This is a genomic window from Acinetobacter sp. ANC 4470 (assembly GCF_002135335.1).
GTDB lineage: Bacteria > Pseudomonadota > Gammaproteobacteria > Pseudomonadales > Moraxellaceae > Acinetobacter.
This window is the reverse complement of record NZ_NEGC01000004.1, coordinates 57,672-115,342: the sequence shown is the minus strand read 5'-3', so window position 1 is coordinate 115,342 and position 57,671 is coordinate 57,672. Positions and strand designations below refer to the sequence as shown.

General features: G+C 35.7%; 49 protein-coding genes and 9 pseudogenes (2 of these 58 cut by a window edge). 33 read left to right on the top strand and 25 right to left on the bottom strand.

All coding sequences use genetic code 11. The features are described from left to right. Both B9T25_RS07480 and B9T25_RS07475 read left to right on the top strand, forming a co-directional pair. Positions 1-61: the final stretch of an I78 family peptidase inhibitor gene (locus B9T25_RS07480; RefSeq protein ID WP_086188013.1), read on the top strand. The gene continues 374 nt to the left of window position 1, outside the view; the window shows 61 of its 435 coding nt (coding positions 375-435); the start codon falls outside the window, past its left edge; the stop codon is at positions 59-61. Positions 62-326: 265 nt separating this feature from the next. Then, positions 327-506 carry a hypothetical protein gene (locus B9T25_RS07475; RefSeq protein ID WP_086187826.1) on the top strand — a complete coding sequence of 60 codons (180 nt, stop codon included), beginning with the start codon at positions 327-329 and terminating at the stop codon, positions 504-506. Positions 507-769: 263 nt separating this feature from the next. Here B9T25_RS07475 and B9T25_RS07470 read toward each other — a convergent pair whose 3' ends face one another. Continuing rightward, positions 770-1,318 (bottom strand): carbonic anhydrase, encoded by a 549-nt coding sequence (locus B9T25_RS07470; protein ID WP_213032991.1) that lies wholly within the window; start codon positions 1,316-1,318, stop codon positions 770-772. Positions 1,319-1,730: 412 nt separating this feature from the next. On the opposite strand from B9T25_RS07470, the pseudogene B9T25_RS07465 reads away from it, so the two are divergent. Both B9T25_RS07465 and B9T25_RS07460 read left to right on the top strand, forming a co-directional pair. Then, a pseudogene (locus B9T25_RS07465) lies at positions 1,731-2,024 on the top strand (hypothetical protein); the annotation flags it as partial. A 9-nt stretch (positions 2,025-2,033) separates the two neighbouring features. Further along, positions 2,034-2,612, top strand: coding sequence for a lysozyme (locus B9T25_RS07460; protein WP_086187824.1), 579 nt, complete (start codon positions 2,034-2,036; stop codon positions 2,610-2,612). A 132-nt stretch (positions 2,613-2,744) separates the two neighbouring features. Here the strand turns inward: B9T25_RS07460 and B9T25_RS07455 are convergent, their stop codons facing one another. Continuing rightward, positions 2,745-3,326: a hypothetical protein gene (locus B9T25_RS07455; RefSeq protein ID WP_086187823.1), complete on the bottom strand. Its 582-nt coding sequence runs from the start codon at positions 3,324-3,326 to the stop codon at positions 2,745-2,747. Positions 3,327-3,705: 379 nt separating this feature from the next. Here B9T25_RS07455 and B9T25_RS07450 point away from each other — a divergent pair, with 379 nt between their 5' ends. After that, positions 3,706-4,863, top strand: coding sequence for an MFS transporter (locus tag B9T25_RS07450; protein WP_086187822.1), 1,158 nt, complete (start codon positions 3,706-3,708; stop codon positions 4,861-4,863). A gap of 41 nt (positions 4,864-4,904) precedes the next feature. Here B9T25_RS07450 and B9T25_RS07445 read toward each other — a convergent pair. After that, positions 4,905-6,328: pseudogene (locus tag B9T25_RS07445) on the bottom strand (amidase). Between the two features lie 60 nt (positions 6,329-6,388). Next, positions 6,389-7,784 (bottom strand): annotated as a pseudogene (locus B9T25_RS07440) (diguanylate cyclase). A 222-nt stretch (positions 7,785-8,006) separates the two neighbouring features. Between B9T25_RS07440 and B9T25_RS07435 the strand changes: the two are divergent. Continuing rightward, positions 8,007-8,486 (top strand): hypothetical protein, encoded by a 480-nt coding sequence (locus B9T25_RS07435; RefSeq protein WP_086187821.1) that lies wholly within the window; start codon positions 8,007-8,009, stop codon positions 8,484-8,486. Between the two features lie 64 nt (positions 8,487-8,550). Here B9T25_RS07435 and accC read toward each other — a convergent pair whose 3' ends face one another. The 4 genes from accC to B9T25_RS07415 all read right to left on the bottom strand — a co-directional run bounded on the left by accC (position 8,551) and on the right by B9T25_RS07415 (position 13,035). Beyond that, the gene (accC, locus tag B9T25_RS07430) at positions 8,551-9,918 is read right to left on the bottom strand and encodes an acetyl-CoA carboxylase biotin carboxylase subunit (RefSeq protein ID WP_086187820.1); all 1,368 of its coding nucleotides are present in this window, start codon (positions 9,916-9,918) and stop codon (positions 8,551-8,553) included. A gap of 17 nt (positions 9,919-9,935) precedes the next feature. Further along, complete coding sequence (locus B9T25_RS07425) at positions 9,936-10,352, bottom strand: acetyl-CoA carboxylase biotin carboxyl carrier protein (protein WP_086187819.1); 417 nt, start codon at positions 10,350-10,352, stop codon at positions 9,936-9,938. A gap of 16 nt (positions 10,353-10,368) precedes the next feature. Next, on the bottom strand, positions 10,369-10,824 hold the full coding sequence (aroQ, locus tag B9T25_RS07420) for a type II 3-dehydroquinate dehydratase (protein ID WP_086187818.1): 456 nt from the start codon (positions 10,822-10,824) through the stop codon (positions 10,369-10,371). A gap of 1,611 nt (positions 10,825-12,435) precedes the next feature. After that, the gene (locus B9T25_RS07415) at positions 12,436-13,035 is read right to left on the bottom strand and encodes a LexA family protein (RefSeq protein WP_086188011.1); all 600 of its coding nucleotides are present in this window, start codon (positions 13,033-13,035) and stop codon (positions 12,436-12,438) included. 125 nt (positions 13,036-13,160) lie between these two features. Here B9T25_RS07415 and B9T25_RS07410 point away from each other — a divergent pair, with 125 nt between their 5' ends. The 7 genes and pseudogenes from B9T25_RS07410 to B9T25_RS07380 all read left to right on the top strand — a co-directional run bounded on the left by B9T25_RS07410 (position 13,161) and on the right by B9T25_RS07380 (position 17,868). Next, entirely contained in the window at positions 13,161-13,511 is a 351-nt protein-coding gene (locus B9T25_RS07410) for a hypothetical protein (RefSeq protein ID WP_086187817.1), read from the top strand. Between the two features lie 186 nt (positions 13,512-13,697). Further along, positions 13,698-13,958 (top strand): hypothetical protein, encoded by a 261-nt coding sequence (locus B9T25_RS07405; protein WP_086187816.1) that lies wholly within the window; start codon positions 13,698-13,700, stop codon positions 13,956-13,958. A 4-nt stretch (positions 13,959-13,962) separates the two neighbouring features. Then, a complete protein-coding gene (locus B9T25_RS07400) occupies positions 13,963-14,715 on the top strand; it encodes a zeta toxin (protein WP_086187815.1) in 753 nt (250 codons plus the stop codon). Between the two features lie 477 nt (positions 14,716-15,192). Further along, positions 15,193-15,608, top strand: a pseudogene (locus B9T25_RS07395) (YeeE/YedE family protein). A 1-nt stretch (position 15,609) separates the two neighbouring features. After that, on the top strand, positions 15,610-16,032 hold the full coding sequence (locus tag B9T25_RS07390; protein WP_086187814.1) for a DUF6691 family protein: 423 nt from the start codon (positions 15,610-15,612) through the stop codon (positions 16,030-16,032). After that, positions 16,029-16,895 (top strand): MBL fold metallo-hydrolase, encoded by an 867-nt coding sequence (locus B9T25_RS07385; protein ID WP_086187813.1) that lies wholly within the window; start codon positions 16,029-16,031, stop codon positions 16,893-16,895. The genes B9T25_RS07390 and B9T25_RS07385 overlap by 4 nt, the downstream gene beginning before the upstream one ends. 208 nt (positions 16,896-17,103) lie before the next feature. Then, complete coding sequence (locus B9T25_RS07380; protein ID WP_086187812.1) at positions 17,104-17,868, top strand: alpha/beta fold hydrolase; 765 nt, start codon at positions 17,104-17,106, stop codon at positions 17,866-17,868. Positions 17,869-17,910: 42 nt separating this feature from the next. Here the strand turns inward: B9T25_RS07380 and B9T25_RS07375 are convergent, their stop codons facing one another. The 6 genes from B9T25_RS07375 to tssH are packed head-to-tail and all read right to left on the bottom strand — an operon-like array spanning position 17,911 to position 25,536. Further along, a complete protein-coding gene (locus tag B9T25_RS07375) occupies positions 17,911-18,861 on the bottom strand; it encodes a M15 family metallopeptidase (protein ID WP_086187811.1) in 951 nt (316 codons plus the stop codon). Next, a complete protein-coding gene (locus B9T25_RS07370) occupies positions 18,858-19,505 on the bottom strand; it encodes a hypothetical protein (RefSeq protein WP_086187810.1) in 648 nt (215 codons plus the stop codon). Before B9T25_RS07370 ends, B9T25_RS07375 begins: the two co-directional genes overlap by 4 nt. A 12-nt stretch (positions 19,506-19,517) precedes the next feature. Beyond that, complete coding sequence (locus tag B9T25_RS07365) at positions 19,518-20,324, bottom strand: DotU family type IV/VI secretion system protein (protein ID WP_086187809.1); 807 nt, start codon at positions 20,322-20,324, stop codon at positions 19,518-19,520. An 11-nt stretch (positions 20,325-20,335) separates the two neighbouring features. Beyond that, positions 20,336-21,700, bottom strand: a complete 1,365-nt coding sequence (gene tssK / locus B9T25_RS07360; protein ID WP_086187808.1) for a type VI secretion system baseplate subunit TssK — start codon at positions 21,698-21,700, stop codon at positions 20,336-20,338. A gap of 5 nt (positions 21,701-21,705) precedes the next feature. Continuing rightward, positions 21,706-22,824, bottom strand: a complete 1,119-nt coding sequence (tssA, locus tag B9T25_RS07355; protein ID WP_086187807.1) for a type VI secretion system protein TssA — start codon at positions 22,822-22,824, stop codon at positions 21,706-21,708. 27 nt (positions 22,825-22,851) lie between these two features. Then, positions 22,852-25,536 (bottom strand): type VI secretion system ATPase TssH, encoded by a 2,685-nt coding sequence (gene tssH, locus B9T25_RS07350; protein WP_086187806.1) that lies wholly within the window; start codon positions 25,534-25,536, stop codon positions 22,852-22,854. 415 nt (positions 25,537-25,951) lie between these two features. On the opposite strand from tssH, the gene B9T25_RS07345 reads away from it, so the two are divergent. From B9T25_RS07345 to B9T25_RS07290, 12 genes are all read left to right on the top strand, one after another. Continuing rightward, on the top strand, positions 25,952-26,632 hold the full coding sequence (locus B9T25_RS07345) for a hypothetical protein (RefSeq protein ID WP_213032990.1): 681 nt from the start codon (positions 25,952-25,954) through the stop codon (positions 26,630-26,632). Positions 26,633-26,647: 15 nt separating this feature from the next. Then, positions 26,648-27,151 (top strand): type VI secretion system contractile sheath small subunit, encoded by a 504-nt coding sequence (tssB, locus tag B9T25_RS07340; protein WP_086187805.1) that lies wholly within the window; start codon positions 26,648-26,650, stop codon positions 27,149-27,151. Beyond that, positions 27,144-28,625, top strand: coding sequence for a type VI secretion system contractile sheath large subunit (gene tssC / locus B9T25_RS07335; RefSeq protein ID WP_086187804.1), 1,482 nt, complete (start codon positions 27,144-27,146; stop codon positions 28,623-28,625). The genes tssB and tssC overlap by 8 nt, the downstream gene beginning before the upstream one ends. A 52-nt stretch (positions 28,626-28,677) precedes the next feature. Next, positions 28,678-29,181 (top strand): Hcp family type VI secretion system effector, encoded by a 504-nt coding sequence (locus B9T25_RS07330; RefSeq protein WP_004649007.1) that lies wholly within the window; start codon positions 28,678-28,680, stop codon positions 29,179-29,181. A gap of 72 nt (positions 29,182-29,253) precedes the next feature. Next, entirely contained in the window at positions 29,254-29,730 is a 477-nt protein-coding gene (tssE, locus tag B9T25_RS07325; RefSeq protein WP_086187803.1) for a type VI secretion system baseplate subunit TssE, read from the top strand. An 11-nt stretch (positions 29,731-29,741) separates the two neighbouring features. Further along, a complete protein-coding gene (tssF, locus tag B9T25_RS07320; RefSeq protein WP_086187802.1) occupies positions 29,742-31,550 on the top strand; it encodes a type VI secretion system baseplate subunit TssF in 1,809 nt (602 codons plus the stop codon). Then, on the top strand, positions 31,514-32,512 hold the full coding sequence (tssG, locus tag B9T25_RS07315; RefSeq protein ID WP_086187801.1) for a type VI secretion system baseplate subunit TssG: 999 nt from the start codon (positions 31,514-31,516) through the stop codon (positions 32,510-32,512). Before tssF ends, tssG begins: the two co-directional genes overlap by 37 nt. Continuing rightward, positions 32,509-33,930: a hypothetical protein gene (locus B9T25_RS07310; protein ID WP_086187800.1), complete on the top strand. Its 1,422-nt coding sequence runs from the start codon at positions 32,509-32,511 to the stop codon at positions 33,928-33,930. The genes tssG and B9T25_RS07310 overlap by 4 nt, the downstream gene beginning before the upstream one ends. Before the next feature lie 62 nt (positions 33,931-33,992). Further along, positions 33,993-37,808, top strand: coding sequence for a type VI secretion system membrane subunit TssM (gene tssM / locus B9T25_RS07305; RefSeq protein ID WP_086187799.1), 3,816 nt, complete (start codon positions 33,993-33,995; stop codon positions 37,806-37,808). A gap of 48 nt (positions 37,809-37,856) precedes the next feature. Continuing rightward, entirely contained in the window at positions 37,857-38,816 is a 960-nt protein-coding gene (gene tagF, locus B9T25_RS07300) for a type VI secretion system-associated protein TagF (RefSeq protein WP_086187798.1), read from the top strand. Between the two features lie 2 nt (positions 38,817-38,818). Further along, positions 38,819-39,589, top strand: a complete 771-nt coding sequence (locus tag B9T25_RS07295; protein ID WP_086187797.1) for an OmpA family protein — start codon at positions 38,819-38,821, stop codon at positions 39,587-39,589. Positions 39,590-39,932: 343 nt separating this feature from the next. Further along, positions 39,933-40,169 (top strand): VF530 family DNA-binding protein, encoded by a 237-nt coding sequence (locus tag B9T25_RS07290; protein ID WP_074947644.1) that lies wholly within the window; start codon positions 39,933-39,935, stop codon positions 40,167-40,169. A gap of 440 nt (positions 40,170-40,609) precedes the next feature. Here B9T25_RS07290 and B9T25_RS07285 read toward each other — a convergent pair whose 3' ends face one another. The 3 genes from B9T25_RS07285 to B9T25_RS07280 form a co-directional block, all read right to left on the bottom strand. Continuing rightward, the gene (locus B9T25_RS07285) at positions 40,610-40,996 is read right to left on the bottom strand and encodes a transposase (protein ID WP_171262748.1); all 387 of its coding nucleotides are present in this window, start codon (positions 40,994-40,996) and stop codon (positions 40,610-40,612) included. Between the two features lie 94 nt (positions 40,997-41,090). After that, positions 41,091-41,192, bottom strand: a complete 102-nt coding sequence (locus tag B9T25_RS14855; protein WP_213032989.1) for a transposase — start codon at positions 41,190-41,192, stop codon at positions 41,091-41,093. 254 nt (positions 41,193-41,446) lie between these two features. Then, complete coding sequence (locus B9T25_RS07280; protein WP_228146865.1) at positions 41,447-43,636, bottom strand: hypothetical protein; 2,190 nt, start codon at positions 43,634-43,636, stop codon at positions 41,447-41,449. Positions 43,637-43,934: 298 nt separating this feature from the next. On the opposite strand from B9T25_RS07280, the pseudogene B9T25_RS14850 reads away from it, so the two are divergent. The 4 genes and pseudogenes from B9T25_RS14850 to B9T25_RS07265 all read left to right on the top strand — a co-directional run. Further along, a pseudogene (locus B9T25_RS14850) lies at positions 43,935-44,039 on the top strand (transposase); the annotation flags it as partial. 22 nt (positions 44,040-44,061) lie between these two features. After that, positions 44,062-44,277: pseudogene (locus B9T25_RS14675) on the top strand (IS3 family transposase); the annotation flags it as partial. Positions 44,278-44,332: 55 nt separating this feature from the next. After that, positions 44,333-44,503, top strand: a pseudogene (locus tag B9T25_RS14670) (IS5/IS1182 family transposase); the annotation flags it as partial. A gap of 188 nt (positions 44,504-44,691) precedes the next feature. Next, positions 44,692-46,002, top strand: coding sequence for an MFS transporter (locus B9T25_RS07265; RefSeq protein ID WP_086187796.1), 1,311 nt, complete (start codon positions 44,692-44,694; stop codon positions 46,000-46,002). 41 nt (positions 46,003-46,043) lie between these two features. Here B9T25_RS07265 and B9T25_RS07260 read toward each other — a convergent pair whose 3' ends face one another. Further along, on the bottom strand, positions 46,044-46,952 hold the full coding sequence (locus B9T25_RS07260; RefSeq protein WP_086187795.1) for a LysR family transcriptional regulator: 909 nt from the start codon (positions 46,950-46,952) through the stop codon (positions 46,044-46,046). A 175-nt stretch (positions 46,953-47,127) separates the two neighbouring features. On the opposite strand from B9T25_RS07260, the gene B9T25_RS07255 reads away from it, so the two are divergent. Continuing rightward, entirely contained in the window at positions 47,128-47,679 is a 552-nt protein-coding gene (locus B9T25_RS07255) for a 2,4'-dihydroxyacetophenone dioxygenase family protein (RefSeq protein ID WP_086187794.1), read from the top strand. 106 nt (positions 47,680-47,785) lie between these two features. On the opposite strand, the pseudogene B9T25_RS14430 reads toward B9T25_RS07255, so the two are convergent. Beyond that, positions 47,786-48,013, bottom strand: a pseudogene (locus B9T25_RS14430) (ISNCY family transposase); the annotation flags it as partial. Positions 48,014-48,203: 190 nt separating this feature from the next. Between B9T25_RS14430 and B9T25_RS07250 the strand changes: the two are divergent. Further along, on the top strand, positions 48,204-48,902 hold the full coding sequence (locus B9T25_RS07250; protein WP_086188009.1) for a DUF1826 domain-containing protein: 699 nt from the start codon (positions 48,204-48,206) through the stop codon (positions 48,900-48,902). 317 nt (positions 48,903-49,219) lie between these two features. Here the strand turns inward: B9T25_RS07250 and B9T25_RS07245 are convergent, their stop codons facing one another. The 5 genes and pseudogenes from B9T25_RS07245 to B9T25_RS07225 form a co-directional block, all read right to left on the bottom strand. Then, positions 49,220-49,711 (bottom strand): flavin reductase, encoded by a 492-nt coding sequence (locus B9T25_RS07245; RefSeq protein WP_086187793.1) that lies wholly within the window; start codon positions 49,709-49,711, stop codon positions 49,220-49,222. Between the two features lie 196 nt (positions 49,712-49,907). Then, positions 49,908-50,936 (bottom strand): methionine synthase, encoded by a 1,029-nt coding sequence (locus tag B9T25_RS07240; RefSeq protein WP_086187792.1) that lies wholly within the window; start codon positions 50,934-50,936, stop codon positions 49,908-49,910. 30 nt (positions 50,937-50,966) lie between these two features. Then, positions 50,967-51,968 (bottom strand): putative oxygenase MesX, encoded by a 1,002-nt coding sequence (locus tag B9T25_RS07235; RefSeq protein WP_086187791.1) that lies wholly within the window; start codon positions 51,966-51,968, stop codon positions 50,967-50,969. A gap of 128 nt (positions 51,969-52,096) precedes the next feature. Next, a pseudogene (locus B9T25_RS14665) lies at positions 52,097-52,333 on the bottom strand (methylenetetrahydrofolate reductase); the annotation flags it as partial. Between the two features lie 90 nt (positions 52,334-52,423). Next, entirely contained in the window at positions 52,424-54,301 is a 1,878-nt protein-coding gene (locus B9T25_RS07225) for a potassium transporter Kup (RefSeq protein ID WP_086187790.1), read from the bottom strand. A gap of 626 nt (positions 54,302-54,927) precedes the next feature. On the opposite strand from B9T25_RS07225, the gene B9T25_RS07220 reads away from it, so the two are divergent. Continuing rightward, a complete protein-coding gene (locus B9T25_RS07220) occupies positions 54,928-55,854 on the top strand; it encodes a chromate resistance protein ChrB domain-containing protein (protein WP_086187789.1) in 927 nt (308 codons plus the stop codon). Next, the gene (chrA, locus tag B9T25_RS07215; RefSeq protein ID WP_086187788.1) at positions 55,851-57,200 is read left to right on the top strand and encodes a chromate efflux transporter; all 1,350 of its coding nucleotides are present in this window, start codon (positions 55,851-55,853) and stop codon (positions 57,198-57,200) included. The genes B9T25_RS07220 and chrA overlap by 4 nt, the downstream gene beginning before the upstream one ends. A gap of 180 nt (positions 57,201-57,380) precedes the next feature. On the opposite strand, the gene B9T25_RS07210 is transcribed toward chrA, so the two are convergent. Next, positions 57,381-57,671, bottom strand: partial view of an OsmC domain/YcaO domain-containing protein gene (locus tag B9T25_RS07210; RefSeq protein WP_086187787.1) — the 3' portion only. The gene runs 1,914 nt beyond the window's last position; the window shows 291 of its 2,205 coding nt (coding positions 1,915-2,205); its start codon lies beyond the right edge, outside the window; the stop codon is at positions 57,381-57,383.

Here is a 57,671-nt window from a genome sequence, read left to right as displayed (position 1 = left end):
TCGTATTACCGTGACAATTGATCCAGTTTCTAAGAAAATTACACAAGCAAATTGTGGTTAATTTTTAATTATAGTAATTGATGTAAAAGTAAAAGAATAAGACTTTAAAGCTCAACCTTGGTTGGGCTTTAAAATATTTTTGGTGAACTAAAAATTGATGGGTTGAGTTCTGGTGAAATCTATTAGGGTTTGTTGATATTTTGTAATGGTCACTAGATGACGGTACAAGCTAGCAATAGAGTTCTCATAGTTCTGCTTTCTTGCAAATGTATTGCTGTATTACTAAATTAAGTAAACAGTTATAGATGATTTAAGTGTATTTTTCTATGCACAAGCTGTATGTGATCACCCACGCTCGAATTCTTGAAGCAGTGGTTTGGGATGATAAGCCTGTTTATGTTCATGATGACGGTAAAAAATTCCATTTGATCACTGCAACAGTGGCGACAATCAGCCGTTTAAATGGTGAAGTTAAGGCTCATCAAAAGATGGTTATGTGTATCTAGAATTTTAGTGCTTATTCAGTTGAGTGTCCTATAAACACTATCATATAAATATTATTCAATTATATACAGCCAAAACACTGATGTGTGATGATGAAAAGTATGATTCTGAAATGAATATTAATAAGAAGTTTTTAGAAAGGTGTAAAAGTTATTTTAAGAAATGAAAAGATGCCCTTGATATAGAAAATTTCGTATAACGACTATTATATTAAATGGGGGTGATATTTCCAAAAGTTCTTTTCATAAAATTATGTAAGACTAGTCTACATCCATAATATATGCCCACTCGAGATATTATAGATCGCTGAAACTACTTTAACATTTTGTTCAATTTTTTCTTGATGAATATTAAGTATATTATCAATGGATTTTGCTGTTTCCAATGTATGATTTTTTATAGAATCGATAATAGCTCCCTCAACTATATGTTCATCAATAAGCGAGACTATGCTTTGTAATGGGCCTTGCATACTCTTATGTTCATGTGCAGCCGTTACAGCACCACAATTAGTATGACCAAGAACTATAATTAATGGAGTTTTTAAAATTTGGATAGCATATTGTATACTTCCTAAAACTGAAGTATCACAAACATTCCCCGCATTTTGTATAATGAATAATCCACCGAGGCTTTGATCAAAAATGATATCTGGTGAGACCCTTGAATCTGAACAGCATAAAACCACAGCGTAAGGATTTTGTGTTTGAGAAAGAAGCTTAAGGTCATGGTGCAATATATTATTCATATTATTATGAATAAATCGTTCATTGCCCTTTTTTAAAATATTTAATGTGTTTTCCCAGATTTTCAATTAATTATTTCCTTGTTATGCATAGTGACCAGAATTCCCTAATCTAAGTTTCAAAAAATGGCCAGATGCAATTTCAATATTTAATGCGCCATTAGGGGGATCTATGAAATTCTTATCTTAAAGTATCAAAATAGTTTTAAAAGTAAATTTTCAGTTTCTAGGATATAGACTTTTTAATATTTTTAAAATTAATATAATAGACTTTATGCGAAATGTAATTCATTTTGAACCTAGTCAGGTTGAATCTGGTTGTGCGCTTCAGTGGATTCAAGAACAATTAGGTGAGTGATTCTACATGGAACAGATTAGACCATTCCCACCGACTGATTTAATTGACCGAGCAGAAGAGCCGGAAGTAATTCCGCTTGCACCCGCCGTGGATCTAAAAGATTGGGTTTAAAACTGGCTGACCATTACATTAAGTGGGGATATTGACACTGAAGGTCGGATTAAAATCACGATGGGTGTGATTATGAAATTCACTTTTAGCGTGGCGATTAGCCTATATGGTGGTTCAGCATTCATTGAATATTATGGTTGGCAGATATACTCACATATGACGCAAGGTTTTGTGATGTTGATCTTTGCAATTCTTGGAATGTTGTTAATTGGCATCTGGTACCAAGCCATTCAGTTGCTACGTGGTAAAACTATTGGTAAGTTCATTTTTGAAATTCGATCAGCGTTTAAAGCAATGTTTAAGTGAGTAATTGGAATGAAGCAGATATTTGATTTTTTAAGAAAGATCAGCGGAGGTTCGCTCACTCAAAAACAAGTTGATGCTACCAATCAAGTTATTGCAACCGCCACGGATTCAACTGTGGCCAATATGCTAGGTATTGCGATTGATCAAATGGCCGTTAGTTTATTTGGTGTGGATCTAATATGCGGTTTCGAAGGAAAGCGTCTTGTTGCTTATGATGATGGGGTTGGTGTCTGGACAATAGGTTTTGGCACCACGGTTTACCCAAATGGCATACGCGTTAAAAAAGGCGATACTTGTACTGAAGCACAAGCCAAAGCTTATATGTCACATGATTTGAAGAAATTTGAACATGCTGTGAATAGTGCAGTTACTGTGCCACTTAATCAAAATCAATTCGATGCTTTGGTATCACTGGCTTATAACATCGGGGCAACTGCATTTAGTCAATCAACCTTGGTTAAGAAGCTTAATGCTGGTGATATTCGCGGTGCAGCAGATCAATTTGATGTTTGGGTGAAGGCTGGTGGTAAGCGCATGCAAGGGTTAGTGAATCGACGGAAGTCTGAAAAATTATTGTTCTTAAAATGAAGTTTTTAGTTATTATGCTGTGCATCCTAACATCGGGCTGCACAGCGCATTCGATTAGTACAAATGTGAATGTGTGAAGGCCCTCAAGTGAGGGCTATTTCGTATAAGTACCATTATATTAACTTCCTAGAATTACTTCACCCTTCCTGCTTTTCGCATTTCTTGGTAAAGCTGATCAAGGTAATGTTGTTGTGGCAAATTATCTTTAAAATACCGTTGATAATTAACACTACAACTATCTATATCAGCGATATTATTGAGATTGAATGACCAATCATCAGTATTTTTAACACTGATGCCTAAGTCATCATTGCATTCTTGCCAAAGTTGAGAAAAGTGTGTCTGTTTATTGCTTGGGAGTTGCTTAAAACGTGCATAAACGGAGAAGCCTTTCATTTCCGAGTTAAAATATTTGTTAATATAACCAATTGGTACACCAGCCCAATTCATTGATTGATCTTTTGGGAAATAAATGCCGATTAGTTTTTTTTCATTTAGTAGTGAATCTTGCTGACCTGATTTAAAATACTGTTCTTCATATTCTAGTTTTGTGCCTATAGGTATAGTGATCTTTTTAACAATTATCGGCTGTGTACTGATGTAATAAGGATAATCAGGCTTACTATTGCCGCCAGTCGGATTCATATTGCCAACACATGCTCCCAAGTTTGAGAGTATGACGAGGCAAAATATTACTCTAAGCTTTCTATTCATTATTGATCCTAAGAGTTAACTTTATTTAAAGATCATTTAATTTATCTAAAATTAATATAGTACATTTTATACGAAATTCATGAATTTTTTTCCTAGCAGTGACTTATGAAAGAGAAGCTTGTACAGCAGAATATAGAACAATGGCAGAAAAAGAAGATGGACACGCAATTGATGTCGAGCGATTAAGCGAAGTGTGACCAGTGTAAAAAGCTCTCTAAGTCAGAGCTTTTTACTTTCGCAAAATTTAATCATAAATTTTCGAAAAATTAATGTTTTAGAGGTTTGTAAACTGCTGAACTGCAATTGAGAGCAAAGCCATGCAATGTGATGCAACTATATATTATTTTAAGTTAATGAAAATACAGGGATATTTAAGATAATGCAACCTGTTGCAATCCAACACAAACTGGCAGGATTCTACTTTTTCTACTATTCAATAGTAGGAACCTTCATGCCGTTTTGGAGCCTTTATCTAGAAGATCAAGGCTTTAATTATCAAGAAATAGGACTTTTATCCTCTATAGCAATTGTGACACGTTTTTTTGCGCCGTTTATTTGGGGTTGGATTGCAGATAAGTCTGGCAAAAGAATGTTGTTGGTACGTATTGCGACTTGGGTCGAAGCTTGTATTTGGTTCATGATTTTTATAATGCCCAATACATTCCAATCAGTTGCATTACTAATGCTTATTTTTAGCTTTTTTCAAAATGCAATTTTAGCGCAATTTGAAGGCGTGACTTTATTTTGGTTGGCTGAACAACGTACCCAGCTCTATGGAAAAGTCCGGAAATGGGGTTCTATAGGTTTTATTGTTGCTGTTTTTGGTATAGGGGCTTTGCTTGAAATTGTCTCAATTTCAATGTTGCCTATTATGTTGCTATGTATTGCATTTTTGGCATTCATTTGGTCTTTCACAATCACAGAGCCGACTACAGCACCTCATTCGCAGCAGCAGTTAGAGCCATTGCTGCCAATATTAAAACGGCCTGTCGTTGCTGCATTTTTTGCGATTGAATTTATTTTATTATTTTCTCACGCACCATTTTATAGTTTTTATAGTAACTATTTACATCAAGTTGGTTTTAGCACCACTGAAATAGGTTTTTTGTGGGCGGTTGGGGTGGTTGCTGAAATTATCATGTTCGCCTTTGCACATGTTTTTTTAACACGATTTTCTTGGCGTTATTTAGTGAGTCTCTGTTTGGTACTAACTGGAATTAGGTGGATGATTGTTGGTTTATTGCCGAACTTTTTTATTGCTCAGTTTTTAGCACAAACTATTCATGCTTTTAGTTTTGGCTTATTTCATATGATTGCCATGCGTATCATTTTCCAGAATTTCTCAATGGGGCAGCAAGGGCGTGGGCAAGCGATGTATAGCACAATGTGGGGTTTAGGTGTGGCTCTGGGGAGTATCTTAGCAGGTAGATATTGGCAACTTATCTCTGGGGAAGTGATCTTTATTATTGCTGGATTTGCAACTTTCATAGGCTTGTTGTTTGTTCGCTGGCTTCCAAAACATATCCAACAAGCTTAAAAGTTTAATGACTTAGCTTATTAATATAGTGTGACTATTTTTTAGAGTTGAATTTGACTATAGCGATTAAACCAAGGTTGTGCTTGTTCAAGTTGAGCTGCTAATTGAAATAACAAGTCTTCTCGGGCAAACGGTGCAATAAACTGTGAACCTAAAGGTAGGTTGTTTTCATTCCAGTAGAGTGGAACAGACATTGCTGGTAGACCAGTGATATTGGCTAATTGTGTAAAAGGAACCCATGTTAAATTTTCTTTCATAATTCGATCCACTAATGTTCCTTGAGCCAATAAATGTGCCTTACCTAATTTTAATAAACTTTTTAAAATTGGTTTTTGCCAGTGAGGTAATTTAATTTCACCATTTTTGTCGCATACACGCCCCAGTTGTTGAGATTGTGAATATATTCTAGAGCCGTCGTTTGTTTTCCGAATGCCGCAAGCGCCAATGAATCCAGTTCAAAATCACTATTCTTTACCTGATATTGTTGTTTGATTTGTTCAAGAACGTAAGAAAATTGACTGAACCATGTGGTAATAAAATCTTTGGCTAAGGCCATACCATCAATAGGCGGTGTATCTTCTACCACAGTATGTCCTAATGACTCTAATAATTTCGCTGTATGTTGAACTGCTGCAATTGCATCTTTGGCAATAGGCGTACCGATAGGCGAATGTGTACTAAAAGCGATTTTTAATTTCTTAGGTGCTTGTTGAATGACGTCTAAATAGCGACTTTGAGGATGTTCAATTTTAAATAAGGAACTATGTTCCGCGCCGTGGGTCGCATCAAGCATGGCAGCACTATCTCGCACTGTTTTGGTCAACACATGTTGGATTGCTGCACCATGCATCGCCTCGCTCATTTGTGGCCCCCAAGGTGTACGGCCACGGCTCGGTTTTAATCCAAATAAACCACAGTAAGATGCAGGAATACGAATAGAACCACCGCCATCTCCGGCGCCAGCAATGGGAACAATACCTCCAGCAACTGCGGAAGCCGAGCCACCTGAAGATCCACCGCTATTGTGTCTTAAATTCCAAGGGTTATGACACGCTCCCCAAGCATCTGGTTCAGTAATTCCTTTAATACCAAATTCTGGCGTGTTGGTTCGACCAAAGGTCACAATACCAGTATTTTCCCAGCGATTGACAATTTCGGAATTCTGTTCAGCAATATGATTAATCCGTTTTAAGCCCTTACAGCCGTATGAAGTAGGATAACCCGCATATTCTTGAAATAGGTCTTTTACTAAAAAAGGCACACCAGCAAAAGGACCTGTTAAGTGTTGTTTGGTTCTTTGCTTTGCATAGTCATGCATAGGAATAATAATGGCATTTAATCCAGGATTAGTGTCTGCGGCACGTCGTAGTGCTAAGTTGAGTAATTCTGAAGCTGAAACTTCTTTATTTGCCACTAATTCGGCTAATCCTAGCCCATCATATTTAAGATATTCAGAAAGTTGCATTATTAGACCAGTCCTTGTTTTATTCTAATATAAGTCTCTGTTGTTGTAAGCGATTTGATATTAAGAAGCAACACTGACTTGATTGCGTCCTGAAGATTTTGATTGGTAAAGGGCATGATCAGCATCGTTAATTAACTGTTGTAAATTGGCTTGGGTTGGCAATGTTTGATAGGCAATACCAATGCTGGTGGTAATAAACAACAAATCTTGTTGTTCAAGCTGCATAGGTGTTGATTTAGTAGCGATCCGAATATGTTCTGCCATTTCTTGAGTTTCTTCTATGGAACTATTTAGAATTAAAATCATAAATTCTTCACCACCAATTCTGGCAAAAAGATCACCAGTTCTGATATTTTCTTTAACGACATTAGAAAAATGCTGAAGCATCAAATCACCAACATAATGCCCATATCTATCATTCAGATTTTTGAAATGATCAAGATCAAGCATAATCAATGAGACAGATTTATTTTTTTGGTCGCTAAGGTATTTCTCACCTTTTTCAAAAAAGTAACGGCGATTAATGGTATTGGTTAAGCTGTCATGATTGGCTAAATGCAACATTTGTTGGTAAAGAAGCTGGCGATTACTGGTAATAATACACAATATAAGTGGCGCAAAACCAAGCATACATAGACCAATTCGTACTGAAATTGTCGTAGATAAATAGGCGCTAGAAGAATCAGATAGGTAAAAAGAACTCAGGCTATGATAGGTCACTAGACAAACAATACTATTAATAATCGCGACGATAAAAATAGGATAACTTAAGGCTGCCCAAATTAAAGCTGCGAGTGGATAAAGTAAAGCACCAGGACCTAAAAATAGCAATCAGCGGCAGAAAGTCAGTGAAATGAAATTCTTTAAGCTTAAGGATTTTGATATTTTTCTGAATTTGTTCTTGAGTTGGACAAAATAAAATCATAGGAAGTATAGTAATACAATTGACAATTTCTCCTGTCCACCACATACCAAAATTAACCCAAAGATGTTGATTAGACATGAATGTATGAGGTACATGGGGAAGGGTAGAAATAGCAAATAATGCACTTGCTAAACAACCACCGAATGCACAAATGGTAAATAAATATAAAAAGGTAAAACCTTTATTGTAATTGCGGTAATTTAGTTTGACGTAGTGAATTAAAAACAGAGAAACAGACACTGTAAGTAGATTAGATACAGTAAGAAAAAAGGTTGTTTTAAAATAATTGTCAGTAATTAAGTCTGCAAGCATATAGCCAGTAAAGGCACCTAGCCATCCGCCTAAATTTTTTAGATTATTAAAGCGTAGAAATAACCCTAATAACACAGCATTCGCAGGCCATAAATAGGCGAAAAAAGTGACTGGTCGAGTTAAAATACCAATTAAACAACATATAAAAATGACGGTACTGAGAATCAAAAAAGCATTTGCTTGTTGCTGCACAGAAGCTGATCTAGATGGTCTAATAATGGTTTGCAAATACCAATTCCTTGTCACATTAGGATATAGCCTAAGTGTTAATGGCTAAGCTATTTTTGTTAGGCTATATAATGAGTAATTTGATATTTTCAAGCAAGTATTTTGCCGTTGTTTCAGATTAAATATATTGTTGTAATAAGGTTGATAAATACTGGTTTTTCATAAAAATATGCTAAGTTATATTTAGAAATTTTATCATTGAACTTATGATGTATGAAAAAAGCATATCTTACGATTTTTCTCATATTGTGCTCATCTGTAGTGATGGCAAATGAGAACAAAGCAGTTGTTGCAACAGAAGAAATAGATCAAGTTACAGATTCGAATCCTATTCGTATAGTAACGCGTCCTGAAATTGTTGGTTTGTGGGGCATGCAAATATCTAACAATAAGAAATGTATTGAATATTATAACTTTAAAAGTAATAACAATGTGGTGATAAAGAGTGGAAAAGAGTGGTCATCAGGTATTTATGATTATCAATCATCCCAAGAAGAACGTAGTGCATTACCAGCGCTCATATTGCAAGTAAAATACGATAACAATGAAGTTGATTGTTCTGGTTATAACGAAGACCAGACAGGTGAGATTTCTCAATATTTTGTGCAGTGGAAAAATCCATCAACCATTAATTTTTGTAGTAGTGAAAAAGCAGAACAATGTTTTGCTACATTACGCCGTATTTTACCTTAGTCGTTATAAGGATATAAAAAACCGCTCTTTAAGAGCGGTTTTTTATATCAAAGAAGGTAATGTTTTAATATGCTTCTTTTGCGTGACCTTCTACTTTTTTAAGTAAATGTTTTTCTAGATAATGAATATCCATTGCTTGGGAACAGAAATTCGCATCTTCTAAAATCAGATCTTTATGCAAAGGAATATTGGTCTTAATTCCAGTTAAAATCATTTCTTCTAATGCTTGTTTCATACGCGCAATACACGTTTTACGATCTTTACCATGTGCAATGAGTTTAGCAATCATTGAATCATAGTAAGGTGGAATGCTATAACCTTGATAGATATGCGAATCTAAACGAATACCTGCACCGCCTGGAGCATAGTAGTGCTCAATTTTCCCAGGAGATGGTAAGAAGGTCGTTGGATCTTCTGCATTAATACGGCATTCCATGGCATGACCACGACATTCAACATCAGTTTGTTGAATATTGAGACCAAGACCACCTGCAACTAGAAGCTGTTGCTCGATAATATCGATACCAGTGACCATTTCAGTGACTGGATGCTCAACTTGAACACGAGTATTCATTTCAATGAAGAAGAACTCATCATCTTCAAATAAAAACTCAAACGTACCTGCACCACGGTATTGCATTAGCTTACATGCATTTACACAGGCTTCTAAAATATCTGCACGCGCTTGCTCCGGTAAGCCCGGTGCTGGTGCTTCTTCAAGCACTTTCTGATGGCGACGCTGTAAGGAACAGTCGCGGTCAAATAAGTGAATGGCGTGACCATTACCGTCCGCTAAAATTTGCACTTCAACATGGCGTGGTTTTTGTAAGAAGCGTTCCATGTAGACGGTGTCATCACCAAACCACATTTCTGCATCACGCTGTGCTGCCTGAACGGATTCAAGTAATGTATCTACACGTTCAACAATACGCATACCACGACCACCACCACCTGAAGCGGCTTTAACAATCAGTGGGAAGCCAATTTTTTTTGCTTCAGCTAATGCATTACTTGTTGTTACGGCATGCGCTGAACCCGGAACGGTCGGAACACCTGCTTTACGCATGGCTGTAATGGCAGAAACTTTGTTTCCCATTAAGCGAATATGTTCAGGACGTGGGCCAATGAAGATAAAGCCTGAGCTTTCGACAATTTCCGCAAATTCAGCATTTTCAGACAAGAACCCATAACCTGGATGGATTGCGTCTGCACCAGTGATTTCAGCAGCAGTAATAATTGCTGGAATGTTTAAATAGCTTTCACTACTTGCACCCGGACCAATACATACAGCTTCATCAACAAAACGAAGGTGCATGAGGTCTTTATCGGCATCGGAATAAATACCAACGGTTTTAATTCCTAAAGTTTTGCAAGCTCGGGTAATGCGTAAAGCGATTTCACCCCGGTTTGCAATTAATACCTTTTGCAACATGATAAATCCCCGTGGTTTTACGCGCGATAGCGGAAAAGTGCTTGACCGAATTGAATCACTTCACCATTTTTCACTAAAATTTCTTCAACAACACCGCTTTGAGTCGCTTCAATGGGATTCATGATTTTCATAGCTTCAATGATCCCTAAAGTTTCACCCGCAGAAATAGTTTGACCCACTTTAACAAATGGTGCCTCACCCGGACTTTGTGCAGCATAGAACACACCAACCATCGGTGAGGTTTCTACAGCGCCACGCGGAGTTTTAGCTACAGGAGCAGCTGCAACAGCAGTAGGCATTGTTTGAATACCTGCCGCAACCACAGGATTGCGACGAGTTAAAGCGATGGATTGATCACCTTCTTTCACTTCTATCGCTTGTAAGTCAGATTCAATCATCAGGTCGATGAGTTTCTTGATTTTACGAATATCCATGAGACAGTATTCCTAATTATGATTGCGTAGTAGGTTGAATTTTCTCGATGGCATAATCGAGTGCAGCGGAATAACCTTTTGCACCTAAACCGAAAATTACGCCAACAGCTTTATCGGATAGATATGAGTGATGTCTAAATGCTTCGCGAGCATGTACATTAGACAAATGAACTTCAATAAATGGTATTGCTACGCCAAGAAGGGCATCGCGTATCGCAACAGACGTATGTGTCAATGCTGCTGGATTAATAATGATAAATTGCACGCCGTGTTGCCCAGCTTGATGAATTCTGTCAACAATTGCACCTTCCCAATTACTTTGGAAAGTGTCTAATGAAATAGATACTTTTTGAGCTTGTGTAATGAGCTGCTGATTTATGTCCTCAAGGGTGAGGTATCCATAAACCTCAGGTTCACGCTTGCCTAGTAAATTAAGGTTCGGTCCGTGAATGACCAAAATGGTCGAACTCATTCAGCTTGCTCCATTTCTAAATTTCAATAATACTTTGCAAGATGTCTGCAAAGTTGCCTAATTATGGCACAAAATCCTACATCTTTTTTATAATTTCGTTAAATTGAAGTAGAGTATGTGTGTCATACCAGCGCTATATAATGAGAACTTTGCAAGGAAATGGCAATGTTAAAAAATTACATTTTTATGATTATTCTTTATTTTTATATTCTAAACCGAATTGACCAAAACAGTTCATGTAAATTATGTAACAGCTATTACTGAGTTATCAATTTTTAGAATCTCTTGTCCGTCGGTAGTGATTGATATTATTGCGTCATTTTCCATAGTTGATAGCTGTAGTGGAAAATACTGTATGTAATTTAAGATACAGCGATGTTTTATTTTCATTAGCTTTCATTTAGTCATCATGCTATTGATAATGTTTTTATGGCTAGCATAAGTCATGAATATCTTGTCTTTTAGGGTAAAGAGCAAAGAATATGACTGCTATGTTAGTGTGTTAATAGTTTTTCTAAATAAAACATATATTTATTTTAATGTTAGTTGGTTTTCTTCAGGTAGATACAAGCTACATTTTTAAGTCCCAATGTATAAGAAGTACTCTATTTGATAGAATGGATTCAGTATTTTCCCCCAGAGAAATATCGACATATGAAAAAAGTACTTGTTGGGTGATTACATGCTTAATAAGAGCTGTTTATATGAAAAATGGAGGCTTATTTTATAATCGTCTTTACATTTAAAGTAGAAGTAATATTTTTAGACGAACGGATTCTTTTGAAGAGGTACGATCATTTTGACGAACAGTGAGTTGACCTTTTAGTTCATGAATAGCATGTGTATGACGACTAAAAACGATTGCATGAGATGATGTTCATTGGCAAAAGTTATGTTGTAGCTATTAAAAAGTTTACTATTTAATAGTTGTTCGCCGATTTGATGATCAATTTATCTAAAAGCTATTTTAAATTCAGTTAGAAGAAGCCGTCATATCTATTTTTAAGCTTTGGGCTTGGTTGTTAAGGGTTATAAAGCTGCATTTATTGTTGTGAGATGTAGATGGTTATTACTATGTACAGAAATTAACATATATTGAGTTATTGAGTTATTGAGTTATTGAGTTATTGATTTATTGCTATGTTTTCCATTTTGAATTTGTAACTTTTTCAAAATTGGGATAATAAAGTCTAATAAAACATCAAATTTAACATTTGGATCATTAAAAGGGTAGTCGTGTAAGTGGAAGTGTAATTACAGTTAAGAGCGTAAAGGTGAAATTGAGTTATTTGCTTAAAATCAATAGACTAATATTTTGAACATTACAATGAATTAAGTCGATACAGTTTGCAGCTTGGCGTAGCTAAAATATCCGTTAGATTGGTAGATGTCGTAAATTAGTACGGCATATCCCTAACAACCAAAGGATGGATATGAAATGGCTAATCAACAAAACAACCAACAGAATGACAACCAAAAGCAGCAACAGCCTAATCAACAGCCAAAAGATCCTCAACAACAGAAAAACCCTCAGCAACAACGCTAAGTTTTAACAAAAAAGCCTCAAAATTTCTTGAGGCTTTTTTGTATTTTTAAATTTTGAATACTCAATTATCTTAATTTTTTTAAAATACAGGTTACAACACCCCAAATAATTAACTGTTCTTCATTGCGTAAATAAATATCAGGATAATCAGGGTTTTCTGCTTTTAACCAGATTTTGGTCTGGGCACGCTGTTGTTTTTCTTTCATCAGCCGTTTCACGGTAAATTCATTATCAATCAAGGCTAAAACAATATCGCCGTGTCCTGCACTTAAACTACGATCAATGAGTATTTGATCATCTAGGTCTATACCTGCATTTTGCATAGACAGTGAATTGACCCGCAATACAAATGTACTTAATGGGTTATGAACCAAATATTCATTTAAGTCGATAACGTCTTCTGTGTAATCTTGAGCTGTTGAGGAAAAATCATCAATAGAAGGATAAGGAATAGCTAACGATGTTCGGTTTTGAATCGCTTGAAGTTCAATTTTCTGACTTAGATCATCTGCAGGTTTTGGCTTTAACCATGCTTTTATTTCTAAAACTTTGGACTCTGGCACGCGCATAACTACGGTTTTTTCTTGATAGTGAGTTTTACGTCCTGCATTTTTGCGCTTTCCGCCATGTTGATGTTCTATTGTGCTTGAATCTTCTACTTTCATTTTTACATCTTGAATTTGTAACTTTTTCAAGACTAGCAAAAAACCATGTAAATAAAAAGATTGCCAACACATTTCTAATCTAGGATAAAATGCAGCTTTCAGCTCTATGTATCAAGGTATAAGCAATGATCCAGAAATCTCCTTTAGAAGAACTCATCGCAGAACAAAAGTTATTGTGTGAGGAGTTTGATTCTGCCTATATTAAAGTGAGTGGTGATGATGTTGTTGCCGTTGCTGTAGAGACATTAAAGCAAGAACCGATTGTGGGTATTCGTAAAAAACCTGAAACAGAAGAAAATGTTGCTTGGTTTATTTATGGTGGGGAACTTGGAGAAGGTGAAGATTTTTTTCAAACCATGACTGTTCGAGAATTACAGGACATTTTACCTGAAGTGCTACCGTACTTAGCTTTAGCAGAAGGTTTTCGTTTTATGATTGATCGCGAAGATTATGAAGATGTCTGGAAAGAAGATTAATTCCAAAATTTTGCTCTAGAGATTTCCCAGAGCATACTGATGCTAATCTTTTAGATATTTTTTTAGCCACTATATAAGTGGCTTTCTTTTTCAGCCGTTACATTTCTATGTTGGTGTATAAATAGACAATTATTTGTACTGTGCTAATATAAGATGGAAATTACCTTGTGTAACGGGAGTTGTTCTATGACAGCTTATTACAGCATTATGAAAGCAAGTAAATATGAAGATGATATGATTCCTAAACTTGCTATACATGCCTTTCGTCATGCTTTTAACAAAGCATGTTCGGTCGCGACTGTTGTTTACGCAAAAGATCAGCAACTGGTACAACGTGAAGTAAATGGGGTTGAGACTGTTCTTCAGGACTTATCTCAATGCTATGTCACAGTTGATCATCTTCCTAAAGTATTAAAACGTAAGAAAAAACAAGAGGCTGCTGTATAACTTAATGCCTCAACCAAGAATAAGAATGTTTGCTGGTCCTAATGGGTCTGGAAAAAGCACAGTTAAAGAATATTTATTGCCCCATCATATTGGGGCTTATTTAAATGCCGATGAATTAGAACAAATGCTGAATACGACTCATCAATTAGATTTGATGGCTTACCATTCTGCATTAAAAGCACCAGATTTAATTGACTTTCTCAAGCAAAAAAAGCGTCCTCAAGTTGGTAATCTAATTCCTTTATTAAAACTCGATCCCATTTTATTGGATGATTACAACATTCAGTTTGATAGATCAGAAATAGATTCCTATCTCTGTGCACGTATCATTGATTATATCCGCTTAGAATTTTTACGCTTAAAGATCAGTTTTACTTTTGAAACAGTGATGTCACATATTTCTAAAGTAGAATTTCTACAAGAGGCGCAACACCAAGGCTTTAAAACCTATTTGTATTATGTATCGACTGTTGATCCGCTGATTAATATTGCTCGAGTCCAGTATAGAGTGAGTGTAGGCGGTCATCCTGTGCCTGAAAAAAAGATTATAGAGCGTTATTACCGTAGTATGGATTTATTAATGCAAGCGGTAGATGCTAGTGATCGAGCGTATTTATTTGATAATTCTTCAGATGGCGAAAGAGCTGCATTTATTGCCGAAATTCAATCAGCAGAAACTTTGAAAATGAACCCTGATGTTCAGCAATTACCATGGTGGTTTGCAGAGAAAGTACTTAAAGATTTCACAGAAGAATAAAAGATATTTAAAGATCATCTTTAAAAGTAAACTTCTGAGAAGATAGAAACTATTGATGTAAATCTTGATGTGAAAGAGATTAAGCAAAAGCAATAAGATAAGAATAACAATACAGATGTTACCTTAGGATTAGCTATATTTGATTTAACCGAATTAGGCAGTGATTTAATTGATGGATTAGGAGATTTAGTGAGTGGGATCGATCTGGGTCTCTAAAAGACTTTCAATAAACAATAAATTAAACAAGATTTAACCATACTTTATATTGCATATGCCGCGTACATAGTAAAATAATTTAGTATGAAACTATCGGCTAATGTAGCTGCACAGACTTGCCAATTTCCAACTAGGCAACTCGACTACACTTCTAAATGCTGTTAATCAAATAAACCTCTCAATCCATCATCCACAAAGTTATATTTATTGGTATGCTATAAAATATATTATATATAAGTATATTGTTTGGGGTGCTCTATGATGCATGACTTCCTATTCGCATTTTTAGGTGGAATACTTTTAGGTCTTTCTGTTGTGGGCTATTTATATGTAAATGGTCGTATAGCAGGGGTCAGTGGTTTAATTGCTCAAATTTTAAATTTGCAAACGATATTTAAGACACCTGCACTGTGGTTTTTATTGGGTTTATTTGTGGTGCCATTTTTTTATGGCATTGTACAAACACCATATATTGAACTCAATGCAAGTCCGCTAATGATGATTGTTGCAGGATTATTGGTGGGTTTTGGTACGCGTATGGGCTCTGGATGCACCAGTGGACATGGTATTTGTGGAATAAGTGACTTTCTAAACGCTCAATCATTGCAACCATGATCTTTATGTTTGCTGGATTTGTTACGGTTTATGCCATTCGTCATATCATCGGAGCATTCTGAAATGAAAAATATATTGGCGTTTCTGTTTGGCGGATTATTTTCAATTGGTTTAATTCTTTCAGGCATGTCTAATCCTGAAAAAGTATTAAATTTCCTTGATATATTTGGTCACTGGGATCCAAGTCTTGCATTTGTGATGCTAGGGGCGATTGCCGTCGCATTTATTCCATTTCAAAGAGTAGTACATCATCATGCGCCAAAAACACTATATGGTGACGTTATTGATTTACCTAAAAACAATAAAATAGATTCTAAACTGCTGATCGGCAGTTTAATTTTTGGCATTGGCTGGGGGATTGCGGGGATTTGTCCAGCACCAAGTTTGACTTTAATTGGTCTAGGCTACTATCAAGTGCTTTACTTTATTATCGCGATGTTTGCTGGTCTATTGATTCATCGCAAATGGATGGAGAGAAACTCATGACACAACATCCATTGGTACAGCATTTTTTTGATGAGCAGACCAATACTTTTAGTTATGTCGTCGTTGATCCTATCAGTCGAAAATGCGCCGTTATAGATAGTGTTTTAGATTATGATGCAGCATCAGCAACAACGAAGACCACAAACGCAGATTTGATTGTTCATTATATTCAAGAAAATAGCCTAAGCGTAGCATGGATTTTAGAAACACACGTCCACGCCGATCATTTAACCGCATCTCAATATTTAAAAGAACAATTGGGTGGTCAAATTGCCATGAGTCAGAAAATTACTCTTGTACAAGAGACCTTTAGTGCAATTTATAATTTAGACATTAAGCAATTTAACAGCCAACAAGCATTTGATCATTTGTTTGAAGATCATGAACAGTTCAAAATTGGTGAATTAATTGCATATAACATAGCAACGCCAGGGCACACGCCTGCATGTTTAAGCTATGTGATAGGTGATGCTGTATTCGTCGGTGATACCTTATTTATGCCTGATTATGGAACAGCACGGTGTGATTTTCCGAAGGGCAGTGCTTCGGTTTTATTTGATTCGGTAAAAATGCTTTATCAATTAGCTAAAAATACTCGTGTTTTTCTTTGTCATGATTATTTACCTAAAGGGCGACATCAATATAGCTGTGAAAGTAGTATCCAAGCACAGAGGCGCACACATATTAATGATCAAACAACAAAGGCTGAATTTGTAGAAATGCGTAATCGCCGTGATGCCACGCTTTCGATGCCTAAACTGATTTTACCTGCTATTCAGATTAATATGAATGGAGGGAGATTTCCTGAACCAGAAGAAAATGGAATTCGCTATTTAAAAATACCATTTAATTATTTTAAATAACCAATATTTATTGTTTTTTGACATAAGCACCATCCCATGTGACTTGTTAATCAAGATAATGATGTATTTAATAAGTATTTTTAATGGGATATTTAAGTCACTATAAAATAGCCTAAGCAAAAAAATAATATTTTTAAGAAATGGCAATTGATTAAATTCCTATTTTAATCAAAAATAAATTAACCTTTAGTTATTATAAAAGAAATTTATGTTTTTAAATTATCAAATTTATTCCAATGAAACAGTAACCGAAAAAACACCTATCGTATTTATTCACGGTCTTTTTGGTAGTTTAAGTAATTTAGCGATGCTTGCTCGTGAACTTTATAAATCGCATACCGTCATTCAAATAGATGTACGTAATCATGGACTTTCAGCACATTCGGATGAAATGAATTATGCAGTAATGGCACAAGATATTTTAGATACACTTGATTCCATCAATATTCAAAAAATTTCTGTTGTTGGTCATTCCATGGGTGGCAAAATTGCAATGCAATTGGCTCATAAAGCAGGTGAGAGAATTGCACAATTGGTTATCTTGGATATAGCGCCATTTGCATACACTCAAAACCACCATGAACAAATTTTTAAAGCATTATTTGCAGTACAAAATGCAAAAGTTGAAAACCGTCAACAAGCAACTCAAATCATGCGTGAATATTTACATGAAGAAATGGTTATTCAATTTTTAATGAAATCTTTTAGCCAAGGTCGGTGGCTTTTTAATGTTGATGCATTATTTAAGCATTATTCAGATATTTTACATTGGGATACTATTCAACCATGGAATAAAGAAACACTGTTTATTCGTGGGGAAAAATCTGCATATATTAGTACAACTGAACATTTTACAGCGATTGAACAACAATTTCCGAAAGCTAAAATTCAAGTTGTAGCAGATGCTGGGCATTGGTTACATGCAGAAAAGACCCAACAAGTGCTTGATCAAATCAAAGAATATTTAAACTAAATCTTAGGTAGCAACTTCACTTTAATTGAACTGCTACTTAAATTAAGGAATATTATTAGCCAGAAGTTGACCTTCTGAAGTTAACTGTTCGGCCATTTCAGCTGTTTTTCTTAATCCTGATATACGATATTCAGTATGACCATAATCTTGAATGGATTTCCAACGACCACCCCAAGTTAAACCCACAGATTCAGCAACCTCACCATATAGTTGGTAGCCTTTCATAACCTCTGGATCACGTTCGGAAATAACCACTTTGCCATTACGTTTAAATGCAATGTCGGCAGCTAAACCAAATTGATGATAACTTTGGAAACCTTTAGCACGGGTAACATTACGATTACCCGCCAATAAATTCTGTCGCTGTGGACTGCGATAGCCCTCTAATAAAACCATTTCATAACCGTAACGTTCTTGCATGATTTTAAAGACCATGAGTAAACGCTGTTTATAACGTGGGTTCATTTTATGCCATTTACGATCGACCGAAGCAATATCACTGTGTGAATGTTGCATGTGTAGGTCTTCAATATTAGTATTAAATACTTCAGCCTGAATACTCTGTTGCGTATCAATTTGGCTCTCAGCCATAATTGCTTCTTCAATTAAAGATACATTTACCTCAGCTGGTGGAGACAGCATTTGTCCATCAAGCAAGTTATAAATTTGAGGATCAACTTCTCTTAAATAATCTGCTTCAATTTTGGTTGGATTAATGGGGCGGGTAAAAGAAAAAATTAAGATACTACTAAATAACAATAAGCCAGAAACAAGAATCCACCATTGCTGTAAATGCCAGTGAGATTGCACTTGTTCAGGTGCAGCTGCATCATTGAGTTGTTGGACAAAATGCTTAGCAAAATGAAGTCGTTTCTTACTCTGTGGAATAAGGACGATCATAAAATCTTGCACTTTATGACGCAACTCATAAGAAAACAATAATGCCAAGCTGCTTGAAACCAAAATAAAGCCAATAAAAATAGCAATAATCATAGAGACACGGCGGTTTCTTTCGAGATGGTTGGGGTTCTCGTTACTGTAATTTGTACAGAGGCTTGAGGTGTAGTATCTATTGCAACCTCATTTACTTTTAGTAAGTTACTTTCTTTTTCTTCATTTTGTGCTGTTAATGTTTTATTGCATGCTGTCAGCTGTTGAGTCAATTTAGCTATTTCTGTTTTTAGTACTACTTTAGGAGCAGTAATATTTTCCGCTGCAATTTGCTGTTCTTTAACCGTATCCTTTACCTTATTTAAGCTTGAAAGCTCTTGCTTGGAATTACGGTGGTGTAAAAAAGCCTGACTTAAATCTATATTTTGAGATTGTGAAAATTCGGCATTATGTTCAAGATTTTCATCTTTAATCGATGAATCGTTATGAATTTCCTGTTGGGGTGATGATTTTTCTAAAACTGGAGAAGCTTGATCATCAAGTTCTTCCAAAATTTTGTGTTCAGAAAGCTGTGTATTGATTGCTACTAAAGGTTTTTTGATTTCATGGATATTTAACATATAGACAACAATAGAACTAAAAATAGCTCCAGTAAAAAAGCCTAAAATCCCACAGATTAAAGGGAAATAATTTTTATTTTTGCTCGGTTGTAATATTCTTAAAGACTTTTGTTTTTCGTTTGCCATTTTTTATTTTCTTTATGGTAAATGAATAGTGATATAGGCTTGTTCAATAGGTGAACTAATAATATTTTGATATACGGATAATGCGCTATCATTTTGTTTTGAAAGCATAAAATTTAAGCCAATAAATGACAATAAAGCAAAAAGTGCCAAAAATATTAAAATCCCCGAAAATGGTAATTCACGATGAATAATATGTTTAATTTGGTCAGGTAAAGCGGAGAATGGAGAAAAAGAGGGCTTTTTACCTTTTAAAAAGTCAATTTCATCACTGACACGTAGCACCAGATGATTTAGATTTTCTATAGACTCTATACGAAATTTGCCATAGAAACCAAGTAACATACAGTAATGAAAGACTTCGAAAGCTGCTAATCGTTCTTTACCTTGGCTACGGAGTGATTCTAAGATTTCAAAAAAACGATAGCCAGCAAGTTGTGAACCGAAAAGACTTAACTGTAATGGACTAATCATCCAATTATTTTGTAAATCAAAAAATTGGGCACTTTGTTGGGTAACAATGGTTTCATCAAGTAAGGCGCAGTAGGCATATTTTGCATCATGAATATCATCAGCCGAAAATTGCAGTTTTCGTGCCTGATTTTCAAAGCGATTTAACAAGTTTAAAATTTTTTTGCGAAATTCATCAGCATTAGACGGGATATATTGCTGCTTCAATAGAAAAACAATATAGAAACCATCATGTAGTAAATCAATAAGATTGGTTGTGCTACCAACTTTTGATTGTGCCGTAGTAGGATTTAGGCCTATACCAATTTGCCCATCATCAAAAAGTGAAGGTGCAGTATTATTTATATTCATATGGCGCATCCTTAGCTATTGATCACAGCAATCAATTCAATTGAAATATCTTGGAAACCTGCTGGGATATAAATACAAATAGATTGCGCATCGAGCATCCGTTGATACAACTCATTATTGGGTTCAATTTCAAAGTAGTTCACTCCAGAACGAATCGGAATTGCGGTGGGAACTTGCATTAAGTACTGTAAAGGAATTACAGGCAGAGCTGCAACAACCCGTTGTTCAACATCCACTGAGTTGCCGACTTTAAAACGAAGAGGCACCAATTGAATAAGTTCATGCGATTTCATCATGCCACTTGAAACAGCAATATATAGTCGTGTATCTCGTGTAATTTTGTCTGATTCTAGACTTCCCAGCCAATAAGACGGTTTAACTTCTTTTAAAGCGATACTGATATAGCGATTTGAAATAATGGTATCGAGTAAATCTCGTAAAATAAGATCTAATTGCGAAAAGCTTTCTTGTAAATGATGATGCTTATAAACAGGGAGCTGGTCAACTTCATAAGCAGTAGAAAAGGTAAGCAGTGATCCAGTTAAACGTAATAATTCAAAAAACAACCGTTCTGGATGAATGCGTGGATATTGCAAAAGATGATTCAAGGTTGCATGTGCCGTATTTAAGGCATTGACTAGCCAAAAAGAAACAATATCTCCTGAACGAAATTCAATGATTTTTTGTTCATTTTCACGATTATTGGTTTGAATAGTTTTAATTTTGGCTTTAATCACATTTAGAGTGCGTTTTAAAGCTGAAATGAGCGTTTCACATGCTTCTATATGCAAGATCGGTGGAATAAATTTATGATCTAATTCAAAACTGCCTGAACTTTGACGTTTCACTTTAGCCACTGGTAAATATAAGAAACCATCTAATTCATGATTCGGTTCAATACTGGATTCAAAAATTTTAAATTCTGCACGGCGTCTTAATAGCGTAATATCCGCTACCGTTGCATCGGTAAATAAATCATGGGTTTCTGTTAAATGTGAGTGATAACGGCTGGGCTGGGCACTTTCATCATAAGAAACATTTTTTTTGTAAGGTTGAATAATTGATAAAGTCAAATAAACCGTCATTTCACCACGTAGATTTAAATCATCAAGCTGAATAGGATTGGGTAATAAATCACGTGCAGGTGCTTGGTAAATATCACCATCCTGCCAAATCATTTCCACTTTTTCTAAAGCCAAAATATGGGTGTTTAATTGAATTTCATCAAATGCAATGGATTGCACGCCATATGAAAATGGAATGGTTGCACGAATCATATGATTCAAGCGCTGTTCATGATAGGCATCTTGTAATTGAAAATGTTGTGGACGTAAAAATAGGCCTTCGCCCCAGAGAATTTTTTCTGCTTTAAACATGAAATTTACCTATCGTTATTTGTGTCGTTAATATTTGTTTGTACACCCAAAAGCTCATGTAGCGTCTCTAAAGGATTTTCATCTTTAATCACTTGCGCCAACCATTGATGTAATGGAAGCTGATTCCATTGAATGGTTTTTTGTAGCATGTAGCTGACAGGGCTATGCGGTTCATTGATTTTGAAATAATCAGCAATCTCTTGTAAAACCTGCATAGCTTGTTCACGATTTGCCAAATGATTTTGCGCTTGCGGGTGAAAGTCTTGTGGTTTCGTTGTGGCTGCTTGATCAAGAGGCGTTTGAATCGTTCCGGTAGACATGGTTGTAGCAAGAATAGGCGTAGGCTGATTTGACACAATCTTTTGTAAGCCAAGCGTATCTGTTTTATATATTTTTTTAAAACTGCTATGAATAGATTCTAATTGTGAATCTATGGATGCAAAACTGGGTGCACTTATGTTCATTAAGCTATTCAGTACATTTTTTAAAATATCCCACTGCTTCAAAGTTTCTAAAAAATCCTGATAACTTTGATATTGAAAAGATTTTGACGTATTCATCAGGGCTTGTTCAAATTGCTCAAGTGATGCATTCTCTTGTACTTGATCATGATCTTCAGTCTGTTTACGACGTAAATTTTGTTGGTGTAATAAGCCGTCATAATCAATTAAACAATAAAAAGGGGAAGTATTTACAATAGGAATATTCTTAATTAATACAGGTAATTGATTAATTAATCCTTGGAGTAATCCTAGACGTTGATCTAAATCATCATCTTCAATTTTTGGATGTAATAATGCCCAAAAATTACTTAAGCTAAGCTGAGTGAGTTCTAGACCTTTAGAGATACCTTCAAAACCGTATAGGTTTGACCACGCTTCAATTAGCCAGCTGTACAACCGAATATCTTTGGTTTTCTCAGTCAATAACTCAATGGATTTCGTATTTACAAACTGCCAATCGGCCAGTTTCGGCTCCACAATCCAATCGCCTTGATCTAGCAATGGATCATCTTGAGATTTTGCTTTTTTTATCGCATGAAATTCATTTGAAAATGAATAATCCATCCCACAAGGGGCTTCATCTGAGATGACGCTTAATAATGATTCGAGTTCTAAACTCATATTATGCCTTTTATAATATTTAAAAAATTATGCTTCTATCGCTTTGCTTTTATTATTACTACGTTTTTTTATGTTTTTTACAACAGGATCAAGTTGATAGATAATCTCATCGGCCTGAACATCAATAAATATTTGTTTTGGTAGTTTTTGTTCTGCTAGGCAAACTAAAATTTTCGTTGCTAAAGCAGGTAATACTGAAGAATTCAAAATATGGTCTACATTACGTGCACCACTATCGACTTCAGTACAACGACTCAGGAGTAATTCAATCAGTGCTTCAGTGTAAGTCACTTTGCTGGCGTATTGTTTTTCTAAACGTGCGGTAATTTTAGCTAATTTATGTTTAATAATCCGTACCAGTAAATCATCATGTAAAGGGAAGTAAGGCACGACACGCAAACGACCTAAAAATGCAGATTTAAATTGTTGATATAAATTCGGTTTTAATTGATCGATTAATTCTTCGGCTGTTGGCCATTCCTGAACAGGTAAGTTTAAACAGGCCTGCATAATTGCACTTGAACCGACATTAGCGGTTAAAAGAATGGTGGTATTTTTAAAGTCTATTAAACGACCTTCACCATCTTCAAGCATGCCTTTATCGAAAACTTGATAAAATAATTCTTGAACATCACTATGGGCTTTTTCAATTTCATCTAACAATACAACACTATATGGATTACGACGAACAGCTTCAGTTAAAACACCACCTTGACCATAACCAATATAACCCGGAGGCGCTCCCTTTAATGCAGAGACCGTATGTGCTTCCTGATATTCAGACATATTAATGGTAATTAAGTGAGACTCTCCGCCATATAATGCATCGGCTAGCGCTAGCGCTGTTTCTGTTTTACCTACGCCACTGGGCCCAACCAATAAAAAGACGCCTTGTGGTTTATTCGGGTCTTCAAGTTTTGCTTTAGATGTTTGAATCCCTTGCACAAGTTGATGCAAAGCATAATCTTGTCCCATCACACGTTCAGCAAGTTTATCTTGCAAAGATAAAATTTTCTTGATTTCATCACTGACCATTTTCCCTATAGGAATACCGGTCCAATCTGAAATAATTTCATTAATAATCTGTGCATTGACCCGTTCAAATACTAGCGGTGTTGTTCCTTGTAGGGCAGCCAATTGTTGACGTAAAACACTAATGACTTGTTTATCTTGATTTGAAGAATCAACTAACTGATCTTTTTGTATATAAGATTGAATTTTTTGAACAAGTTCTAGTTCAGATTTCCATTGTTTTTTAGTATTGCTAATTTCAGCATCTAAAAATTCAATTTTCTGGCCTAACGCTGTTAAACGCTCATGATGAATGGGGCGGTTTTTATGTTCATTGTCCAGAATTTTATGTTCAAGATGTAAGTTATATCGTTGCGCTTGCAGATGATCTAACTTTATCGGTTGAGCATTCTGCGTTAATGCAACACGAGCGGCTGCTGTATCCAATACACTAATCGCTTTATCTGGAAGTTTCCGTCCACTAATATAGCGATGAGAGGACTGTACGGCTGTAACAATCGCTTGATCATCAATTTGTAAATTAAAATGATGTGCCATGACAGGAATCATTGCTCGTAACATATCAATGGCAACTGCTTCCGTCGGTTCCTCAACCTTAACCACTTGAAAACGCCGACTTAATGCCGCATCTTTTTCAAAATATTGCTTATATTCAGCCCATGTGGTTGCAGCAATAGTACGTAATTCACCTCGTGCTAGCGCAGGTTTAAGTAAATTTGCAGCATCATTTTGTCCAGCCTGTCCACCCGCACCAATTAACGTATGTGCTTCATCAATAAATAAAATAATAGGATGGCTTGAGCTTTGAACTTCTTGAATCACTTGTTTTAAACGATTTTCAAATTCACCTTTAACACTGGCACCTGCTTGTAACAAACCCATATCAAGGGTATGTAAATGCACATTTTTTAAAGCATCTGGAACTTGATGATTGGCAATTTTAAGTGCTAGGCCTTCAACAACAGCTGTTTTTCCGACACCAGGTTCACCCGTTAGAATAGGATTGTTTTGACGACGGCGCATTAAAATATCGAGTAGCAAACGAATCTCAAATTCACGACCAATCACAGGGTCAATCTCACCATTTTTAGCTTTTTCAGTTAAGTTACTGGTAAATTGATCTAGAGCCGGTGTTTTTTTTGAAATTTGTTCTGATGGCTTATTGTCTCTTATTGGATGATTATTATTCAAATGTTGTTCAGATTGATGCTCAATACTGTGTGAACATATCTCTAAAAAATGATGTTTCATGCTGTCGATAGGGAACAAGTCAAACAAACTTGAAGCACGCACTGCAATTTGATAAAGATCAGAAGCTGTCAATAAAACAACCAGCAGATGACCACTTCGAATCACGGGTTTCTGTTCAGCAGAAGCCAATAACCAAGCTTGTTCTAATAAGTAAATAATTGATTTAGCAAAGATTGGAGTACGACTATTACCTTTCGGTAATTGCGCAATATTTTGTTTTAAATCATCGATTAAACCATCAGTCGAAATTTTGTATTTTGCTAAAAGCAGCTGTAAATCATTTTTTGCAGTTTGTTGTAGCAATTCCAAAAAGAAATGTTCAATTTCGATTTCATAATTTTGTTGCGCTATACAGCTGTTGGCTGACTTTTCCAGTGCCATTCGGGCACAAGAAGATAATTTTGTAATCAAAATTTTTAAATTATTCATATGGCACTCGATCTTCTAAAAGAACAATCAATTTTTATTGTATTTTCATCACTTAATCAGTTTTAATTAAATATTTATTAAAAACAAAGATTTATATTTTTATGTGTGAAAGCATTTGGCGTATTCTACACATTTTTCCGAAAAAACAAAAAATATATATGATCTATTTTGGCGTTTTACAGACAAAAACTATAAAATATGTCAAATAATGATAATTATTGTTAATTTTTTGTTGACTTAGTAGGACTATTTTTTGTTAAATTCGCAGCGTTGATTTGAAATTATAAAAATTGAAATAAAACTGAGCAAATCACCCATGTGATTTAACTCATATTAATAATTAAACTTAAAATAATTAAAGTAGAGGCTGACTTTGAATCAAAGTATATTTTTTATATCCATAATTGTCATGATTATGGTGAGTCAATTCACATTTGCAGATGAAAATCGAATTGAACTTAAAAAAGGTTGCATTAAAGATTACCCTTTGGTTGCTAATGAAACTGATCCAGACTTACTCAAGATTTATAGCCAAATTTGTGATAACAAGAATAAAAAAAACAGTGAATTAAAAAATGAATTGTTTATTCAAGCAGCACAAAGATTTCAACAATTAGATAAAAATTTAAAAGCATTACAATTGGTAGATCATTTACGTAAGCAAAATATTCAGCGTACTGCACTTACAGATGTCACTTTTCTTGCAGGAGTAGGCATTGCACAAAGTTCTTTACAGCATATGCGTAATAATGAATTACGCTATTTAAATACTGAAATGACCTATCCAGCAGCGAAGCAATTGTCAGAGAGTATTCGTACATCGCTAGGAATACTCGATGCTTCAGCATCTAAATCGGCGTCTAAAGTTGAGATGCAAAATACGACAAAGAATAAAAAATCCACCAAAGAAGCTGCAAAAAAGCTAACTTCATCTCACTATTCAAGCAATAAAAAAACGCAGCTCAGCCGATCAAAAAGTATGAATTCACCTCCAGTAAAAACATCGATAAGAACCGTCATTACAGCAATAAAACCACAAAATACAACTTCAACAGCTTCGGGTTCAAGCCCATTTTCTTCATTTAAAAATAATTAAAATAGGAGCATATTCATGGCTAAACGTGAAAGTGTACAAAAAAAATTGCAACGAATCCGTCCACCTCGCGTACAACTAACTTACGATGTGGAAGTGGGAGACGCTAAAGAAGTTAAGGAGTTACCCTTTGTAATTGGCGTGTTAGGGGACTTTTCTGCGGCTTCTGAATTAGAAAAAACCAAATTAAAAGATAAGAAATTTATCAATATAGATTTGGATAACATTGATGATGTCATGACCTCTCTTGCACCACGTGCGGCTTTTCAAGTGGAAAATATGCTTACTGAAGAAAAGGGATCTCTAGCAATAAATTTAAACTTTAATGGCATGCAAGATTTCCGTCCAGAAAATGTGGTTCTACAGGTTGATCCTTTACGAAAATTAGTTGAAGCGCGCGAGCGATTAACAGATTTACGTAATAAAATTTCAAATAATGAACGTCTTGAAGACTTGCTTGATGAGGTTTTACAAAATACCGATCAAGTGCGTAAGTTGAGTGCGGAGGCAGAATATGAATAATTTATATGCTGCGACTGCGACCAATATCGATGTTGAAGAGTTTTCTTTGCTTGACAGTATTGTTGAACAAAGTCGTATTGCGCGTAATGATGAAGAACATCATCGGGTAAAAAACTTAATTGCAGAATTAGCCAAAGAAGTCATGGATGGAACGATTGTCGTTTCTGAAAATATGACCTTATCTATTGATAAACGAATTGCAGAAATTGATGCTTTAATTTCTAGTCAATTAAGCAAAATCATGCATCATGAACAATTTCAAAAAATTGAATCTACATGGCGTGGTTTGTATTATTTCTGCCAAGAAACGCCATCCCATTCTTTAATTAAAATTCGTATGTTAAATACGACTAAAAAAGAGCTGACTAAAGATTTTCAGGGTGCGACAGATTTTGACCAAAGTAGCTTATTTAAAAAAATCTATGAGCAAGAGTATGGTTCATTTGGTGGTGCACCATATGCTACTTTAATTGGTGATTTCGAATTTGATCGTACACCATCAGATATGTATTTGTTGGAACAAATTTCCCATGTTGCTGCCGCAGCACATGCCCCCTTTATTTCCGCAGCAAGCCCAAATATGCTTGGGTTAGAGTCATTTACTGATATTGATCGACCGCGTGATGTTTCAAAAATATTTGAAACAGCCGAATATGTACAATGGCGTTCATTTCGCGAAAGTGATGATGCCCGTTATGTCGCATTGACCATGCCACGGGTATTAGGGCGTTTACCATATCATCCTAAAGATGGTACACCGACTGAAGGTTTTAACTTTGTTGAAGAAGTTTCCGGTCAAAATCATGATGAATATTTATGGATGAATGCGGCTTATGCCTTTGCAACACGTTTAACCAATGCCTTTGATATGCATGGTTGGTGTGCAGCCATTCGTGGTGTAGAGGGTGGTGGGTTGGTTGAAGGTTTACCTGTACATACCTTTAAAACTAATGATGGGGAAGTGGTCTTTAAGTGTCCAACTGAAATTGCCATTACTGATCGCCGAGAAAAAGAACTCAGTGACTTAGGTTTTATTCCTCTGGTTCATTGTAAAAATACCGATTATGCAGCGTTCTTTGGCGCCCAATCGACACAAAAACCGAAAAAATATGATAGTGATACAGCAAATGCCAATTCTACTTTATCCAGTCAAATTCAATACATTATGGCTGTTTCTCGTATTGCACATTATTTAAAAGCCATGATGCGAGATAAAGTCGGTAGTTTTGCTTCTGCTGGAAATATTGAAGCATTTCTAAATGAATGGTTATCACAATACATTTTGCTAGACGATGGAGCTTCTCAAGAAGCGAAAGCACAATATCCACTTCGTGAAGCTTCTGTAAAAGTTGTAGAAAACCCAGCTCAACCTGGGCATTACAAGTCAGTGGTCTTTCTAAGACCACATTTTCAATTGGATGAGTTATCCGTTTCTTTACGACTCGTTACTGAGTTACCTCAGTCCTCTCATTAAGAAGAGTGCAATTTTATAATAACTTTAAATTAAAATAGGAAAATCTAAAAAAATGAAAGACATATATGTACAATTTCGAGGAAAATATAAGGTTGATGGAGAGTCTCGTGATACTGAGCATAAAGATTGGTTAGAAGTTAACTCTTGGGCACACAATATGCGTCAACCAAAATCAGCAACATCATCAAGTGTTGGTGGTCATACGGCGGAACGTGTTGAGCATTCAGATATGATTTTTGTCAAAGATCTGGATGCAACCAGCCCAAAACTTTGGGAAGCGTGTTCAGCGGGTTATACCTTTGATGAAGTTCAAATCGATTTTTACCGTGCAAATGGTGATAAAAGGATTAAATATCTTCAAATTAAATTAAAACATGTCCTTGTTTCTAATGTCATACCCACTGTAAATGAAGAAGGTGTACCTACTGAATCATTTGGTTTGAAATATGCAGCAGTAGAATGGACTTATAATCAACAAGATATTAATGGTACGCAAAAAGGTGCTGTGACTAAAAAATGGTCACTTTCTAATAATACGGCGTCATACGCTGCATAATTTTGTGACAAAAATAGTGGTTAACAGTGCTTAGCCACTGTTTTTTATCTTTGATCTTAAAATAAGTAAAATATGAATTTAGACCAATTATATCCCTACGGCTTTAGAACAACGCTATTTGACCGTTTATTACCTGAAACTGATCAAAATTATAGAGGCATCTCTCTTCAAAAGTTACGGGAATCTGTAGCCTTTGATTTAGAGGATTTGCTGAATAGCCGAATGGCGAAATTAGATCATTTCATTGATCAATTTCCTTTGGCGAAACAATCTATTTTGCAATTTGGAATTATTGATTTTGTTGGGCTATCGACGGCTAATCCAAGCGATCGGGACAAAATTTGTCAATCTATTCAACAATCGATTACTGCACATGAACCAAGGCTTAAACAAATTAAAGTCGAGATGTTACTCGATGGTCAGAATATGGGGGCTTTATATTTAAGCATCCATGCGTACTTAAATATTCATCCTTTATTTGAGCCTGTTATTTTTGATGCTTTATTAAAACCAACAACACAACAATATGTTATTTCGGCACGATCTTAAGTGGGTTTTCTGTGATTGAAGAACTGTTACCGTATTATGAAAAACAATTACAAGAATTTGGGCAACAATCGCGTGAATTTGCACGAAAATATCCAAAAATTGCTCAGCGTTTAGCGCTTAATCAGGAGCAAATTGATGACCCACATATTGAACGTTTGATTCAAGCTTTCTCACTGGTGGCAGCTCGTATTGATAAAAAACTTGCCGATAGTTATGAGGTTTTTACACGGTCATTATTTGAGGTGATGTTTCCTCAATATCTCAAACCGTTTCCAGCATGTTCCGTGGTGAGTTTTGACGATATCAATAAAGTTAAAAAACTCAACGAAGCACATGAGATTCCTCAATCGACAACATTAAAATCGCGTAGTTTTAAGGGAGTACAATGCGAATTTACTACGACACGCGCTGTTCGATTACTACCGATTGCATTAAACCAGTTAAATTTTAAGACCAATCCAAGTGCTTATATGCACTTAAATCAAAATGCAACATTGAGTTTAAACTTTGAAATTTTTAATCAAAGTCACAAACATTTAATCCTCGAAAAATTACCTATTTATTTGGATGCCATTTCTAATTTTCCCTTACAGGTTTTAGATAGCATCTTTCATCAAAGTACGGGTTTTTCATTAAAAATGGGAAACCAGATTATTGCAATTAATAATCCATTTGAAGTGCTCGGTTTTACCGAACAAGAGAGTTTATTGCCCATTGATCAGCACAGCCATCATGCTTATCGTTTATTAATGGAATATTTTTGTTTTGCTGAAAAATTTAATTATCTCAATCTGAATTTAAGTTTTTTAAAACACTTAAAGCAAGAGCAAAACGAATTTGAAATCTTGATTCATTTAAAGTTGAACTTAAATGATCAAGCCTGTATTCAAAACTATACAGAATTAAATATTGCGAATTTTAAATTGTTTTCAACTCCCATCGTTAATTTATTTCATAAGCAAGCCGAACCACAGAAAATCAATCATAAACAATTAGAATATCCATTAATTACGGATATACATCATCCAGAATTTTATCAAGTCTATTCTATTATTAAAATGAATATGATTCGAGAAAAAAGTAATCACGATCAGGTGGTTTTTCCTGTTTTACCGTTTTTTGCGATGAGTCATTATCAGCAAGATGATGTCCAGTTTTTTTATAGTCTAAGCTCACCCCAATTACCAAATAAATTACTTGAAACAGGCTATTCCATTATTTCTAAGCATTTGTTACCGCACAGCACCAAATCTGATTTTATGAGTTGTCAACTGTTGTGTTCCAATCGAGATTTACCGCATGAGGCATTCAGTCAAGCCAATAATGTGCTCAACTTAAATGATAGTAATTTGGCACGGCATGCGCTTATTTTAAAAAGACCAACACTATCTTATTCTTTTGCTCAAAATAAAAAGGAACAATGGCGCATTATTTCTCATCTTTCACTCAATACTTTATCGTTAATGAAAGGCGATGCCATCAGTCATATTAAGGAGCTTTTAGAGCTGTATAATTTGCCTAAATTAAAAGAAAACCACCTTATTATTGATTCTATTAAAAAGATTGATTTTTCTTTGACGCAAAAGTTGGTTGAAGCAAAACCTTTTCCTTTGTTTGTACGTGGTGTGAAGGTGAATTTATCCATTGATTCACAGATTTTTAGAGGGCACAGTCTGTATATTTTCACTCAACTTTTAAGTCATATTTTTAGTTTAAAAGTGCAAATGAACAGTTATGTTGACTTAGTCGTAAGAGATTCAAATACACAACAGGAGTTATACCAATGCGTGCAGAACGTTGGTGGCAAGAAGCTTCTGTAATTGATGATTTGATTACAAGGCCTACATCTTATGAGTTTATTCAGGCGACACGTTTGTTGCGACACATACCTTATTCACCGACAACAGGTTATTGGGCGAATAATTTTAAGTTCAATAGTTCTTTAAATCTTAATTTTCCCGGTTCTGAAATTGAAACACTCAAGCTTGAAAATGAACGTATCCATTTAACCAATTTAATGGTCGGTTTAACGGGAATGCAAGGTGCTTTGCCTTATACCTATACCCATAAAATTAAACAAAGTGGTCGTCAGCAAAAAGTAGAAACCATTCATTTTCTAGGTTTATTTAATCACAAATTGACAGCGCAATATGTAGATGCGCGTTTAGCGTATCATTTACCCATACGTTATGAAATAGAAGCAGAAAATGATTATCTCGATATTCTGCATGCTTTAAATGGCTATGTAAGTTCACAACAAGAACAAGCGGAATTAGACGATTATTTCGCAGAGTTTTCAGGGCTAATGCAAGGTCAAAATAATACAGCGTATGCGTTGATGACCATGTTGAGTTGTATTTTTAAAACTAATTTTGTAATAAAAGAGTTTATTGAGGAAAAATTTAAATTAGACGATGGACAAAAAACTACTTTAGGAGGATTGAATGCAAGTTTATTAGGCGTGAATACTTTTTGTGGTGAAAATATTCGACAAATTAATGAAAAAATTGAAATACAAGTTGGTCCATTATCTAGAAAAGATTATCTCAATTTTTTACCTGAGCAAAAAATGAGCAATAAACTCAAGAAAATACTATCCACTTGGTGTAGTCCAACATTAATGATGGACGTTCGGTTAATTTTAAAAAAAGAAGATATACAGCCACTGTGCTTAGATTCTCAATCAGAAATCGGTTTAACTCAGGGGGCTTTTTTAATGCCAAAACATGCTGCTGAACATCACTCAGAAACGTGTTATGCATTATTGGGTGGTGTTTTATGATTAAACTCATGACTGGAATTTTTAGCAGTATCTTTATTCTAGCAAGCATGGCGATTATTTATTATTGGCGGGATATTCAATATGATCCATCGAGTATGGATTTAATCGCATATTTTATTTTGTTACCCACGGTATTATCTCTAATACTACTTTCACCCTATTTAATTTATCAAGCTTACCAATATCAAAAAAAGCGCAAAGAAACACAACAAGCGCGATTACAACAGCAAAAATCTGACCACATTGAACGAGAAAAAAATAATGTAAAAACTAAAACTGATGCTATTCAATGGCTTACTTTAAATATCTTTTCTTCATTTGCGGTGAGTGCATTGGGTGAAAATGAGACTATTATTGAGCAGATGAAAAAATTTAGCAGTCCAGAACTGGATGTTCATTTGATCAATGCTTATGGTTTACCTGTTCTATCCTACAGAATTACGGCGATTGATGATGATTTGCAACAATCGCAATATGACGACGATATTGATTTAGATCATGCACGTATACCGCGAATTAAAGCTTTGATTCAGCAGCAATTAGAACAACAAACTGAAATTTTATGGCAGCTGGCTGAACATTTAAAAAAATCTGCACTTTTTTATGATGTTGAACTTGCCTACCAGTATCGTATACATCCGGCTTGGGTCACTTCAGATGATCAAAAAGGTGATCAAAATGAGGATTTTGAGCCGCAGGTTGAGCAAGTTTCACGCTTAAATTGCTTGAATATTCATGTCTTATTAGCAGACAACTTATTACATATGTGGGATGAATCGTCTAGCCGTGAGCTGTTGCTTCAATTTATGCAATCATTGGGCATTATTTCGCAGCAGATCCAGATTAAATATCATTTTATTGCTCAACAAAATTCATATCAGGATTGGTTGAATTTATTGGGGCAGATAGCAACGCAGCCTCATGAAGTATCCTTGGTGATTAATGTCGATTCTGAAATTGATCAGGCATGGCTTGATGAACAAATGTGGTTAACCGAATATTATTTGGCGGCAGAATTTGCATCGAGTTGCTGTGTCACAGCTCAAGATGTAAAAATAAACCATCTAGAGGTGATGAAGATACTGAAAGTGGCATTGAATGCTGATGATTTATCAAGTTTTTTCCATCAGATGATACCCAGTCATACAGAGCAAATAGAACAAACCAATCCTTTTGTGTTGCTGTTAGATGATGCAACCGATATTAAAGTCATCAAAAAAACCACTCAAGTATTTTCACAAATCTCTGTGGATACACATCATTTTTTATATCCCAAACAAAGTTTTGGGCATACACAATCATTAGTAAAAATTTTTGGCTTTATGTTAGGCGTGCATTTACCAGAGGAGCTGACTGCAATGGTATATAGTGCCGATCACGCTTCAACGTATGCTTTTTTTCAAGCTGATATCAAATAGCATCACATTAAAAATAACTTATTTTAAATATTCATAAAAATTAAGAAAATAACGAGAATCACATGTTTTATACCATTTTAGGTTATGTCTGGCAGTATGTAACGAATCCTAAAGCCATCATTGCACTGTCTTTTTTAGTCGCATTAGTTTCCTCATATAACGTCATTCCCCGAAACATTTTTTGGGCTTTGGTTACAGCCTATGTTTTGGTTTTAATTGGATATGCTATTTATTGGCTGATTCGACAGCGCCATCATTCCAAACAAGGCGAAGTGCTTGCTAACGCGATTGAAAATGATACACACGTGGAATATGCTAAGCAAAAAGACAAAGATGAATTACAACAAATAAATCAACAAATTAAACAATCTATCCAATTAATTCGTAAGTCCAAACTGGGTGATAAAAAGGGTAATGCAGCCTTATATGAATTACCTTGGTATATGGTGATTGGCAATCCTGCTGCGGGTAAAAGTTCAGCTATTTATCATTCAGGGCTGAAATTTCCATTTGAAGAATCACATCAAAAAATGGTGTCGTCTGGATTAAGTGGTACTCGGAATTGTGATTGGTTTTTCTCGACAGAAGGGGTCTTACTGGATACCGCAGGGCGTTATTCCGTTTATGCTGAAGATCGCTCGGAATGGTTAGGCTTTTTAGGTTTATTAAAGAAAAATCGCCCTAAAGTACCAGTGAATGGCTTAATTGTGATTGTTAGTATTGCAGAACTGATTAGCCAGAGTCCTGAAAAATCAATTAAATTGGCAAAAAATTTAAGAGCACGTATCCAAGACTTAACCGAACACTTAGAGATTTTTGTACCTGTTTATTTGGTCTTTTCCAAAATGGATTTAATTGCAGGATTTACTGAATTTTTTGAATGTTATGACGTGAATGAATTTGATCAAGTTTGGGGAGCAACATTAACTTATGATCTGAACTCTGCAAATAATGCAGTAGAGCTGTTTGAAGAGCATTATTCTACTTTATATGATGGCTTAAAAGAGGTGAGTAGTACTCACCTGAGTCGACGTTATACTCAAAATATTTCACCTAGTGTGATGACATTTCCTTTGGAGTTTAAGAGCCTCAAACCCGCACTTAAAACATTTATTGGAACATTATTTGAAGAAAATCCATATCAGTTTAAGCCTGTATTTCGTGGTTTTTACTTTACCAGTGCCTTGCAAGAAGGTGTCATTGAAAGTCCAATGACTGAACAAATTGCACAGGATTTTCACTTATCCAAAAGTGTGAATAATGAAAATTCTATCCCAACCAATTCTATTTCACAAAATCATGGTTATTTTCTTAAAGGTTTATTTTCGGAAGTGATTCTAAAAGATAAAAATTTGGTCAAACAACATATTAACCCTAGACGTAAAAGACAACGCTACCTTGCATTTATGACGGTATTATTAGCTGTATCAATTATTTTAAGTGTATGGGTATGGTCATATCGTAATAATCAACAGTTGATTGCTGATGTTCAAGCGGATTTGGACAAGGTTGTGCAATTAGAAAAACAATCTGGACAAGAATTATCAACCCAACTGAATGCCTTGTTAATTTTACAAGACCGAATGCAGCAACTGGATCAATTTTCTGAAAATCGCCCAATTAAATTTGGTTTTGGTTTTGGTTTATATCAAGGCAATGAATTACGCGAAAAATTAAAAACGGAATATTTAAAAGGGGTGAAGCAAATTGTTTTACAACCTGCACAACAAAATATTGCTCAATATTTACACCATATCAAAAATAATGCAGCCACGTTAAAAGCCAATCACGTCAATGTTGAAATTAAACAAGTTGCTAAAAATAAACAATATTTAGAGCCTTCTGAAACCAATCCACAAGATGCTTATAATGCTTTAAAAGCTTACTTGATGATGAGTAATCCACAATATATGGATTCAAGTCATTTAAGTGATCAAGTAACACGTTTTTGGCGTTCTTGGTTAGATTCTAATCGTAGGCAGATGCCGCGTGGTGAAATGCTGCAAAAAGCAGAGCAAATTCTATCCTATACGATGACTTTAACTCATGATAGCCAGTTCCCATTGCTGCAGTCGGATACATTGCTTGTCGATCAAACCCGTCAAGTTTTGTTATCTGTTATTCAGGGCATACCTGCACGTGATCGTGTTTATAATGAAATTAAAATGCGTGCTGCAGTTCAATTTCCTGCGCTCACCATAAAACAATTGGTCGGTCAAAATAACCCAAATCCCGTACTCGGTAGTTATGCTTTACCCGGTATATTTACTTATAAAGCATGGTCTGAATATGTAGAAAAAGCCATTGATGAGGCGGCAAATCGTCCAACAGATAGCAAAGATTGGGTTTTAAACAGTACACAATCGGATGACCTAACTTTTAGTGGTAGCCCAAACCAAATTCGTAAACAATTAACACAATTGTATAAGCAAGAATATATAGCGGAATGGCGTAAATTTTTAAATGGCATTCATTATGCAAAAACCAATGATTTCAAACAACAAGCGATGAATATTGACGTTTTAGGCGAACCTGAAAATTCGCCTATTCGTTCTGTGATGAATCATATTGCCAAGGAAACCAGCTGGGATAATCCTATCGTTCAAGCAGAGTTAGCAGCTCCTCAAACGGGTTTTGTGGCATGGTTTAAACGTAAAGTGTTAAATAGCGATGAATCTAAAATTACCCAACAAGCATCGAATCAAACTCAGGGGGTAATTTCAACAGAATTCCAAATGTTCTACCAAACGGTTCGTAAGCGTGATGATCAACAGAATAAATCCTTACTCGATGAATACATGCAATCCCTTGCACAGGTTCGTAGCAAGTTCAATGATTTAAAAAGTGCAGGGGATATTGGCCCTACAGCCATGACTTTGGTTAAGCAAACCATTAATGAGCAAAATTCTGTCTTTAATGGCACACAAAAATTAATTGATGAAAAAATGTCCGCTGGATTGAATGAAATTGATCAACAGTTATTACAAAAATTATTGATGAGTCCACTCACCCAATCATTCAATAGTCTATTGATTCCAACACAGGATGAAATCAATAAATTATGGACAATACAGGCAAATCAACCATTTACACATAATTTAAGTCAAAAATATCCATTTAATTCTTCTGCGACCTTACAAGCAACGAGTAATGAAATTGGGCAAATTTTGGGTGAAAATGGCAGTATTGCGCGCTTTTCTAAAGATCATCTTGATCCATTGGTGATTCGTCGGGGCTATAGCTTAACGTCTAAAACTTGGAAAGATTTAGGGATTAGTTTAAATCCTCAATTTGTTATGAATTTCAAAAGTTATGTTGCGCCAAGTAATGGAATGGCAACTGGAGAGCTCAATCAAACGGCTGCTGCAACAGCAGCCAATCAATCAAACTTCCAGTTTTATCCATTAGAAAATACCCAATTACTTTTTTATACCATTGATATTGATGGTCAGCGTATGCTCTATGAAAATGGGATCCAGCAATGGGTAAATTTTGTATGGCCAAATCAAGGTGCTATTCCGGGCGCACGTATTACAGCCGTAGATTTAGAAGGGCAGACACACACAATTTTTGATGAACCGGGTGAGTATGGGATTAACCGTTTAATTGATAGTGCACAACGTACCCAACGCAGTGGTTATTTTGAGATGATTTGGAAAAATCAACAAAATCCGGACTTGGCTGTAAAAGTAAATTTCCGTTTAATCAGTGGAACTTCTGATCATGTTGGTTCTGGTCGTGGCTATATTGGAATGCAATTGGTTGACCAAGTGGTAAATCATAAATCAGTGCGTGTCGTTGCGGCACAAGCAGCGCCTATGCCTGCTGCAGCAGTTAAAACAAATGCGACCTCGGTATTAAATGGAATCACCCCATGATCTATAAAAAGAGACGGAATAGGACAACAAAAAAGTGGGAGTGTTGTAATGTATAAAATTAAAACTTTTCCACTTTATTATGGTAAATGTCCTGCACATGGAGATTTTTTGAAGACCCGTGGTCAGTCGGTTTTAATTCAATTAATGGATCAATGGATTACTGGAGCACTTGAATATGCAATGCAATCACCAGATTTCAGTCATATTTATCCAAAACTCCCTGCATTAGATTTTTTTATTGCCAATCCTCAAGCAACCAAGTTTTTGGTGGCAAACTTGATTAGTAGCGAAGATAGTTCAGGACGTCAATTTCCGATGCTACTTAGTCATTTATTAGAGGTCGATACGCCATATGATCATATTTTGTATGCACCATATAGCTACAAACAGACCTTAATGGATTTGTTGCAAAAAAATCAGGTGATACATTCCATACATGATCCTGATGTTTTGCTGGATAAATTGAGTAAATTAAGTAATGAAATTCAGATATTTACTCATATAGAGAGCGCTAAATTTTATGAATATCATACAATTTATTCATTCTCTCAATTGATGAAAGTCAGTGTTTATGAGCTTTCTCAAAGTATGATTGGATTAGGTTTTTTGCTACAACCCGTTATTCAACAAGGCACCAGTCGATTAAAAAAAGTACTTATTTTACCCATTAATAATCCAAGCTATTGCTATGAAATTGCTGCTTTTTGGGTCAATTTAATTAGTTATTTTGTTTCTAAGCAAAATGTAGAGCTATTCATTGGAATTTTACATAGTAATTCACCCGTCTTGTTAATTGGATTCCAATGTGCTGATATTATTGCACTAAGTGAAATGTTTAAACAAAAAATGGATTCAGAGCATTGGGTTTCATTAGTAAAAGCGGACTGGATTGATCCTTATTTAGAACAAAATGCAGGTTTAGCAGCCTTAGAACAGTCCTTGTGTGAGCGTCATCTAAGCTTAAGTCAAGGTGTTAAATTATTTAGACAAACATTTATAGCTGATTAAAAATGATTAAATTACAAATAATTAGAAAAAAACTAAAAGTACTGACTTTTTGTAGTCTTGTATTCGCAAGTTCTTTGGTACTCGCTGAACCAATTGTGGTTGAAGGTATAGTGCCAAATGAAGCCAGCAAACAAGCGATTTTAACCAGAATGTATAGTATTTATGGCGCTAATCAAGTAATTGATAAGATTAAAGTAAAACTAGTTTCTGCACCAAATGGCTGGAGTGATTCAGTGACTAGAATCATCACACCAGATTTAAAGAAAGTTAAACAAGGGAGATTATCTATCCGTGGTATACAGGTCGAATTGACAGGGAAAATGTCAAACCAAAATGATATTCAACCAACCACAGCAAATTTTCAAAATATGATTCAGGAACCATACCGCTTAAATATACAGCTATCTGTGAATCAAGCAGAACAGAAAATTATTGATGATGCTTTAAAAAATAGAATTATCGAGTTTGAGTCTGGGAGTTCCATATTGGTCGTATCAGGAACCAAAATTTTGGATGAAATGGCAGTTGCATTAAATAAAGTTGCTGGAAAGAAAGTTAAAATTATTGGTCATACGGATAGTTCAGGTAATCAAGCGCAAAATTTAATACTTAGTCAGGAACGTGCAGCCACAGTTAAAAGGTATTTAGCAGAAAAAAATGTACCAACTGATAATTTGAGTGTTGAAGGATTAGGTTCAACCAAACCAGTTGCTGATAACACAACCGTTGAAGGTCGTAAGAAAAATCGTAGAATTGAATTTGAAGTCCAATAAGTTACTTATAAAAAGCTACATATAACTGTAGCTTTTTATAAGTAACTTTGATTTCGTATAATGTATATTATGTTAAATAGAATATCCAAGACTGTGGCCTACACAACCTCAGTTGTAGCCACAGCTCAACATAATGAATCTGGTAAAGTTTATTCATTATGTTGAGTAAGCTAAGTAACATAATATACGTTATGCCGAAATCTGACGCGCTTTAAACAAATATCTGTCTTAACCGTAAACTAAGCTGTAATTTTCTATGTTAATTACATTTAAATTCCAACCCTCTCATTTTCCAACTAGCTCAGGTTATAATAATGGCCTCCCAAAATATGGTTGATCTATTATGAACACCTCCAATGACCCTCTACACGGTAAAAAACTTGCTGACATTTTGGATGAATTATTGGATTACTACGGTGGCTTTGAAGGCTTAAGTCGTAAAATTGAAATTAGATGTTTTTGCATAGATCCAAGTGTTAAATCATCATTGCGATTCTTGCGTACCACACCATGGGCACGTGAAAAAGTAGAAAGCTTATATTTGTATGTCTTACGCCAAAAAGCCAAACAGAAATCGTAGCTATCAAAACCCAGCCTCAGCATAATATTTTATACCAAATACTAAACTACACTTATTGAATAGCCATCGATTTTGTAGACACCTGTTAGTTAGTGGTGGACTGCCACCATTCTCTTAGACAAATTTAGTCTATTCTTAAGACTTTTTTAGTAGGAAACTATGTATTCATAGCTAGGTTCATGAACCAAATATTTTATAAGTTATCATTTTAATGCTCCAAGTAATTAAATTTAATTGTGAATTAGATTCTAGGTGAACATAAGTTAATTAGAATATCAAAGACTGCGACCCACTACAGTCAACTGTAGTCGCAGCTCAACATAATGAATTTAGACAAGTTTATTCATTATGTTGAGTAAGCTAAGTAATATAATATTCGTTATACCGAAATCCTGCGCTATATCATTCGATCAACATGATGATCTATGGTCAGTTGAGAATTAGCGAGAGTTAATTCCGCTGGCACAAAGATAAATCATGGCGGAAAAACTCGAATCCGTTTTGTCGCTGCGCATGGCAATGCGTTTGAATTCTTTCAATTTGCAAAAATAATTCTCTATCAAATGCCGCCATTTATACATACAGCTATCAAATACACGCTGAACAGTACGATTGGCTTTTGGTGGAATAACTGCCTTTGCATCTCGATCATCAAGTTCTTTTAACAGCCAATCCGCATCAAATGCCTTATCTGCCAATAATGCTTGAAAATCAATACCTTCAATTAACGGCTTAACTTCAGCTAAATCATGATATTGCTCAGGCATTAAGCGGAATTTAACCAAATTTCCAAGACTGTCGGTCAAAGCTAAAATTTTTGTGGTCATTCCACCTCTTGATTTACCTATCGCCTGACTATAGATCCCCCTTTTGCGCCTTGACCATGATGATGTACCTTAACAACTTACGCAGCAGTGCTGCTCACATCCACCATAGCGTATTCCATTTTCCGAATTCGGGTGGCAAATTTCGCCATGGACTACCTGTTCGTGCGATCCAGAGGACTGCTTCAAGAAATATCATTATGCAATTATAGAATTTGTATCGTTATTTGGCTAATTCTCAACAGACCCTAATTCATAATGGAAAAGTAATTTTTGGCTCCAATACATATGATTAGTATCCATTTAATATAATGGTCGTTATTCGAAGTTAAAAATGAGAACTTATAGCTTTCATTTCTAGTCTTTAATCTGATTTACTTAATCATAAATCTGCACTTACTTTACTAAATAAAAAAGCACCTCAAATTGAGATGCTTTTTTATTTATGCAAAATTATTTTTGCAAAGGATTATTTTTAAAGTATTCATCCACTTTATTCCAAGGTGCTTTAGACGCAACGCCACTCAAAATATTGCTACTGACACTTTGGCATAATTCGCTACTTGGTGTTAAGTGGAAGTTATTCAGTGTTGGATCCATATAAGGCAATGAACCTGGCTGACGTTGGAAGTAAAAGTTTAACCCGTCTATCATTGCTTCAAAGCCATAACCTTCCATTGCCCAAGCACTATTGTGCCCACCCCAATGATGGCCAAATTCATGCGCAATAATTCGATAACCCGAAAGACGATAATGACCATAATATAGCCAACCATCAACACCAAGAACCTGTCCACCACCAAGGCCACCACCCATATTAGTCACGCCTAAGCTAATTTGACCGCGATTCAAAATTTCTTGGTATACACGTTTATAGTCCTCTGCTTTATAAAAACCGCCAGCACCTTCAACTTTTCCGCTATTACCAAAGAAGTCATGTCCCATCACCGCTTTATGATTAAACCAAAGGGTTTCAAACTCAGGAGTGCTCAACATATACGCCAAATTGGTCATCATAATGACCCACTCACGTGCATACGCTGGCGTAATACGACACCACTTACCAGGCTCATCATAAGTACCAAAGACAATTTTCCAACCAGCTTTAATCGTATTTAACTTTTGTACATGTACATCCGTATCTGATGTAATTTTCACTTCATCAAATAAATCCGCAGGAATTTCATCAAAGCTACTAAGACCTGGTAGTTGGACTGAGCCTTTACCATTAATCAAATTAAAGCGGGTATTTCCATCAATTTTAAGTTTGATCGCTGAATTTGAAAATGGTGTTAACCGATCTAAATTGGCGACTTCCACCCATTGATTACTTTGACGTAATTTACCTTCAATTTTGAGATTAGTTACAGGAGCAGCACTATAACTTTGTAAGCGTAAAGCAGATCCATCAAACGATACCGACAGGATTTTATTTATAAGCACATTGCGCTGTGTTGTATTCGTCAACGTAGCCCAGCTCTCACCATCTTGTAGCATTCTGGTCTGCTCTGTCGCCTGTGATTCTAGTAATCCTATAGATTTCACAGGGTCATTAGAAACAACTTGCTTAATTTTACGTAGCGGTAAAGCAATAATTTTTTGATTAGACAACGTATAAATAGTATCGCCATATACTGTTAAATCTAAAGATTTAGGTAGAGTTTGCGATGTAGTCTGCCCTTTTACACGGTATTGCTGAACAGAATCAACTGTATTACTTGGTATAGCCGTACTTACACTTAGCAGATTATCTTTTGAAAAACTTGAAATCTTACCGCTTGGTTGTGCTGTATACAGCAAATTATCCTGCGCACTGTGAACTACTGTTGCAATTGAATTTTGTGTTTTTATTGGTTGAATTAATGAATTTGTATCCATTGTCTCTGTAATAGATTTAATATCATATACATAGGTATGGCCATTTGTAGTACTTGCATAGAGCTGATCACCCACAACTTCTAATCGTGGTGCACAATTAGCTGCGCAACCTGGTAATGATAAACGATTGAATTTACGTGTTTCTTTTGCTGTAACAGCATCTTGAGTCCACATATTAATTCGGTTCAGTTGATCTGCAACAAACACATATTTATCATTAGCTGTAACAGAACTCGGATTGGTCATTGCATAGAATGGTTGCCCACCATTCAGAGAACCTGTTCCTAAAGACATAATAAAATTAGGGTTTTCTGTAGAAATATCAAAAACATCTACTCTATGATTAGCAGATGCAGATACGTAAAGACGATTGCTTGAAATATAAATGTCACTGATATCAGCCCAAGTCGTAGCAGTATTACCAAAAGCATTTTCAGCCGTTAATGCTGTAAGATTTTTCTTGTTTTTTACATCATAACGTAAGATTTTTGTAGGTGAGGTGCTATCTGCAATATATAAAATATCACCACTCAGCTGAATCGCTTTAGGATTCCAAGCTTCAAGCGAAAAACTTGATGCTGTTAATTCAGAAGCAATATCTGCCAAACGGACGAATTCATCTGCATTTTGCAGAGGAGGCTTTACTGGTAGATTAATCTCAGGCTTTGAACTCGTTGCACCTTGGGTTGAATTCGCTTGACCAGACTCACCCCCACACCCCGACATAATTAAGGCAATAACTACCCCTAAAATTCGTAATTTCACTTAGTCACCAAAATAAATATATGTTTTATCAATATCTTATAACTTAAATAATCACATAGCCCTAGCGAAATAACTGAGACACAAATCAATCACTTCAGTATTATTCATGTGATTTTCACGGTATTAAACTATTAGTAGAATTAGTCGTCATTTTTATATTTGCTTTGCGATTAATTTTCCCGCGACTGAGAGGCTATTAAGGTCATCTATGAATGAATAGCCACCGATTTTGTAGACACACTTTAGTTAGATAAGATGGCTAATTAACGAGGTTTTTATGAGCAGTAGCAAACGATAACCCGAAGAATTTAAAGTTGAAGCAGTAAAGCAAGTGACTGAAAAAGGTCATAATCTGGCTGAAGTTGCCGCACGTTTAGGTACAACCACGCATAGTCTTTATGCCTGAATTAGCCACTTGCGCAGTACACTGCTCATGTCATGCTGTTGCTGAGAGCTTCTTTCAGTTGTTAAAGCGAGAAAGAATTAAGAAGAAAATATATGCATCAAGAACTGAAGCCAGATCTGATATCTTTGAATATATTAAGATGTTCTATAATTCAAAATGACGACATGGTTCCAATGGTCAGCGTTCTCCATTAGATTATGAAAAGCTCCAGCAAAAGATGGTTATGTGTGTCTAAAATTTTGGTGGCTATTTAAAAAGCAAAAGGAGGATGTAAATTAGATCCTGTGTTAAAACAATACAACCGTGAAATCAATAAAAGAAGAAGAGGTATTGAGCATGTATTTGGTGTGTTAAATATCTTCAAAATACTTTCAGAGCACTATCGCAATAGAGGGAAAAGACTCGGTTTAAGATTCAATTTAATTGCTGGAATTTACAACTTAGAATTGAATGAAAAATGACTTATGAAAGAGGTCTACTCAAAGCCTCAATAATATAGATAACGATTGGTTTTTTATTTCTAATTTGTCATAGTTAATATGAATTTTCAGCATACTTTTCATAAATTTTATCCCTTATGATCGAGTCAACTAATCTAGGATTGGATTAGTGAATGAAATTCCTTCAGATATTAATCTAGGGTGATTATATGGAAAATATATCAACAACAATTACAGCTCAACCTAGTCTTCAAGTTGAACAAAAAACAAATGCAGCTACTAATAAAAAGTCTTTAATTGCTAGTGCTGTTGGTAATTTATTAGAATGGTTTGATTGGACAATCTATGCCGTTGCATCTGTCTATATTGCAGCAGCACTATTTGATAAAAGTGATCCAACTTCTGCATTACTCAATACTTTAGCTGTTTTTGCCGTAGGTTTTGTTTCAAGACCCTTAGGGGGCTTCATTTTTGGGCCTTTAGCCAATAAGTTTGGTCGCAAAAATATCATGCTTACTACAATGGTATTAATGGCACTTTCTAGCATGATGATTGCTTTCATTCCAAGCTTTTCCAGTATCGGATATTGGGCCTCATTTTTATTGCTGATCGCCAGATTGATTCAAGGCTTTGCTCATGGAGGAGAAACTGCAACTTCATTTGCATATATTGCGGAAATTGCACCAAATCATAGGCGTGGACTCTGGGCAAGTAGCTCTTATGTTGCCAATGGCACTGGTACCTTACTTGCGACATTATCATTTGTAGCATTAAATATTTTTTTCACTTCAGAAGAAGTTTATGAATGGGCTTGGAGAATTCCATTTTTTGCAGGTGGTTTACTGGCTTTTGTAGCGCTATATTTACGTCGAAATATGGTGGAAAGTCATGTGGAAAGCGATGTTTCTGAAGATGATGTAAATTGGACTATGGGACAATTTTTAAGCAGGGGCTTCAAACTTTTTCTATATGAAGCAGGCTCTACTATTACATTCTATACATGGGTGGTCTGTGTTTCTATTTACGCTATTACTTATAAAGGAATGGATCCTAAATCCGCTTTCCTTATGAGTTGTTTGGCTCAGATTATCTATATTATTTGCCTTCCGTTTCAAGGCTTACTTTCAGATTATATTGGTAGAAAAAAAACCATCTTGATTACTTATTTTGGCTGTGCAGTTTCAATCTTTCCCTTATGGAATATGATTTCTGAAGAACCGTGGACATTATTTGTAGCACAAACTATTGGCCTCATTTTAATTGGATTTTTAATGTCTTGTAAGGCTGCTGCTATGTCAGAACAAATCCCAACCAAGTACCGAACCAAAATGCTAGGAGTATTTATGTCTCTCGCTATCGCAATCTTTGGTGGAACTGCTTCCTATATTAATACATGGCTATACTCAAATAACCAAGGCTGGCTATTTGGTATCTATCTAATTCTAATTTGTATTATATCTTTTATTGTCGTTATACGCTGGAAGGATAATACAGGCGTACCGTTAGACCAAATAAAATAAATAGATTCAAAGTTATATAAAGACTCTCCTAAAAGGAGAGTTTACTTTTTTATAGTCCAAGGATTTTTTTTGATTTTTTCTGTGAAAAAACTCATAAAGCTTTTAATTCGGGGACTTAAAAATTTACGATTTGGATAAATCAAGTAAATTGGTTCCGGCTCTTTCAATCTATAAGTGCTGAGTAACGGAACTAATTTTCCAAGTTGAATATCCTTTGCTACATTGTAATCGGCTAAACGTACGATACCTTGCCCATCTAAAGCGAGATCTCGTAGGAAATCACCTTGAGAAAATGAAGCCAGCGGTTTAATGGGTAAACTGAATTTTTCATTATCTTTTTCATATTCCCATAAATTCCAATCATTTAAATAGTTGAAATGAAAACACTTGTGCTGTAATAAATCGTTAGGTTGTTTTGGAGTTCCAAAACGCTCTAAATAACTCGGTGAAGCGCAGGTAATCCATTCACTTGTACCTAAGCGGGAAGTCACACGAGATGAATCAGGGAGTGTTCCTCCGTATATTGCTAAATCAATTCCTTTTTCAAACTCATCTTCATAGCGTGATTCAATTTTTATATCGACATGTAAATTTGGGAAGCATTCAATGAACTCTGGAAGCCAAGGTAAAATTTGATGACGCGCAAAAGTTGGCATAGTTTTGACTCTCAACAATCCACTAATTTTTTCTGGAAAATGCTCAGCTAATGAGTCTGCTTCTGCCATGGCTTTAACAACTTTTTTTGCACTCTCTAAATATAGCTGGCCTTCTTCCGTCAACACTAGCTTACGAGTACCTCTTTGTATTAAACGCACTTTTAATCTATTTTCTAGTCGGCTAATCATTTTGCTCATTGCTGATGGGGTTAGATCGTGTACTCGTGCTGCAGCTGAAAAATTACCATGCTCATAAGCCCAAATAAAAGCTAACATTTGTTTATAATTATCCATAAAAATAATTCCATATATTTGCTTAAATATTACCTTAATAATTTGATATTTAATAATATTATTTATATAAATTGTTCCATTTATTCATAGCTGTTATGAATCAAAGTAAGCTAATCCCTTGATTTATATTTGTTAAGATAGATCTACAAGTTGCAAGACAATAAGGATTTTAGCAATGAATACTCAAAATAAAGCTATACAAGAATATGCAGAAGATATGCCCTATCAGCTGCCACAAGTGCCGTATATGCCTCAGGAAATTATAACACCTGAAGTTCTAGGTACTATGCTAGATGATGATGATTTATGGGTGCCAAGTTCAGAAAATGGATGTGTAAGCTTTAAACCCTTACTCTTAAGTGTAAGTGGAGGATACTTCATTAATCTTTTAAGAGTAAAAAAAAGTGGGATTCTATCGCGCCATCGCCATAATGGGCCTGTTCATGCATTTGTAATCAAAGGACGTTGGTATTACTTAGAACATGATTGGGTTGCAGAAGAAAATTCTTTTGCTTTTGAACCTCCAGGTGAGGCTCATACTTTGTATGTACCAGATGACGTAGATGAAATGATTACGTTATTTACGGTCTATGGTGGGTATATTTATGTTGACCCATATGGTAAACCAGAAGGTTACGAAGACGTATTTACTAAGCTAGAGCAAGCGCGCGCGCACTATAGAAAAATGGGTATTCCAGATTCTGAACTAGAAAAAATTATACGTTAAAAAACAGATTTTATGCGAAGCCTGGCTATAGATCCAGGCTTTTCTGTTATTCCCAAGTAGAAATGTCCTATACCGACATTTCTAAGTCAAGCACAGGATTCAGATTTCATTGTTGAATTGCTATTTTCTGTGCACATGTGCTTGGCATCTTTTGAGAGCGATTATGTTTGTTTTATTGTTCTAATTCTTCATGCTATTGCTGGATATGGGCCAGAACCGAACCTAATTTTTTATTCTCAACCACTTCATTTTGATGTAGCCCAGCCAATTTGCTAAAGATGCTGTACTTGATTTTTCGTCCATCATGCATAATCACTACAGTGCCATCAGGATATAACCCCATATTTTGAAATAAGAAACATAGTATGGCTGCTAAAGTAGTTCTCATTACAGGTGCATCTTCTGGTATAGCCGTAGGCAATAAGCCAATATGAACATACCCACCTACTTTAATTGAAATACAATATTTTTATAAAACTGAGTGTATATTATTAGACATGGTTTATTATTTATTTAATTCTAATATGAAGAATACACTTTCTGACAACACTCAAATTAGAGCGGTTTCTACTTTTTCTGAATTTGTAAATTCAAATTTTCAAGGAGATATGAATGCCATTTGCTGGTATAGAAATTTGGTTGGTAATTTTAAAGAAATTGTGACCAAACTTGAGTTAAAAGAGAATATTACAGAAGTTTCCGTTGAAGACCTTTTAACGCTGCAGCTTTCAGAAAAAGGGAATCTAGCAAGGGGAATTATCTTAAGTGATGTGCAGCTATTAACTGATTTCGGAGCATCACCTTCTCTTAATTTACTTAAAAGTTACGAACGGGATAAAGAGCTAGATTTCATTTCAACAGATGTATATTCGTATCATATTGATCGTTCCCCTATCGAAACGGATACTTTTTTATGTACCTATTATGGTCCTGCAAGTGATATCCTGCCCCATGCTCAGGTTGAGCAAAAGATTTTGATTCCAGAAATCAGGGGAAAACTCAAAGAACTACATGACGGCCCAGAAGCTGAATTTGAAACTTTCCTAGAAGAGTATTTCTTTGATCTGCATTATCAGCCTAAACCCAATACAAAACCTGTGAATTTAGGCTCAGGACATCTTTGGCGACTGGCAGTAGATCATCCAACGCAACAGGTCTTACCCTGTGTTCATAGAGCTCCTGTTGAAAAGGATGGTGAGTATAGACTGCTATTGATTTGTTAAATATTTATTCGATATATCAAGGATTCAAATAACGGTACGCTATACGCTGCTGATTGTGCATGCCGCATTTGATTAAATATAATAAACTGAAATACAAATAATTATATTTAATCAAAATTGATAGTGCCATATCAAGAATAAAAAAGCCCATATCTAATGGGCTTTTTTATTCTTGGGACTCAACTGAATATATTTTAAAGTAATCCCTTAAAAAGGAAAAAACATCCTACGATAAGCAACAATACAGCAAAGCATTTTTTCAACATTTGTGGTGATTAAGGTACAGTTAAGAGTTTGATGTTAAATAGATAGTTGATTTAAGCGATTTCCGTCTGCCCCACCTGATGATAAGCACGATTAAAATAAACCAAACTTTGATCATGTTGGCTTTGTTGAATAGCGACAATACGACACATAAAAATAGTATGCGTTCCAACTTCTTGAATTTGATCAATCTCACAATCAAAATTCACCAAAGCACCCTCTAAAACGGGTGCGCCAGTTTCTAATTCTGTCCAAATACCGTGTTTAAAACGCTCTGCTGAACTCATTTTGGATGAAAATACGTTAGAAATATGCTGATGCTGTGCGCCTAAAACATTCACAGTTAAAATTTTATTATCTACAAAATGTACATGTGATCTAGACGCTTTATTCATACAGACTAATAATGTCGGCGGTGTATCGGTGACACTACACACTGCAGATGCAGTAAATCCATGACGATCAGACATGCCTGCCGTAGTCACGACACTAACTGCACTTGTTAACAAAGACATTGCATCTCTAAAGTCTGTTGCTTCAATCATCATTTTATTCCTAAATTGAACCGTACTTTTTTCTTTATATGCTACGTGATTTCGTCACGTAGGCACATCATCTGAATGAGTTCTGAGTAGAAGTGATGCTTCTTCTTAATTGAGCTGAGGGTTACCTGTTTGATCAGCAATACCAAGCCCAATTAAACCTAAAAAGTAACCCTTTATATCACTCTATCGGTGAGTATTAAGCCGAAAGTTCTCTACGGATGATTTCTGCCCCTGCACTTAAAGCATTGAGCTTGCCTCTTGCCACGTCACGAGATAAAGGCGCCATGCCACAGTTGGTAGAAGGGTAGAGTTTATCGGCATCTACAAACTGAAGGGCTTTTCGTAGCGTATTGGCGACTTCCTCAGGCGTTTCAATGCTATTGGTTGCCACATCAATAGCGCCTACCATGACTTTTTTACCTCGAATCAGCTCAATGAGATCCATTGGCACACGAGAGTTTTGACATTCCAGTGAGATGATATCAATTTTAGATTGTTGCAACTTAGGGAAAGCTTCTTCATATTGACGCCACTCTGAACCGAGCGTCTTTTTCCAATCTGTATTGGCTTTAATGCCATAGCCATAGCAAATGTGTACAGCAGTTTCACATTTCAGACCTTCAAGCGCTCTCTCTAATGTTGCAACGCCCCAGTCATTCACTTCATCAAAGAACACATTAAATGCAGGTTCATCAAATTGGATAATATCAACACCCGCAGCCTCTAATTCTCGGGCTTCTTGATTGAGAATTTTAGCAAATTCCCAAGCCAGTTTCTCACGGCTTTTATAATGCCCATCATAAAGCGTATCAATCATGGTCATCGGGCCTGGCAGTGCCCATTTAATCGGTTGTGTGGTTTGCTGACGTAAAAATTTAGCATCCTCAACAAAAACAGGTTTTTGACGAGAAACAGCACCAACAACTGACGGTACGCTCGCATCATAGCGATTACGAATTCGAACAGTCTCACGTTTTTCAAAATCAACACCATCAAGATGTTCAATAAACGTGGTGACAAAATGTTGGCGGGTTTGCTCGCCATCACTGACAATATCAATGCCTGCATGCACTTGTTCTTGCAATGACAAACGTAACGCATCTTGCTTCGCTTCAATTAATGCCTCACCCTCTAATTTCCAAGGTGACCAAAGTTTTTCAGGCTCTGCAAGCCAAGACGGTTTCGGTAAGCTGCCAGCTGTTGATGTTGGTAATAAAATTGCCATGTTAAATCTTCTTTCTCAATATTTGTTAAATTACGCCGCGTTTTCTTGCTTAGCATCGTTGTTTACAGTGAAGTTAGCAGCCCATTGCTCAAGGATATCTTTGTAAGGCTTGATAAAGTTTTCTTCAGTCCACTTCCCTTGTTTCACTGCCAATTGACCACGCTCAACACGGTCATACACAATTTGCGTGAGTGAGAAATCCTGATAGTTCAGACTTGGTTGATACACTAAACCTGCAGGTGAATTGATGTTATAAATTTCAGGACGATAAATCTTTTGGAATGTTTCCATCGTGCTGATCGCACTGATCAATTCGAAATCTGTGTAGTCACGAAGTAAGTCGCCTGCGAAATAGAATGCTAACGGTGCATTGCCATTTTCAGGTTTGAAATAACGAACGGTTAAACCCATTTTTGCGAAATAGTCATCTGTACGTGAATATTCATCATTTGTGTATTCCACGCCCAATACAGGGTGCACATTTGCAGTACGATAATATGTTTTCGACGTTGAGACAGAGAGACAAATCACAGGTTGTTTGTTAAATTCAGCTTTAAACACGTCTGAATTAACTAAATGTTGATAAAGCTTGCCATGCAAATCACCAAAGTTCTCTGACTTTTCACCAGTCTTAAAGCCCAGTTCAGGTAACACAACACTGAAGTCATAATCACGCACGTAAGATGAGAAACTGTTGCCAATCATGCCTTCAATACGATCATTTGTTTTATGGTCTATAATGGTACTTTTCAGTGTTTCAATAAATGGGAAAGTTTGACCGTTGCCTTCAATATCGAGTTCAGCAGAAATGATGTCAATTTCAAGTGAATAGCGATCCGCTTTAGGGTTATCAACACTTGCCAAGCTATTAAAACGGTTGTTGATCATCGCTAAAGTTCTGCGTAGATTCTCTTGACGGCTTTCACCACGAGCTAAATTGGCGAAATTCGTGGTCAAACGCGTGTTGTCTGCTGGTTGATAGTTTTCGTCAAAACGAATGCGCTTAATTGAACATGCAAACTGATTACTCATGATGATCTGCTACCCTAAAGCTTTAAATAAAATCTAAATTTCTGTATGGCTTTATTTAAGCTCGAATCATTACATGAGTAAAACGATATAAATTCAGTAAAAGATGAGTTTTATTCACTTTAAGTAAACTTGGTTATCCATTCCGTTTTAAGTAATGCTTTTGCTGCAGGCATATTTTCCAAAAATGAACCTCTAAATATGAATCGACCTAAACCTTTGGCAATTTTCGATTCAAATAATGCTTCATGCATAAAATGTAGATGCTGATATTTAATAAGCTGGCTGAATGTGGGCTGGCGAGAGAAATAAGGCAATTCAGGTATAAATTCTTTTCCTGTGTTTGCATGCCATAATGAAGTCCACAAATAGGTAAATCAGATGACTCAGGATAAATGCTAATCTAAGTCATATAAAAAACACCTTCAAAGAAGGTGTTTTTTTAGGATTAAATTTATTTAAATTTCAATCTGACTGCCTAACTCTACTACTCTGTTTGAAGGGATTTTATAAAAATCACTCACAGGGCTGGTATTTTTTTGCATAGTTACAAATAGCTTCTCACGCCAATTGGACATCTTATTTGACATGCTTGGAATAAGTCTTTCTCTAGACACAAAGAAACTTATATCCATTAAATTATATTCCAGTCCTAATGTATCGAAGGCTTGCTCTAATGATTTAGGAACATCGGGCTCTTCTTTAAAACCATAATTTAAATGTATGCGATAAAAGCCCTTATCAAGCACTTCTGTCTCAATCCTATTTTCCGCATCGACATAAGGAATTTCAGCAATACTTATCGTTACCAATAAGTTACGTTCATGAAGAACCTTATTATGTTTTAGATTATGTAAAAGAGCATGAGGTACGACTTGTGGTGTTCCAGTTAAAAATACTGCATTTCCGCTAATTTTTTGAGTTGTACCGTCTATGTATTCAATAAAAGTATTAAGAGAAAGCGTATCCTTCTGCAATTTTTCTTGCAAAATTTCTCTGCCTTTTTTCCAAGTCATCATTAAGGTAAAAACGATAATGGCAATAAATACAGGTACCCAACCACCAATAAAGACCTTAAGAAGGTTGGAACTCAGTAATATGAGGTCGATAAAGACAAAAGGAATAATGAAAAGTAATACTTTCCATGTCTGCCATTTCCAATAACTATAAGCAAGAAAAGCAACTAATAAAGTGTCACAGAACATGGTTACTGTCACTGCTAAGCCATATGCACCTGCTAGACTACTACTGTTCTCAAATATTAATACCAAAATGGTAATAGAAATAAACAAGAGCCAATTGAGTAAGGGGATATAAATCTGCCCAATTTCTGAATCGGAGGTATGTAAAATAGTTAAGCGAGGCAAATATCCCAATTGAATTGCTTGTTTAGCCATAGAAAATACACCGCTGATTAAAGCTTGAGACGCGATTACTGCGGCCGCTGTTGCAAGAATAATCATCGGATAGAGAAGAGCTGGGGGTAAGAGTAAGTAAAATGGGTTTGTGATTGCGCTTGGGTCTCGTAACAATAATGCACCTTGCCCAGCATAATTCAGGATTAAACATGGCAGAACGATTAAAAACCAGCCTAAGCGAATAGGCAAAATTCCAAAATGCCCCATATCTGCATACAAAGCCTCTCCACCTGTCACTGTTAGAACGACTGCACCCATCACAAAAAATGCAATAAAAGGATTATTCACCACAAACAAAAAAGCCCAATGTGGACTCAGTAATGCGAGAACAAACGGGCTTTGAATAATACTGCTGATACCTATAGCCCCAATGGAGAGAAACCATATTAAGGTGACAGGACCAAAAAATTTCCCCATTACTGCAGAACCATGTCTTTGGACAGCAAAGAGTGCGACTAAAATTCCGATACTGATTGGAATGATGAACCGATCGAACGCTGGTGTTGCAATGGAAAGACCTTCTACTGCTGAAAGTACAGAAATTGCAGGCGTGATAATCCCATCCCCAAAAAATAAAGAAGCGCCAACAAAACCTAAGATAATGATGATGAGTTTCTTTCGAGAAGATAGACCTTTTTGGCGAAGATTTAACGCCAATAAAGCCATAATCCCCCCTTCACCATTGTTGTCAGCTTTCATGATGACCAATACATATTTAATTGAAACAATTAACGTGATGGTCCAAAAAATCAAAGATAGAATGCCTAGAACATTAATTTCATTAATAGGTAATCCACGAGTTGCATGAAAGCTCTCTTTTAATGCATATAAAGGACTCGTTCCGATGTCACCGAATACCACCCCTAATGCAGCCAGTGTCAATGCGGGTACTGCTGGCTTACTCACTTTATTCTGCATGATATGCAAATCACAAGATTGAGAAGCCTAAAATTTTATCATTAGAGCGATCATAAAGTTGCTTATACATAAAAAAACTATGACTTATAACGATTTAATAGCTTTTTTATGTGAGTTTGCCCCATATAGGTGCACATTTAAATCGTTTTAATGCAAATAATGTCATTCTATAGCTAGATATTATTTCATCTAGAGGATGTATATGAATTTTTATAGAGGTACGATCATGAGCACAAATGCTTTGAATCAATGAAAAAGTTAAAACAATAAGTATTTAAAATACTTGCTTTAATGAGTCTTAGGATTTTTGGCTCACATCCAATCACAACATGAAAAATTGGAAAGACAAAAAATGTGCCGACCTAAGAACAATGTGCCTAGTCGTAAAGCTCAGAAATCAACGTAACTTAAAGCAAGTAATTTCAGTTCTGTGCTTGATTCTGATGATCAAAAAAGGACTTTTCTACTTGAGGCTTAGATATTCACTTCGTATCAGCTGTAGAAAATTTAAACCAAAACTTATCTAAAGGTTTTTTTATGACTCTTAGACATATTCTTATTCAATAAAAGCATTTTCAATATTAAAAAATTGTTATAAATTAAACAAAATTTGTTGAGTTTATAACATGAAATTATCATTGCTTATCTCATCACTTCCCAGTCAAAGCACAACTGCAAGAATGCGAATTTGGCGTTCATTAAAGTCAAATGGTGCAGCAACGTTGAGAGACGGCGTCTACCTATTACCAGAAGTACATTCCGAAAAATTCGAGTCTGTTGTTAATGATCATCTCAATGAACATGGTCATGCCTATATTTTTCAGACTGAAGCACCTGAAAACGTAGACCTTACTCAACTTTTTGATAGGACTAGAGAATATGAAGAATTTAAAACAGAGATTTCACAGATACAAAATACGCTTAAAGAAAGCAAGAAAAAAGAACATCTCAAACAGATTCGAAAATTAAGAAAAAATCTCAATTCACTGATAGAAATCGATTTTTATCCTAATGCCAATCAAAGCAAAATACTCAATGAACTCACCCGATTAGAATATGCAATTGCTCGGTTAGGTGAATACGATGAACCCAATAATTTTGAACAGCAATTAAATACCCTATTCAAGCAAGATTTTCAAAATAAAGTCTGGGCAACTAGAAAGCGTCCTTGGATTGACCGTTTGGCATCTGCATGGATCATTCAAAAATTTGTAGACCCTCAGGCAAAATTTATTTGGTTAGAGCATCCCAATGATTGTCCCCATGATGCCTTAGGTTTTGATTTTGATCATGCCCAATTTACCCATATGAATAACCTAGTCACCTTTGAAGTCTTAATGAATCGCTTTGAGTTGCAGAATCCTGCTCTAAATAAAATTGCTAAAATTGTTCATTTTTTAGATGTTGGGGGAAATGAGCCTGCCGAAGCCCTAGGAATTGAAAAGGTTTTACAAGGTCTAAGAAGCACGATCACAAATGATGACCAATTACTCCATCTTTCAAACCATATTTTTGATGGCTTATATGCAGACTTGCAAAGGAATTTAACATGAACAATAAGCCATCTTTAACAGATGAAGTAGAAATTAAATCTATTAGCTTTTGGCAAGCATTCAAATTTTGGTTAAAACTTGGATTTATTAGCTTTGGCGGCCCTGCTGGGCAAATTGCGGTTATGCACCAAGAGCTGGTTGAAGAAAAAAAATGGATTTCAGAACAGCGTTTTATGCACGCCTTGAACTATTGCATGCTCTTACCCGGTCCTGAAGCTCAACAACTCGCAACTTATATTGGCTGGTTAATGCATAAAACCAAAGGTGGAGTAATTGCAGGGGTTTTCTTTGTTCTACCTTCTTTCTTTATCCTGATCGGGCTTTCTTGGATCTATGTGAAATATGGTAACGTCCCCATCATTGCAGGTCTGTTTTACGGAATCAAACCAGCGGTTGCAGCAATTGTATTCCATGCCACTTATCGTATTGGTAGTCGATCATTAAAGAATAAGTTTTTATGGGTTATTGCGGTTGTCGCCTTCTTCGCGATATTTATTTTTAATATCCCTTTCCCTCTAATCGTTTTATGTGCAGCGATATCGGGTTATCTGGTCGGTAAAAAACATCCTGATTTATTTAGTGTGAATGCACATCAGTCCACGCAAAAATCTTATGGACGTGCAATTATTGATGATGATACTCCTACACCTGAACATGCTATTTTTAAATGGTCTCATCTCATTAAAATAGCAGTAATTGCAGCACTTTTATGGGCAATTCCACTGGTGTCTTTAACAATGAATTTTGGATGGAATCATTCTTATACTCAACTGGCATGGTTTTTTACTAAAGCTGCATTATTAACATTCGGTGGTGCTTATGCTGTTCTACCTTATGTTTATCAGGGTGCTGTCGGTTTTTATCACTGGCTCACACCCGCTCAAATGATCGATGGTTTAGCTTTAGGTGAAAGTACTCCCGGTCCATTGATCATGGTGGTGGCTTTTGTCGGTTTCTTAGCTGCTTATAACCATTCGCTGCTGGGTGTTGAACATCAATTTATTGCTGGTGCATTAGGTGCAATTATCGTCACGTGGTTCACTTTTATTTTCTCGTTTTTCTTTATCTTAGCGGGAGCACCTGTTATAGAGTCCACACACAATCAAATTAAATTTACAGCCCCTTTAACAGCAATTACCGCTGCCGTGGTGGGTGTAATTTTAAATTTAGCACTCTTTTTATGTTACCACGTGCTTTGGCCACAGGGTTTTGAAGGAAATTTTGATTATATCTCTGCCATTATTGCTGTTTTAGCGGTAGTCGCACTATTTAAGTTTAATCAAAGTGTGCTCAGGGTCATCATCGGTTCTGCTTTAGTTGGTTTAACTGTTAGACTTATTTCATAAATGTTGAAAAACTTAGTTACTTAACTTTGCTATTTCTTAAACTTTAAATTGGTTCGGATTACTTAAACACTAGGTATATTTACATTCGACCGTTTCAAACTAATTTAAAACGCTCGTAACTCAGCCAGCGCTAGGAGCAACCCCGTCATACTTGTGGTTGCTCCTGCTAGGACTCTAATTCTAACTGGCTAAAGCTACCGTTTTAGCACGTGCTGCATGCAGTTTTTTGTAACTTTCAATCAGACGTAAATGACGGTCTAAACCTTCCAGTTTAATGTTTGTTTCTGTTAAACCGTAGAAACGTACACTGCCGTCCATAGAACTAATGACTGCATCCATACGTTCGTCACCAAACATACGGCGGAAATTGACTTCATAATCATCCAAGTCCATCTCATCATCGAGTTCTACTTCTAGAACCACATTCATACACTGATAGAACAATCCACGTTCAACGGTATTGGTATTGTA

Excerpts from the sequence above, each read along its gene's own strand:
- B9T25_RS07475 (WP_086187826.1), top strand. The coding sequence starts at position 327 with ATGCACAAGCTGTATGTGATCACCCACGCTCGAATTCTTGAAGCAGTG.
- B9T25_RS07460 (WP_086187824.1), top strand. The coding sequence starts at position 2,034 with ATGAAGCAGATATTTGATTTTTTAAGAAAGATCAGCGGAGGTTCGCTC.
- B9T25_RS07455 (WP_086187823.1), bottom strand. The coding sequence starts at position 3,326 with ATGAATAGAAAGCTTAGAGTAATATTTTGCCTCGTCATACTCTCAAAC.
- B9T25_RS07450 (WP_086187822.1), top strand. The coding sequence starts at position 3,706 with ATGCAACCTGTTGCAATCCAACACAAACTGGCAGGATTCTACTTTTTC.
- B9T25_RS07435 (WP_086187821.1), top strand. The coding sequence starts at position 8,007 with ATGAAAAAAGCATATCTTACGATTTTTCTCATATTGTGCTCATCTGTA.
- accC (WP_086187820.1), bottom strand. The coding sequence starts at position 9,918 with ATGTTGCAAAAGGTATTAATTGCAAACCGGGGTGAAATCGCTTTACGC.
- B9T25_RS07425 (WP_086187819.1), bottom strand. The coding sequence starts at position 10,352 with ATGGATATTCGTAAAATCAAGAAACTCATCGACCTGATGATTGAATCT.
- aroQ (WP_086187818.1), bottom strand. The coding sequence starts at position 10,824 with ATGAGTTCGACCATTTTGGTCATTCACGGACCGAACCTTAATTTACTA.
- B9T25_RS07415 (WP_086188011.1), bottom strand. The coding sequence starts at position 13,035 with ATGAAAGTAGAAGATTCAAGCACAATAGAACATCAACATGGCGGAAAG.
- B9T25_RS07410 (WP_086187817.1), top strand. The coding sequence starts at position 13,161 with ATGATCCAGAAATCTCCTTTAGAAGAACTCATCGCAGAACAAAAGTTA.
- B9T25_RS07405 (WP_086187816.1), top strand. The coding sequence starts at position 13,698 with ATGACAGCTTATTACAGCATTATGAAAGCAAGTAAATATGAAGATGAT.
- B9T25_RS07400 (WP_086187815.1), top strand. The coding sequence starts at position 13,963 with ATGCCTCAACCAAGAATAAGAATGTTTGCTGGTCCTAATGGGTCTGGA.
- B9T25_RS07390 (WP_086187814.1), top strand. The coding sequence starts at position 15,610 with ATGAAAAATATATTGGCGTTTCTGTTTGGCGGATTATTTTCAATTGGT.
- B9T25_RS07385 (WP_086187813.1), top strand. The coding sequence starts at position 16,029 with ATGACACAACATCCATTGGTACAGCATTTTTTTGATGAGCAGACCAAT.
- B9T25_RS07380 (WP_086187812.1), top strand. The coding sequence starts at position 17,104 with ATGTTTTTAAATTATCAAATTTATTCCAATGAAACAGTAACCGAAAAA.
- B9T25_RS07375 (WP_086187811.1), bottom strand. The coding sequence starts at position 18,861 with ATGATTATTGCTATTTTTATTGGCTTTATTTTGGTTTCAAGCAGCTTG.
- B9T25_RS07370 (WP_086187810.1), bottom strand. The coding sequence starts at position 19,505 with ATGGCAAACGAAAAACAAAAGTCTTTAAGAATATTACAACCGAGCAAA.
- B9T25_RS07365 (WP_086187809.1), bottom strand. The coding sequence starts at position 20,324 with ATGAATATAAATAATACTGCACCTTCACTTTTTGATGATGGGCAAATT.
- tssK (WP_086187808.1), bottom strand. The coding sequence starts at position 21,700 with ATGTTTAAAGCAGAAAAAATTCTCTGGGGCGAAGGCCTATTTTTACGT.
- tssA (WP_086187807.1), bottom strand. The coding sequence starts at position 22,824 with ATGAGTTTAGAACTCGAATCATTATTAAGCGTCATCTCAGATGAAGCC.
- tssH (WP_086187806.1), bottom strand. The coding sequence starts at position 25,536 with ATGAATAATTTAAAAATTTTGATTACAAAATTATCTTCTTGTGCCCGA.
- B9T25_RS07345 (WP_213032990.1), top strand. The coding sequence starts at position 25,952 with ATGGTGAGTCAATTCACATTTGCAGATGAAAATCGAATTGAACTTAAA.
- tssB (WP_086187805.1), top strand. The coding sequence starts at position 26,648 with ATGGCTAAACGTGAAAGTGTACAAAAAAAATTGCAACGAATCCGTCCA.
- tssC (WP_086187804.1), top strand. The coding sequence starts at position 27,144 with ATGAATAATTTATATGCTGCGACTGCGACCAATATCGATGTTGAAGAG.
- B9T25_RS07330 (WP_004649007.1), top strand. The coding sequence starts at position 28,678 with ATGAAAGACATATATGTACAATTTCGAGGAAAATATAAGGTTGATGGA.
- tssE (WP_086187803.1), top strand. The coding sequence starts at position 29,254 with ATGAATTTAGACCAATTATATCCCTACGGCTTTAGAACAACGCTATTT.
- tssG (WP_086187801.1), top strand. The coding sequence starts at position 31,514 with ATGCGTGCAGAACGTTGGTGGCAAGAAGCTTCTGTAATTGATGATTTG.
- B9T25_RS07310 (WP_086187800.1), top strand. The coding sequence starts at position 32,509 with ATGATTAAACTCATGACTGGAATTTTTAGCAGTATCTTTATTCTAGCA.
- tssM (WP_086187799.1), top strand. The coding sequence starts at position 33,993 with ATGTTTTATACCATTTTAGGTTATGTCTGGCAGTATGTAACGAATCCT.
- tagF (WP_086187798.1), top strand. The coding sequence starts at position 37,857 with ATGTATAAAATTAAAACTTTTCCACTTTATTATGGTAAATGTCCTGCA.
- B9T25_RS07295 (WP_086187797.1), top strand. The coding sequence starts at position 38,819 with ATGATTAAATTACAAATAATTAGAAAAAAACTAAAAGTACTGACTTTT.
- B9T25_RS07290 (WP_074947644.1), top strand. The coding sequence starts at position 39,933 with ATGAACACCTCCAATGACCCTCTACACGGTAAAAAACTTGCTGACATT.
- B9T25_RS07285 (WP_171262748.1), bottom strand. The coding sequence starts at position 40,996 with ATGACCACAAAAATTTTAGCTTTGACCGACAGTCTTGGAAATTTGGTT.
- B9T25_RS14855 (WP_213032989.1), bottom strand. The coding sequence starts at position 41,192 with ATGATATTTCTTGAAGCAGTCCTCTGGATCGCACGAACAGGTAGTCCA.
- B9T25_RS07265 (WP_086187796.1), top strand. The coding sequence starts at position 44,692 with ATGGAAAATATATCAACAACAATTACAGCTCAACCTAGTCTTCAAGTT.
- B9T25_RS07260 (WP_086187795.1), bottom strand. The coding sequence starts at position 46,952 with ATGGATAATTATAAACAAATGTTAGCTTTTATTTGGGCTTATGAGCAT.
- B9T25_RS07255 (WP_086187794.1), top strand. The coding sequence starts at position 47,128 with ATGAATACTCAAAATAAAGCTATACAAGAATATGCAGAAGATATGCCC.
- B9T25_RS07250 (WP_086188009.1), top strand. The coding sequence starts at position 48,204 with ATGAAGAATACACTTTCTGACAACACTCAAATTAGAGCGGTTTCTACT.
- B9T25_RS07245 (WP_086187793.1), bottom strand. The coding sequence starts at position 49,711 with ATGATTGAAGCAACAGACTTTAGAGATGCAATGTCTTTGTTAACAAGT.
- B9T25_RS07240 (WP_086187792.1), bottom strand. The coding sequence starts at position 50,936 with ATGGCAATTTTATTACCAACATCAACAGCTGGCAGCTTACCGAAACCG.
- B9T25_RS07235 (WP_086187791.1), bottom strand. The coding sequence starts at position 51,968 with ATGAGTAATCAGTTTGCATGTTCAATTAAGCGCATTCGTTTTGACGAA.
- B9T25_RS07225 (WP_086187790.1), bottom strand. The coding sequence starts at position 54,301 with ATGCAGAATAAAGTGAGTAAGCCAGCAGTACCCGCATTGACACTGGCT.
- B9T25_RS07220 (WP_086187789.1), top strand. The coding sequence starts at position 54,928 with ATGAAATTATCATTGCTTATCTCATCACTTCCCAGTCAAAGCACAACT.
- chrA (WP_086187788.1), top strand. The coding sequence starts at position 55,851 with ATGAACAATAAGCCATCTTTAACAGATGAAGTAGAAATTAAATCTATT.